A 45065-nucleotide genomic window follows, 5' to 3' on the forward strand; every position below is an offset into this window, starting at 1 on the left:
GAAAGCCGGTTAACATATTTCAGGGCCGCTCCGCTGACGATTTCGCCCTCCGTGCGGGCGAGTTCCACCATCAGCCTTTCTGCGCGGCGCGCGATTGTGCGCGCTAAATGAAGATAGGCAGCTGCCGAATGACCGCCGGGCAGAACGAAGGATTTCAAGGGTTGCAGATCGGCATTCAGTTCATCGATCTCGCTCTCGATCCGCGCCACCTGCGTATCGATGATGCGCAACGGCTCGTGCGCCGGCGGCTTGCCGTCGTCGGGTGTCGCAAGGTCAGCGCCGAGGTCGAAAAGGTCGTTCTGGATCAGCGTCAGCATTCTTTCGAGAACCGGCATGCCCTGCATGTGCAGTCTTGCGACGCCGATTGCGGAGTTGACCTCGTCGATCGTGCCATAGGCTTCCACGCGCAGGTCGTATTTGAGACGGCGCGGTCCGCAAACGAGGGCAGTCGTGCCGTCGTCGCCGGTCTTCGTATAGATCTTGTTGAGTGTTACCATGCCTATCCCCTCTCTTCCCGGCGTTAACTAGGGCGGCCACCGCCTGTCAGCCAGAGCGTCAGCATGATCAGGATCACAGCGATCGCCTGCAGCAATACGCGGAGCTGCATCAGCTTGTTGGAAGTGTTCGCGTCGCCGCCCTTCATCATGTTGAAGAGGCCGCGGACCAACACGATCGCGACGAGGCCCATGATGATGATCGCGAGAATATAAGTGGCCGTGGACATGGAAGTCGGCTTTCTTGATTAATCGGTCCAGCGCATCAGGCGATAAAAAAGGTCCGCCGGAATCAGCCTCTTCAGGAACATGCCCTGTTTTGCCGGTGTCGTTACAGGATAATGTGGCTTCGGATTGTTCGAGTTCAATGCGTGTTTCAACACAGTATAGACGGCGTCGGGTTGAAGCTTATGTCGATTCTTCGGGCCAGTCCCGTCAAGACGCGCGAGCTGTCGGCGGTAATCTGCCGCATGCACGGAATTGCGGATGTCGACATGTTCTTTGAACTTCGCGAGCGCGTTGGCGGTAAAGCGCGAGGCAATCGGACCTGGTTCGATCAGGCACACGTGGATGCCGCTGCCCTGAAGTTCCATGCGCAGCGTGATGCTCAGCCCCTCGAGCGCAAACTTCGAAGCGGTGTAGGCGCCGCGAAAACGATAGGGCACGACGCCGAGAATGGACGAGCATTGTACGATGCGGCCCGAGCCGCGCCTTCGCATCAGCGGCAGTATTTGCCGTGTCAATTCATGCCAGCCGAAGAAATTCGTTTCGAACTGCGCACGCAGCACGTCGGTCGTTAAATCCTCGACCGCGCCGGGCTGGCCGTAGGCGCCGTTGTTGAAAACTGCGTCGATGCGCCCGCCGCTTGCCTCTGCTACATCGCGAACGAAATCAGTGATCGTATCCGACCGCGTATAGTCCATCAGGAAGGCATCGATGCCCTCCTCCTGCAGCGGTCCGAGGTCGGCGTGTTTTCTGACCGTTGCAAAGACGCGCCAGCCGTCGGTCTTCAGGGCTCGTGCGCAATAGGCACCGATGCCGGATGAGCATCCGGTCACGATGATGGTGCGCTGCTCCGCCATGGAATGATTCCTGTACAAATTGGGACTCGTTTCCCATATTCGAACCGACGATACAATGACGAAGCCCGGGGGTGGAATGCCGAAGATAGTGCGTACGCTCTATGATGTGGCATACGACGCGATCTGCCACCTAATCGAGGATGACGGTTTCGCGATGGCGAGCCATGTCGCATTGTCGATCCTGCTGGCGGTTTTTCCTTTTTTGATCTTCGGCACGACGCTCGCAAACTTCCTCGGAGCCGACCAGTTCTCCTCCACGGCCGTTCATCTCATTTTCGATACCTGGCCGGAAGCGATCGCCAAACCTGTGGCCGACCAGGTGCTGCAGGTGCTGACGATTCCGCGCGGCGGACTGCTGACGGTCTCGGTGCTGGCGGCCGCCTATTTCGCCTCGAACGGTGTCGAGGCGCTGCGCATATCGCTCAACCGCGCCTATCGCGTACAGGAGACGAGGCCTTGGTATTTCACGCGCCTGGCCAGCCTCGGTTACGTGCTGATTGCGGTGATCATTTTTGCCGCCATCAGCATCCTGCTCGTCGCCGTGCCGCTCGCTCTCGATTACGCGCGGCAGTGGTTTCCGCTCTTTGCCGATACGCTCGAAATCGTTTTCAGCTGGCGAATCTACGGAACGCTTTTCGTGCTGACGGTCGGTCTGCTCGTCGTTCACCTCTGGCTGCCTGCCGGCCGCAGGCGGGTTTACGACGTTATCCCTGGGGTTTTGCTGACACTGCTTTTCTGGCTCGCGGGCGCGCTGATCTTCGCCTTTTACCTCGCCACCTTCGCGAATTACACAGCGACCTATGCGGGTCTGGCATCGGTGATGGTCGTGCTGATCTTCCTCTACATGGTCGGCGTGATCTTCATCATTGGCGCGGAAATCAATGCGGCACTGATGAAATTTAGGGTGCGCGCCATCTTCGCCCGCAATTTTTTGAGCGGGCAGGGCAGCAAGCTTTCAAAGACCGACAAGATTCCGGATATCGGCCGCCGATAGCCCCTTGCCACGCAAATCCGCAAGCCCGGTATCGCCATCGCTTTTCGAGAGCTTGCGTCCCTTTGCATCCGTCACCAGCCGATGATGGTGGTAGACCGGCTGAGGCAGGTCGAGCAGCACCTGCAGCAGCCGGTGGACCGATGTTGCGTGAAAGAGGTCGAGCCCGCGCACGATATGAGTGACGGCCTGCAGCGCATCGTCGATAACCACCGAAAGGTGGTAGCTTGAGGGGGCATCCGAGCGCGAAAGAACGACGTCCCCCCACACCGATGGATCGGCGGCAATCCCCCCGGTCTCGCCGTCGCCGGTCTCGCTCCAGGATAAAACACGATCGGCACCCTGCAGTGCCCGCCCCATGTCCAGACGCCAAGCGTGTTTCAGGCCTGAAGCAAGCATCTTGCGCCGCTCGCCTTCACTTCGGTCGCGATCGTCGGAAGGATAGTGCGGCGAACCGTCCGGATCGCGCGGCCAGGGGTTGCCGCCGGCTTCGGAAGCGGACACTCTGGCTTTCACCTCGCCGCGCGTCAGAAACGAAGGATAGACCAATCCGCGCTCGATCAGACCATGCAATGCTGTCTGATATTCCGCGAAATGGTCGGATTGTCGCCGGACGGGCTTCTCCCAGTCGATTCCCAGCCATTCGAGATCGGCATAGATGCCTGCTTCGAATTCGGGTGTACAACGTGTCTGGTCGATGTCTTCGATGCGCAGCAGCAGGCGTCCGTCCATTGCTGCGGCCATATCCTGGTTGAGGAAGGCCGAAAGCGCGTGGCCGAGATGCAGCGGGCCGTTGGGACTGGGCGCAAAACGGAAGATGGGCTTTTGACGCTGAGTCGTGGTCATGCTTTCTTCTGCCACGAATTCGAAACCATCGCGAGGCAACGTGCAGATCATTCGAAGCGAAGAGGATATCCGCGAGGGACTGAAGCATTTGTTTCGCCTCGACCCGCGGCTCGCCGATATTGCGAAGGAGGCGGGTCCGATCCCGCTGCGCCTTCACGAGCCGGGTTTTGCTGGCCTTGCCCATATCATTGTTTCGCAGATGGTTTCGCGCGCAAGCGCCGATGCTATTTGGCGGCGCATGTCGCTTGCTGAAGAAGGTGTGCTGACGGCCGAACGCTATGTCGCACTGCGACCGGATGCCTGGCGGGAATTCGGTCTGTCGCGTGCCAAGGCGACGACACTGTCGGGCATCGCCGAAGCAGTCGTATCGGGCCGCCTTGATCTCGCTCTGCTTTCCTCGAGGCCGCCGGTGGAGGCGCTTGCCGAGTTGACGGCGTTGAAGGGCGTTGGTCCGTGGACCGCGGAAGTCTATCTGATGTTTTGCGGCGGGCACGCCGATGTCTTCCCATCAGGAGACGTCGCACTGCAGAACGCCGTCGCTGCTGCCTTTGGTCTCGCACAGCGTCCGCACGCGAAAGTGCTCGCCTCGCTTGCCATGGTCTGGTCGCCCTGGAGATCGGTCGCAGCAAGGCTTTTCTGGGCTTACTATGCTCAGAAACTGGGTCGCGGGTTCCTGCCGGTCGGCTGATGGGCAACGCTCATCGAATTGCCGTTATTGACTGAATTTATTGGGCTTCACAAGGCTGTCACAACCGGCCTAATATAAGGATGCAGATGCCGAATCGCTCAGGAGAGTACCTTGACGATTGCAGTCTCCCCCCAGGCCCTGCCGGCGCTCGTCCTGAACGCTGACTACCGGCCTTTGAGTTATTATCCCTTGTCGCTCTGGTCCTGGCAGGACGCGATCAAGGCGGTTTTCCTTGACCGTGTGAATATCATTGCGGAATACGAACATTCGGTTTCTTCGCCGAGCTTCTCGATGCGGCTTCCGAGTGTCGTCTGCCTCAAGACCTACGTTCAGCCTTCGCGGAACCCGGCCTTTACCCGGTTCAATGTCTTTCTCCGCGACAAATTCGAATGTCAGTATTGCGGCGAGCATGACGATCTGACCTTCGACCACGTCGTCCCGCGCGCCCATGGCGGCGAGACGACCTGGCAAAATGTCGTGGCGGCCTGCTCTCCCTGCAATCTCAAAAAGGGCAGCAAGCTGCCGAAGCAGGCAGGCATGTTCCCCTCGCAGAAGCCGTATCAGCCGACCGTGCAGGACCTGCACAACAACGGCCGGCTCTTTCCGCCGAACTATCTGCACGACAGCTGGCTCGACTATCTCTACTGGGATACCGAACTGCAGCCCTGATTGCCGCTATTTCCTTATGCCGATTTGCGGACGCCGACGAAAGCGAAAGCGGCAAGGATCAGGCTCGCAATCACATTCCAGCCCGCAAAGGAAAGACCGAGAACGCGCAGCGCCGCATCGGTGCAGGAGGGGCCGGTAATTGTGTTGAGTTCCGTCAGCAGGTCGCCGGCATTCTGCGTCATGGCGCCTGCACTCGTCGAGCAGGTCGCTGGCCCTGCCCAGAAATGCCATTCGACGCCCGCGTGATAGACACCCATGCCGGCACCGACCACCATCAGCATGCCTGCCGCCAGAAGCAGGGCACGGGCGACCCAGTTCGGCAGACCGAAAAACGATGCGAGCGCGCCGAGGATCGCGATCGGAATGCCGTAGTAATAGGGCTCGCGCTGCAGCAGGCAGAGCGCACAGGGAATGTAGCCGCCGATATACTGGAAGCCGAGTGCAGTTCCGACGACCACCGCCATGCCGAGGGCCAGCAGCAGCGAATAGAGAACGACCGGGCGGGAAAGAGGCGAGGCAATGGCAGTCATGGCGGAACTCCGCGAGCTTGGCTCAGTGGGCAAGGTAGCGATAGACAATATAAAGCACGATGGCGACCACTGCACCGATGCTGACAATATGCCCCAAGCGCTTTTCAATGAAATGGCGAATCGGCTCGCCGTAGCGGCGAAGCAGCCAGGCCAGGAATAGGAAGCGCGCGCCGCGGGCAACGATCGCCGAGATGACGAACAGCCATATGTTGACGTGAATCACCCCGGACAGGATCGTCACGATTTTGATCGGCGGCAGGTGCGCCCAGTCCCGACGTCACCAGCAAAAGCAGGATCGTCTCGTAAGTGACGTAAGATTTCATCTGCTCGAAGGCATCGAGCTTTCCGTAGAATTCCAGCACCGGCCGCGCCACGGTCTCGTAGGCATAGAAGCCGAGCGCCCAGCCGGCGATGCCGCCGAGAACCGAGGCGGCCGTGGCAACGATCGCATATCGATATGAACGCTCGGGCTTGGCGAGTGCCATGGGAAGAAAAAGGACATCGGCCGGGACGAGAAAGACGGAGCTTTCGACGAAGGCGATAACGGCGAGCCAGACTTCGGCCGATCTGCGGGCGGCGAGAGACATGGTCCAGTCGTAAAGTCTGCGGAGCATTCCATTCCTTTCGTGCTGCGGTGCAAAAGCTTTAGGGGGGCAGTCTGACGCTGTAAATGCCTAGTGTGGCAATGATGCCAGCGTGCCACGAAAATTTTCGTGATCCGTATCGCGGCTGTGCTCCCAGGTTTTCGGGAGATTGCAAATCGGTGAATCTTCTGCAAGCTGGTTTCCGATTGGTTCTTGCAGGTGGCTATGAATGAAATTGAGGGTGATTGAGGGCGGGCTCGGCGAAGCGGCCGATGCGCGCGAAACCGTAGCTTCAGCTCGAAGGCCGAGCAGGGAGGATGTACGGCGGGAAGCCGTCAGGCGGCTTCGGGAAAGCGGCTATCATTCGTCTTATGTGAGAGAGTTTGCGACGGGTGTTCCTGCGCCGGAAGCGCTCAGATATCTGAAGATGCAGCTCGATTTTGCGGCCGAGACGCTGTCGCGGCTCGATCCGATCCCCCACGACTTCTCCGCGGATGCCTATTGGCCTTCCGCCGACACTTCGCGTTGATCCGGCTGCTCTTTGCGCTTCGCGTTTAGTGCGTTCATCTGCGAGCGCTCTCGCGCCATTTCGCTGACGGCGGCCCTTAGCGCCGGGTGGCGGGCGGTGAACATATTGAAGTCACGGCGTTCCAGCACCAGGAATTGGCAGAAATCGATGGCAATGACATCGGCGGTTCGCCGTCCGCCGCTCAGCAGAGCCATTTCACCGAAAAATGCACCCGGTTCGAGACGGACGGCGCCGCCGGGAAGACGGACTTCCACGGCTCCGGACGAGAGAAAATACATGCCGTCCCCGCGGTCCCCCTTGCGCATGACGCGTTCGCCCGGCAGCGCGGATTTGGGACGGAAGAGAAGGAGCAGTTCCTCCTGCGAGTGCTCATCGACCTTGGCGAAAAGCGGGAAAGTCTCGATCAGTTGCTGCATCTCCAGCTGATGCTGGCGCTCCCGCGCTTCGGTAAGTGCCCTGATCTTTTCAAGCTCGCGTCCGAGCGCCTCATGCCGGCGGCGGCCGTAATGATTGCTGAGCACCGGCCATCGGGCGTGCACATAGGTATGCAGCGCCTCGGCGCCGGCGCAGACGAGCGGATTGAGCGTGATCGAAATGATCGCGGACGCAAGGATGACATCCTGCCCGTCAGTCGGTAGCAATCCGAGGGAAACGCCGAGGCCGGCAAGAATGAAGGAAAATTCGCCGATCTGCGCCAGTCCGCCTGCGACGGTCAGCGCCATTCCGATCGGATATCGAAGCAGGATGACGATCAGAAAGGAGATAATCGCCTTGCCGACGATGATCAACGTCAGCGCGCTGATGACGGCCATTGGCTGGCGGGCCAGGATCGATGGATCGAACAGCATGCCGACCGACACGAAGAACAGGACTGAAAAGGCGTTCTGAAGCGGCAGAGAATCGGCAGCGGCCCGGTGGCTGAGATTGGACTCGCTCATCACGACGCCCGCGAAAAAAGCGCCGAGTGCGAAGGAAACGCCGAAGATCTCGGCGGAGCCGAAAGCGATGCCGAGGGCGATGGCAAGGACCGTCAATGTGAAGAGTTCGCGCGAGCCGGTTCGGGCGACGAGCGTCAGGAGCCAGGGAACAATCTTCGGGCCGACAAAGATCGCCATGACCGCAAAGGCGCCGACCTTCAGCAGCGTCAGCGCGATCGCCAGCGACAGCGGCAGCCCAGCGCCCTGTGCAGCATCGCTGGCGGCGTGGCCGCCGAGCAATTCCGCAAGGGCAGGCAGCAAGACCAGCGCCAGAACCATCGCCAAGTCTTCGACGATCAGCCAGCCGACCGCGACGCGGCCGCTTGCTGAATTCAGGAGGTTTCGTTCCTCAAGGACCTTCAGCAGCACGACGGTGCTTGCCACCGACAGGCTGAGGCCGAAGACGATCCCGGCGCCGAGCCCCCAGCCCCACCATTTCGCGAGGCCAATTCCGAGCAGCGTAGCGATGATGATCCGGATGATCGCGCCCGGCACGGCGATACCGCGCACGGCAAGCAGGTCAGCGGCGGAAAAATGCAGCCCGACGCCGAACATCAGCAGGATGACACCCATCTCCGCCAACTGTCCGGCAAGCCCTGTATCGGCGACGAAGCCCGGCGTGAACGGTCCCATGAGTATGCCTGCCACGAGATAGCCGACCAGCGGCGGCAGCCGCAGCCTGTCGGCCACATATCCCAGCACCGCCGCAAAGACGAAGCTGACGGCGACTGTGGCAATAAGCGTTACTTCCTGATGCACATCCGTCCCTTGATATTCGTTGGCGACCGCCACTTTGACCGAAGCGTGAGTGAAATTAAATACTTGATTTGAGTTTCCGTATCACCGGCAAATGCTGAGCTCCAGCGATACTGGAGCGTTCTCGTGGCGACACCAGTTTGGCGTCAGTTTCGCAGATCAATATAAGCGCGCACTAAAACAGAAGTCGCTGTCTCATTGGAGATTTCCATGCGAGAAATAGAAGCTGTTGATGTCGCGTTCAAACGATCTTTCGAAGCCGTCGAATTCGGGTATGTCCGAGAGGTATTTCTTGAGGACGAAGCCTGCTGGGGTCTGTTCGATTCCGAAGGTGATGTGATCTTCGTCGGCGACGACCTAGACGAATGCCGCTCCTTCGCTGCAAAGGAAGAGATCAGGATTCAGCTGATCCAGTAGGAGTCGTCGCGTGTGGTCCCGCACTTCTTGCAGTTCTTTCGCAAACCCCGCCGCGGTAACGACGTCAGCGCGATAAGGATTGGATGTAGTCGTAACTGACGATGGCTTCCTCGCTTGTGCCCTCGTCGTAGATCTTGGCAAGGGTCGCGTGCAGGTCAGGGGAGTAAAGAACGCTCCAGAGCTCAACCCGCTCGCCGCCTCTTTTGGTTTCCTCTCTGATCCTGAAAACCTCGTATTTGCACCGGCCAACTGCAACTGTCTCGCGTTTAGTTACCGTCAGCTCCAGCGTCCACTTGTCACTGGATTGTTGAGGATCCAAGGGGACAAACGGGATGACGTGATTCCCATCCTTCTTGATGGGCAGAAGCTTGTCCAAGCCATCGAGTGGATAGATGGCGTAACGCTCATCGCTGCTGGAGCGCGACAGATCGAAAAGCCCCTGGTACGAATAAACCGTCTGCTTCTCTGATCATTGTCGGCGAAGGCCGCATCTCCGCCTTCGTCAGCCCGGTCGGGGACGACAAGACGGTAATGATGGTCGGCGTCGTTCGCATGGCCGGAACATCTTGCGTCGACGTCTCGAAAGGACAGGCGGCATGACGCAGCTCGCACTCGATGGCAGCATCGGTCTAATGAAAAAGGCCGCCGTCATTTCCCATTGCGGCCGATTTCGCTACGAGCTGACGCGTGTGTGGGAGAAGGGCAGGCCGCTGCTCGTCACCTGCATGCTGAACCCTTCGACGGCCGATGCCGACAACGATGATCCGACGATCCGCGCGCTGATCCATTTTGGCAAGGCGTGGGGCTATGGCGGCCTGCTGGTCGTCAACCTCTTCGCCTTCCGCTCGTCGAGCCCGATCGTGATGATGTCGACGCACTATCCGCGCGGTTCGAAGAACGTCCAGTTCATCGATACCGCCTTGACGCTCGCCCGCTCGCAGAACACGCCGGCTCTTGCCGCATGGGGCGCCAACGGCGCGCACCACGCAGGTCTGAACGATGGGGAAGGTGGACAGGACTGGTTCTGCGGCCGCGCCCGCCACCACACCGTCGATCTCGTCTGCCTCGGGCTGACGAAGGACGGATTTCCGAAACACCCGATGGCACGTGGCGTCCATCGCATTGATCGGAACCAGCAGCCGGTCATGTTCCGGCGCGCAACGCAGGCTGCGTAAACGTCAAAAGCAATCGACGATGTGATCGCCGAGCGCCGTCGTATATTCTTTCACTCTGGCGTGCGAGTTGGTCGCCTGAACCGGTTTAAGCCGAAGGGTCGTGCCAGCGACGGAGTTCGGCAAGCCGTTCACGGTCGACGGCCCCGGCAACAAGATGCGTGACTGGTGCGACCAGGCCGAGCTGTTCCACTGCACCCGGCCCCCCGCAAGGCGGGAGCGACGATCGCCGCTGAGAACACTGCGACCGACGAAGAACTGATGGCGATCTTCGGCTGGACGACGAAGAGCCAGACGACGACCTATACGAATTATCGGATCGTTTTTCGTCGGTGGTGCCCCATGCCGGGGTCGAACCAGCACTTCTTTCGAAACTCGATTTTGAGTCGAGCGCGTCTACCAATTCCGCCAATGGGGCAACGGATACCGACGAGCCGGGTGTCTAACATGCGACCCCCGACCGCGCAAGACGGCGGGCGGGCTTATCAGGCTGATTTGATACGGCTTCCGGCTTGGCGTTCCGTGGAAAGCCTTTTGCAATCAGTGTGCGGTAGCCGGTGCCGGTTCGGTCAAGCCGGACTTCTTCAACGTGATGGCGAGGATCGAGGCGAGCAGGCAGAAGGCGCCGGCAACGAAGAAGGCCGGCAGGTAGCTCGACAGCTCGGTGCGTGAAAGGCCGGCACCATAAGCAGCGGTTGCCGCGCCCAGCTGATGGCCGGCAAAGACCCACCCGAAGACCAGACCGGCCTTCTCCCGGCCGAAGCGGTCGGCGGCAATCTTTACGGTCGGCGGAACGGTGGCGATCCAGTCGAGGCCGTAGAACACCGCGAAGATCGAAAGACCGTAGAAGCTGAAATCGCTGAAGGGCAGGAAAAGCAAGGAAAGCCCGCGCAGACCGTAATACCAGAAGAGGAGCCAGCGGTTGTCGAAGCGGTCCGACAACCAGCCGGAGCCGATCGTGCCGAAGAAATCGAAGATACCCATTACGGCTAGAACGCTGGCCGCCGCGACAGGCAGGATGCCGAAGTCGCCGCAAAGCGTGACGAAATGAGTCTGGATCAGGCCGTTGGTGCTGAGGCCGCAGATAAAGAAGGTGGCGAACAAGATCCAGAAGGTCGAAGTTCCGGAGATCTCTTTCAGGATCGTGATCGGCGTCTTCAGCGCGCCGACCAACGTGCCGCGTGCCGGCGGCGGCGTGACATGAGCTTCGCCGAGCGAGGGCAGGTTTAAGTCGGAGGGCCGGTCGCGCATGAAGGCAAGCACGGCAAGTGCGGCGACCATGATCATGGCGCAGACGAAGAAGACCGTGGAGCGCCAGCCGTAGCGTTCTGTTAGTTCCGCCATCAGCGGCAGGAAAACGAGCTGACCGGTGGCCGAGCTTGCCGAAAGCATCCCGACGACGAGGCCGCGGTGCTTCGTGAACCAGCGGGCAGATATGGTCGCTGCAAGAACCATGGCCGTCAGGCCCGTGCCGAAACCGACGACGATGCCCCAGAGCAGCAGAAGCTGCCAAAGCGATGTCATGAAGAGCGAGCCAACGAAGCCCGCGCCGATCAGCGCAAGCGCGAAGACGATGACCTTGCGCACACCGAAATAGTTCATGAAAGCCGCCGCGAAGGGACCCATCAGGCCGAAGAGGACCAGGCGGATCGCAAGTGCGGAGGAAATCTGAGAAGTTTCCCAGCCGAACTCGTCCTGCAGCGGCTTGATCAGCACGCCCGGCGCGCCCATGGCGCCGGCGGTGACCAGCATGGTCAGGAAAGTCGCGCCGACAACGATCCATCCGTAATGGATGTTGCGGCGTGCAAGGGTGGAGGCAAGCGCAGTGGAAACCATGGGGCAAGTTCCATTCGTGGGAATGATCGATACATCACTGATTTAGATGATGGTCATCATGTTTCTTGCGTATTGATGATAGGCGTCATATAATTTGTCAAGGGACTATTCTCCGGAGCCGGATCATGCGCGTCAGCCGCGAAAAATTTGCAGAAAACCGCCAGAAGATCCTGGAAGTCGCGGGCGTAATGTTCCGCGAAAACGGGTTTGATGGCGTAGGGGTCGCCGATATCATGAAAGCCTGCGGGCTGACGCATGGAGGGTTCTATGGCCACTTCCAATCAAAGGAAGAGCTGCAGCTGGAGGTCAGCCGTGCGCTGATCGCCAGGGTGGAAGTGCGATGGAAGGCTCTTATCGCCGACGCTCCGGATCGCCCCCTGGAAGCGCTCCTCGACCACTATGTTTCCTGGTGTTCCGTCGACAATCCAGGCTCGAGCTGTGTCTTCGTGGCGCTGATGGAAGAGGTGAGCCGCAGCAGCGGTGCGGTGCGGGAAACCTTCAACGACGGGCTTTCCACGCTTGTCGATATCCTGGCGGAGATCGTTCCGGGTGAGACGCTCGAGGAGCGCCGCAAGAATGGCTTTACGACGCTCTCATCAATGATGGGGGCCGTCAGTCTGGCGCGCGCGGTCGAAAATCGCGAATTGGCCGGTCAGTTCCTTTCGACGATGCGGGAGAAGCTGGCACCGGCAAAATTTGTCGGCGCCTGAGTGCCCGTCGGCATGTGTCTGCTTTATTTGAAGCCTTCCACGTGGTGCGGAACATAAGGCTCTTCGAGAGCGGCGACGTCCTCGGCGCTGAGCTTGACAGCCAATGCCCCAACGGCGTCCGAAAGATGGTGCGGCTTCGATGCGCCAATGATCGGTGCGGTCACCGCGCTCTTCTGCAAGATCCAAGCAGTGGCGATCTGGGCTCGGGAGACGTCATGTGTCTTCGCCAATCGGCCGACCGTGTCGATGATTTTGCGGTCGGCATCTTCGGCCTGCCTGTAGAGCGTCTTGCCGAATTCATCCGTTTCCGTGCGGGCGGTCTTTTCGTCCCAGTCGCGCGCCAGGCGGCCACGGGCAAGCGGGCTCCACGGAATGACAGCGATCTTCTGGTCCTCGCAGAAAGGCAGCATCTCGCGCTCCTCCTCGCGATAGAGAAGGTTGACATGGTCCTGCATGCTCACGAACTGAGTCCAGCCGTTCAGCCGCGAGGTGTAGAGCATCTTGGCGAATTGCCAAGCGTACATGGAGGAGGCGCCGATATAGCGCGCCTTGCCGGCCTTCACGACGTCGTGCAACGCCTCCAGCGTTTCCTCGATCGGCGTCGTGTAGTCGAAGCGATGGATCTGGAAGAGGTCGACGTAATCCGTGCCGAGTCGGCGCAGGCTGTTGTCGATTTCGTCAAAGATCGCCTTGCGGGAAAGACCAGAGCCGTTCGGACCAGGGCGCATGCGGTTGAAGACCTTGGTCGCGAGTACGATATCCTCGCGCTTCAAGTCCTTGATTGCCCGTCCGACGATTTCCTCGGACGAGCCGTCGGAATAGGTATTCGCCGTGTCCAGGAAATTGATGCCAAGATCGAGTGCCTGCCTGATGATCGCGCTGCTTTCCTCCTCGCCGAGCGTCCAGGCGTGATTGCCGCGGCCCGGATCGCCGAAGGTCATGCAGCCGAGGCAGATCTTCGAAACTTCAAGGCCAGTGCCTCCGAATTTGACATAGTCCATGAATTGACTCCGTGAATGAATCTCAATCCCCCGAGACACCTCGGGGTGATGTAGGGCGCAATCGGTGAGAATGTCAGCAATCCGGCGAAAGAATATTTCAGGCGCATCCGTGCGATCATGAGGTGGAGCTTTGAAACACGCGATCAAGCGAACTTGGACTCGATCGCCGCAAGGTGTTAGCTGGTGCAGCATTCACTGGATTTCGAGTATGAGACTTCCCGCCCGCGACCGCTATGACGGTCTTTATCGCGATTTTTCGTGGGAGATTCCGGAAGACTTCAATATCGGGCGTGCCGTCAGCGACGAATGGGCGGCGCAGGCACCGGAACGCATCTGCCTCGAACATTTCAGCCCGGATGGCCGTCATTTGTCGATGACCTACGGCGCGCTGGCGGAGCGCTCGTCGTCTTTTGCCAATGCATTGACGTCGCTCGGCATTCGCCGCGGCGATCGCGTCGCGTTGCTTCTGCCGCAATGTTTCGAGACGGCGATCGCCCATGTGGCGATCTACAAGATGGGTGCGATTGCGCTGCCGCTCGCGCTGCTCTTTGGCGTCGAGGCACTGGAATACCGGCTGAGAACGTCAGGCGCGGCTGCGATCGTCACCAACTCGTTCGGACTGGAGCGGGTGAACCAGATTCGTGAAAACCTGCCGGAACTCAGCACGGTCATCAGCATCGATGGCGGCGACGCGATTGCTTTCGGAGCGCTCGTCGAGGCGCATCCGCCGCTTTTAGACGTTGCTGCGACCAGCCCGGAAGATCCGGCGTTGATGATCTTCACATCAGGCACGACGGGGCCGCCCAAGGGCGCGTTGCATGGCCATCGCGTTCTAGCGGGCCACATTCCCGGTATGCAACTCGCGCATGAAGGTTTTGCGCAGCCCGGCGACAAGGTCTGGACGCCTTCGGACTGGGCCTGGGCGGGCGGGCTGCTGAATGCGCTGCTGCCAAGCCTCCTGCTTGGCGTTCCTGTCGTTTCCTCTCCGGCGCAGAAGTTCGACGCCGATATGGCTTATCGCATCATGGCCGAGATGAAGGTGCGGAATGCCTTCATTCCGCCGACAGCGCTCCGCCTGCTGAAATCGATCAGTGATCCCCGCGCGAAATACGATCTCAATCTGCGCACCATCGGCTCCGCCGGTGAATCGCTCGGTCGCGAAACCTATGAGTGGGCGCGCCAGGCGTTCGGCATCACCGTCAATGAGTTTTATGGCCAGACGGAGTGCAATTTCGTACTCTCCTCCAGTGCAGGCTATGGTGTCACGAAGGCAGGCGCGATCGGCCGCGCGGTTCCCGGTCACCGGGTTGCTATCATCGGCGAGAGCGGCGATGAAGTGTCCCCCGGCGAGACAGGCCAGATCGCTATCAAGGCGCCCGATCCGGTCATGTTCCTCGGCTATTGGAACGACGGCGAGGCAACCAGGAAGAAGTTCATCAAAGGCTGGCTGCTAACCGGCGATCTCGGTCATCAGGATGACGAGGGCTACGTCATTTTCGAAGGCCGGGATGATGACGTCATCACCTCGTCAGGCTATCGCATTGGTCCTGCCGAAATCGAGGACTGTCTGTGCGGCCACCCGGCCGTGCAGCTCGCTGCCGTCGTCGGCAAGCCGGATCCGGTGCGCACCGAGATCGTCAAGGCCTATATCGTGCTTTCACCTGGCTGCACGCCCAGCGATGCGCTCGGCGCTGAAATCCGCGATTGGGTGAAGATGCGGCTTTCGATGCACGAATATCCGCGCGAGGTAGAATTCGTGGACGCGCTGCCGCTGACGACGACCGGCAAGGTCATCCGCAGACTTCTGCGCGAAAAGGCGGCCAGCGAGGGGCCTAACCGCGCCGCGTAAGCGATATGATCTTCTCGCGCAGCATCTTCGCCATATTCCGGGTGCTGCGATACATATGCAACTGAGCGGCGGCCTGCCGAACATCGCGGTCGCCGTTCTGCGTCAGGCCGATTACCAGCGTTCCCATTTCCTCGCGCTCCTGCCAGAAACGGCTCATGATCGGATGATCCGGCACCGCGCAGGAATCGGAACGCACGATATTCGCATCGTCGAGATGCCACTCCGTCAGTTCGGCCATCAGCAGCTTGCCCGGAGAATAGCGGGCATAGGCCTCGTCGTAGGCCGTCTTCCAAGTATAGGCATCGCCGCCCATCATCAACACGACTGTTGCCGCGATCGCCTTGCCGTTCAGGTCGATCGTGTGAATGCGCACCGCGTCGATCGCCGCAAGGTTCGAGACGGCTTCGCGGGCAAAGGCCGTGTGGTAGCGGTCGGTTGCCAGCGCGCTTCGTCTCTTGCCTTTCCAGCCGCCGGCTTCCATTGCTAAGAATTCTTCAAACCGCGCATGAATATCGCGGGGCTGGCGCGCGACGCCATAGACAGCTGTTCCGAGCTCTTCGAGCTGCCGCCATTGACGGCGCATTTCCCTTTTATGCGAAGAAGAGATGGTACGGCCAAGATAGGCCATAGCGTCGTCCTCGCTCTGCAGCATAGGCCGCTGCGATGGATTGGTGACCGTGACCGGCAGGTTGCGGCTCAGCGCGACCGCCTTTGCCATGCGAGCAAAGATGCCGTTCAGGCGAATATCCGGCAGCACCAACGTTGCGGGAAGGTTCAGATCGCGCGCCGTCAAGCCTTCAAAAAGATTGTCCAGCGTCTCAGCCGCATCTTCGGCATCCACCAGGGGGGTGCCGAGCGGCGCGAAGCTGTTCGACCATGCGCGGATGATCGAGGGGCCGACGGCAAAGCCGGGTCTTTCGACAGAGAACGGCATCAGGAAACGCAAGCGGCTGCGCCGGCCGTTCTCATCGCGGATCAGTGCGAAATTCACTTGCCGGTCTTCAAGCCGCGGCATGGCGGGCGCAAGGAAGCGGCCGGTGAAGAAAACATTCGGCTCCATCGCACGGTTCGAAAGGAAATCCAGTTCGTCCTGCAATTCATAGCCGAGCCTGCCCGGATAGAGGCAGAGCTCCCGGCCCGGACGTCCGATCTCGACGCGCGCTTCGGCCTGCGGCAAGTCGAAGTTTATCGAGGCAAGCTCGTGAACCATGCGATTGGCATTGGTATCGGTGCTTTCGGTAACGGGGGGGACACGCACCATTATCAGGCTCTCGTTTCTATCGTTGCCGGAGGGCGGCTGAATGCAAAAAGGACAATGCCGAGCGCCCGGCGCACGGCGATGTGCAGCAGGATCGCTTCCACACCCATTGCCGATGCCGTCGCGATCGCAGTGCCGACGGTGCCAAGGTGCGGGATCAAGGCGATATTCAAGGAGACGTTTGCCGTGAGCGCCGCCGCATAGAGGGCGACGCAGAGGTTCTGCTTTCCGGCCATCATCAGCAGCGTTTCGGCCGGACCGACGAGGGCCTTGGCGAGGATGCCCGCAAGCAGGATCGCCATCAGAACATAACCTGCCGTAAAGGCTCCGCCGAAAAGCGACAGCAGCAAGTGACCGGCCGCAACGACTGCGAGCCCGAGGGCCAGCGCCGGCCAGAAGGTCCAGCGCGCAGCGTCGATTGCTGCTGCGGCAAGCTGCTCGCGGGTGCCTTCTGCGATGAGGCTGGAGAAGCGTGGACCGGATGCTGCCTTTACCGAGAACATGATGAAATGCACCAGCGCCATCGTCTTTGCGGCGGCAAAATAGATCGCCACGTCATGCGGCTCGAGGAAGATGCCGACGACAACCACATCCGAATTGGTCAAGAGGAAGCTCACGCCTTCGACCAGGAATATCGGGAAGGCGATGTTCAGCCAGTTGAGGAAATCGACCCTGCGCGGTCCCTCGCTGTAGTGGCGGCGCAGGCGGAGGAGTGTCGCGATGTATTGGCCGATGGCGGTGACATAGGTTGCGGCCAGCGCGGCTTTCATGGCGGTGACGGCAGAATGCTCCGCATCGGCTCCGATCGCTGCCAGCATGAAGAGAATTATGAGGACAGGCCGGATGATGTAGACCGGGCTCAGCGCCATGACCGGCCAGTGATTGGCACGCGAGGTGCCTTCCAGAATGTCGCCGAGCGCGATCATCGGCATGGCGAGAAGGCCAAGGAAGACAGGAATGAGATAATAGGACTCAATCCTGTCGCCCAGGAAATGGAGTCCCGCCATACCGGAAGCCATCACCAGCGTTCCGGAAAGCATGGCGAAGGTACGGGCCGTTCCCGTCAGGCCGCGAATCTCCTCCAAGGCACCTGCAGCCTTGTATTGCGGCAGGAAACGAACGATCGCGGTGTGAAAGCCGAGGCAGGAGAGATCGCCGAACAGGACGATCAGAACCCAGACAAACACGAAAATCCCGTATTCATATTCGCCCATGAGGCGCGCGAGGATGATCTGGGAAATGAAGGCGAGGGCGGCGCTCACTATGCGGATCGAAAAGGCGGTAAGTGCCATCCGCTGTGCGGTTGCCTTGTCGCCGTGCCCGGTCAGAACTGCGGCAAGCACGCGCAGCAGACGGCTTCCCGCTGGACGCAGGCCCGCAGGCAGTAGTCTTTCCGCTGTTTCAATGACCGCCATTACGAACACGCAACACTCTGAACTCAGGCAAATCGTGTCAGAACTCTTGTCAGATCAGGATTAAGAAACGGTTGTGGCGAGCAGATTATCCTTAACCGCCAGTCTAATTCGCGCAAAAAGAAATGCCGCCCGAAGGCGGCATTCTTCAGCTGCCTGCCGTCGCTCAGGCTTCGGCAAACGCACCGTGGCAGTGCTTGAATTTTTTGCCAGAACCGCAGGGGCACGGCTCGTTGCGGCCGACCTTGCCCCAGGTGGACGGGTTGTTCGGATCCCGGTTTTCCGGCGAGACGATCACTTCGGATGCCTGGTAGATCGGCGCGAAATCATTCTCGCCCGTGTCGGGGTCCAGGTGCTGGGCTTGCATGACCGGCAGTTCCGGCTCGGCGGGCGCCTGCTGCACCAACTCGACGCGCATCAACTGCGCCGTCACAGCCTCGCGCAGGCTGTTCAGCAGGGTCTGGAAGAGCTCGAAGGCTTCGGACTTGTATTCCTGCAGCGGATCGCGCTGGGCATAGCCGCGGAAGCCGATGACGGAGCGCAGGTGATCGAGGTTGACGATGTGCTCGCGCCAGAGATGGTCCAATGTCTGCATCACGATCGAACGCTCGACATAGTGCATGATATCCGGGCCGAAACGCTCTGCTTTTTCGGTGAAGGCAGCGTTGGACGCTTCCGTCAGACGTTCGCGAATATCGTCTTCACCAATGCCTTCTTCTTTCACCCAGTCCTCGATTGGCAGATCGAGGTTGAGAAGCGTGCCAACCTGCTCCTTCAATCCGGCAGCATCCCATTGCTCGGCATAGGCGCGCTCGGGAATATGCTTCTCGACGAGGTCCTCGATGACCTCGCGGCGCATATCCGAAACGGTCTCGGAGATGTTCGTAGCTTCCATCAGTTCGAGGCGCTGTTCGAAGATCACCTTGCGCTGATCGTTCAACACGTCGTCGTATTTCAGCAGGTTCTTGCGGATATCGAAGTTGCGGGCCTCGACCTTCTTCTGGGCGCGCTCCAGAGCTTTGTTGATCCAGGGATGGACGATTGCCTCGCCTTCCTTGAGACCAAGCTTCTGGAGCATGCCGTCCATGCGATCGGAGCCGAAGATGCGCATCAGGTCGTCCTGAAGCGACAGATAGAACTTGGAGCGGCCCGGGTCGCCCTGACGGCCGGAACGGCCACGGAGCTGATTGTCGATGCGGCGGCTTTCATGGCGTTCCGTCGCGATGACATAGAGACCACCGGCGGCGATCGCCTGCTCCTTGAGCTTCTGGATCTCCTCGGCGATCGCTGCAATCTTGGCGTCGCGTTCCGGGCCAGGCTCGGCCTCGCCAAGCTCGCGCTCGATGCGCATGTCGAGGTTGCCGCCGAGCTGGATGTCGGTACCGCGGCCCGCCATGTTCGTGGCGATCGTGACCGCGCCCGGCACGCCTGCTTGCGCAACGATATACGCTTCCTGCTCGTGATAGCGGGCGTTCAGGACCTGGAAGTCCTTGAAGCCCTGCTTGCGCATCAGCTCAGCCAGAAGTTCGGATTTCTCGATGGAGGTCGTGCCGACGAGCACCGGCTGGCCGCGCTTCTGGGCGTCTGCGATCTCGGCGATGATCGCTTTGTACTTCTCCTCGAAGGTGCGGTAGACCTCGTCGTCTTCGTCGATACGCTGGATCGGCAGGTTGGTCGGCACTTCGATGACATCGAGGCCGTAGATGTTGCCGAATTCTTCCGCTTCCGTCTGCGCCGTACCGGTCATGCCGGCGAGCTTTCCGTACATGCGGAAATAGTTCTGGAAGGTGATCTGCGCCAGCGTCTGGTTTTCCGGCTGGATCTGCACCTTTTCCTTGGCTTCCAGCGCTTGGTGCTGGCCCTCCGAATAGCGGCGGCCCGGCATCATGCGGCCGGTGAATTCGTCGATAATGACGATTTCACCATTGCGCACGATGTAGTCCTTGTCGCGCTGGAAGAGTTTGTGGGCCTTCAGCGCATTATTGATGTGATGGACGATCGCGACGTTTTCTATGTCGTAGAGCGCGCTGCCTTTCAGGAGGCCGGCCTGTTTTAGGAGGCCTTCGAGCTTTTCAGTACCAACTTCAGAGAAGTTCGCCGAACGTTGCTTCTCGTCGATCTCGTAATCTTCTCCCGACAAGAGCGGAATGAAAGCGTCAATCGTGTTATAGAGATCGGAGCGGTCGTCGAGCGGACCGGAGATGATCAGCGGCGTGCGTGCTTCGTCAACCAGGATCGAGTCCACTTCGTCGACGATCGCGAAGTTGTGGCCGCGCTGGACCATCTGGCCCTTCTCATACTTCATATTGTCGCGAAGATAATCGAAGCCGAGTTCGTTGTTCGTGGCGTAGGTGATGTCGCAATTGTAAGCGGCAGCCCGCTCCTCATCCGACAGTCCATGGACGATGACGCCCGTGGTGAGCCCGAGGAAGTTGTAGATCCGTCCCATGTTGGCGGCGTCGCGGCGGGCAAGGTAGTCGTTCACAGTAACGACGTGGACACCCTTGCCGGCAAGCGCATTCAGGTAAACCGGAAGTGTCGCAACGAGCGTCTTACCTTCACCGGTCTTCATTTCGGCGATGGCGTTCGAATGGAGGATCATGCCGCCGACAAGCTGCACGTCAAAAGGCCGCAGGCCGAGTACGCGGCGCGAGGCTTCGCGCACGACGGCGAATGCCGGAACGAGAATGTCGTCGAGCGTCTTCCCGTTCGCCAGCATCTTGCGGAACTCGACCGTCTGGGCGGCGAGCTGTTCGTCGCTCAGGGCCTTCGTCTTCTCTTCGATCGAGTTGATGGCGGCGACTTTCGGCTGGAAGGACCGCACGCGGCGATCATTGGCAGAGCCAAATATTTTGCGGGCGAGACCGCCGAAGCTGACCATATGACTGGTCCTTTCTCAATATTCTTCCCCGGCTTTTCTTATACGCACACCCAGCCGAAAATCAGGCACACGTCTCGAAACGCCAGGAAACTTTTCTGGACGCGAGGTTGCGTGACAGATAAGAGGGGGGTCGAATGATGTCAACGGATTTGGCTGATATAGAAAGGCCACATTCCAGTGTTGATGGCTGTTTTGGGCTGGATTCACGAATGCTGAAGCCGGTGATGTAACTCTGAAAGGTTATTCGATGTTGAGCTACAACAAACTCGCCGTGATGGCGCTTGCAACTTTCGTTGCGCTCCAGGCGCCGGTCTATGCGGAAGACAAGCCGGATGCAGTCGTTGCCAAGGTCGGCGACCTTGAGATCCATCAGTCGGAACTCGATCTGGCCGTCGCCAACCTCGATCCCCAGCTCGCGCAGCTCCCGGACGATCAGAAGAAGGTTGCCGCGCTTTCGGCCGCGATCGACGTCAAGCTGCTCGCCGGCAATGCGGCTGCCGAGAAGCTCGATCAGACCAGCGAATTCAAGAAGCGCATACAGTATCTCTCGGATCGCGAACTGCATAATGCCTATTTCAAGAAGCATGTCGTCGATACCGTTACCGACGATGAAGTGAAGGCGCGCTACGACAAGGAAGTCGCAGCCCTTCCGAAGCAGGAAGAAGTCCATGCTCGCCACATCCTCGTGAAGAGCGAGGAAGAGGCCAAGGATGTCATCAAGCAGCTGGATGGCGGCAAGGACTTTGCAGAACTTGCCAAGGAAAAGTCCACCGACCCGAACAAGGCTGACGGCGGCGATCTCGGCTACTTTACCAAGGGTCGCATGGTCAAGGAATTCGAGGACGCAGCCTTCTCTCTCGAAAAGGGCACCTATTCCAAGACGCCTGTGAAGACCGATTTCGGCTTCCACGTCATTAAGGTCGAGGACAAGCGCGACGCTCCGCCGCCGCCGCTTGATCAGGTCAAGGACCAGGTTCGTCAGCTTGTCATGCGCGATAAGTACCTTGCACTCCTTGCCAAGGCGAAGGAAACGTCCAAGGTCGACATCATGGACGAAACGCTCCGCAAGGGTTACGACGACGCGAACAAGCAGCAGGCGCCAGCAACGCAGCCGCAGCAGTAATTTCCATCCAGGGCCCGGTTCTTCCGGGCCCTTCACTATCCTCTGTTGTCGCATTTCCGGACGGCGAACCGTTTTCCAAGTCGCCTGGAAATGCCTATAGCCAGGTCGATCCTCATGTCCGGTTCCGTTTCCCCGCTCGCTCCGAAAACCTTTGCCACGATGCCGGCGCTGCGCGGCGTGCGCATGGCGACCGCTTCCGCAGGCATCAAGTATAAGAACCGGACGGACGTGCTGATGATGGTCTTCGACAAGCCGGCCGCCGTTGCGGGGGTTTTCACGCGATCGAAGTGCCCGTCGGCGCCCGTCGACTTCTGTCGTGGCAATCTGCCGCATGGCGTGGCGCGCGCCGTCGTCGTCAACTCTGGCAACGCCAATGCCTTTACCGGCCTGAAGGGACGCCAGGCGACCGCCTTGACGGCAAAGTCGGCTGCCGCTGCCGTCGGCTGCGCCGAGAATGAAGTCTATCTGGCGTCGACCGGCGTGATCGGCGAGCCGCTGGATGCGACGAAATTCGCAGGTGTTCTCGACAGGATGCATGCCGAGGCGACTGGCGATTTATGGTTCGAAGCTGCCAAGGCGATCATGACCACGGACACGTATCCGAAGGTTTCGACCCGCAGTGCCGAAATCGGCGGCGTGAAAGTGACGATCAACGGCATTGCCAAGGGCGCCGGCATGATCGCACCCGACATGGCGACCATGCTCTCCTTCGTCGTCACGGATGCCGATATCGCGCCCACCGCTCTGCAGGCACTGCTTTCGGACGGCGTCGGCCCGACGTTCAATTCGATGACGGTGGATAGCGATACGTCTACCTCCGATACGCTGATGCTGTTTGCGACGGCCGCCGCCGCCGAGGACGGTCAGGTCCGCATCGAGCGTGCCGACGATCAGCGCCTTGCCGCCTTCCGCGCGGCGCTCAATGAAGTGTTGAAGGATTTGTCGCTGCAAGTTTGCCGTGATGGCGAAGGCGCCACCAAGATGCTCGAAATCAACGTGACCGGCGCAGAGAGCGATGCGGCTGCCAAGCGCATTGCGCTTTCGATCGCGAATTCGCCCCTGGTGAAGACGGCTGCCGCCGGCGAAGACGCGAATTGGGGCCGCATCGTGATGGCCGTCGGTAAGGCCGGCGAGATGGCCGATCGTGATCGGCTCGCCATCTGGTTCGGCGATGTACGTGTCGCGGTTAACGGTGAGCGCGACCCTGATTACTCGGAGGATGCCGCCTCGAATGTAATGAAGAAGCAGGATATTCCGATTAAAGTCGATATTGGGCTCGGCTCGGGTGCGGCTACGGTCTGGACCTGCGACCTCACAAAAGAGTATGTGGCGATCAACGGCGACTACCGGAGCTGATCGTTCATTGACTGAAACATTGTCCCAAAAGGCAAATTTGCCGCTCGTACGCAGGCTGGAAGCTGTCGGTTTCCGGGCGTGGCCGGCTTCTTCCGTGCAATATGACGGCAGCTGGCAGGTACGGCTGACGGCGGGCCATCCGTCGAACCGGCTGAATTCCATCGTGCCGCTCGACCCTTCCGATCATCGCGACGTCGAAGTCCGGCTGGAGAAGGCCAGCCGCAAATTCGAGGCTTATGGCCGCCCGGCCGTTCTTCGCCAGACACCGCTTGCGTCGCCGGTTCTGATCGATCTCGTCAAAGAGCGGCAATGGACGCATTTCGACGAGACAATCGTCATGACCTGCGACCTGGCGCATGCCGAACTGCCGGACACGCTCGATCACCTGCCGACGCATGACATCGGCCGCTTCGTCGATGCCAATCTCGCGACGGATCAAGTCTCCCCGAAGCTGAAGCCGGCGCTTGCGGAGATCATTAACGCGATCGGACCGCCGTGCGGTCTCTTCATGATCGAGGACCCGGAAACCGGCCCGCTTGCAACCGTGCTTTGCGTTCAGGACAACGATCTTGCCGGCATCATGTCGCTTTCGGTGGCTAAGAAGCGGCGGCGGGAGGGTCTCGGCCTCGAAATCCTGACGTCTGCCCTTCGCTGGGCACGCATGCGCAGCGCCCGCTCGGCCTGGCTGCAGGTCAAGGCTGCAAACGTGCCAGCTCTGGCGCTCTATGGCCGTCTCGGTTTCCGCGAAGCTTACCGCTATAGCTACTGGCGCCGGGAACAGGCGCAATGAGCGAAACCGGCAAGAATATTCTGCTGGTTGCCGCCTGCGCTTTGATCGATTCCGACGGCCGTATCCTTCTGGCACAACGTCCGGAGGGAAAGTCGCTCGCCGGCCTGTGGGAGTTTCCCGGCGGCAAGGTCGAACCTGGCGAGACGCCGGAGGAGACCTTGGTGCGCGAACTCGAGGAAGAACTTGGCGTCAAGACCAAGGTTGCCTGCCTCGCGCCGCTGACATTTGCCAGCCACAGCTACGACACATTTCACCTCCTGATGCCACTTTATGTCTGCCGCCGCTATGAGGGCATTCCCCAGGGCAGGGAGGGCCAGGCTTTGAAATGGGTAAAACCCATGGCTCTCAGGGATTATCCGATGCCGCCAGCCGACGAGCCGTTGATCCCTATGCTTCAGGATCTACTCTAGCGAATTATCGCTTTCTTGCGGCAAAGTGCCGGTTTCGGCCGGAGTTATTAATCGATCGTTTATCACCTTCTGCCAAAGTTCGGCCTCACTCAAGCAACTGGCGTGTGAGTAAAAGGCTTGACGCATGGACGACGATTTCTGGAAAGCTGTCCGAGAGAAAGAACAGAGCTCGAATGCTTCGCGCAGGACGGGCGCGCTCAATCTCGTTTTGCTTTTCGGCACCGCGGTCGTTGCCCTGACGCTCATCCTCACGCCGATGCTCGCCGACAAGTCCAAGTCGAGCGTTTTCGCCAGTGTTCCGGCCGAGTTCGATACGATCACGACCGGATCGATCCCGAGAACGGAAAACGGCAAGCGCTACACGATACGACGTAGCGTCCTGCAGGAGACGCCCGGCTCGGTCTGCGTTGTCCAGGGGTACGGTTCAGGAGCCGGCTGCTGAGGAAATCGGATATCCGCCTTGGCGGGAAAGGTTGGGCATGCGTATTCTGAAAGCTTTCCTTGCAGATGTTCGCGGCGCGACAGCCGTCGAATACGGTCTGCTGGCCGCCCTGATATCAGCCGCCCTTGTCGGCGGACTGACGACCTTCGGCAACAGCCTGCAAAACACCTTCAATACGGTGTCCAACAACCTCGACAACCACTAGGCGCTCAACTGGCTCGCCTCCATTCACTGCTTCAGCTTGTGCTCTTCCACGCGCAAAGCATCGGCAAGCCGCGCTTTCGCCGATCCCGGCTGCAACGGCTTCTGCTGGCTTTCATGCGGTGCCCATCCTGAAACATAGATGATCGAGAATGTCGCCCTGATACGCCCGTCCGGATCGGAATAGCGCTCGGCATAGATTTCTGCCGCGCGCAGAAAGAATGCGCGGGTGGGCGGCTTGCGGCTGCGGGCGGCGAGCGGATTGGTCATGCCCATGGCGCGCAGATCTTTCATCAGCGAGAAGAGGGAATCGTAGCGGACCGTATAGGTCTCGGCGTCGATCACCGGCAGCGCGAAGCCGGCGCGCTGGAGGAGGCCGCCCACATCGCGGACGTCGGCGAACGGGATCACGCGCGGGCTCGCGCCTCCGGTCATCTCCGCTTCCGTTGCAAGCAGAACATCCCTGAGTTCCTGGAGAGTACCTGCTCCGGGGATTGCCGCAAGAAACAGGCCGTCGGGCTTGAGAGCGCGGCGAATCTGGATGAAGACGCCGGGCGTGTCGTTGGTGAGATGCAGACACAGCGGCGCAAGAACGAGGTTGGCCGACTGCGGCTCGATCGGCACGTCCTCAAGCGGCGCCATGGCCAGCACTTCATTCGGCGCGGCAAATGCCTGTTCCGCCTCGACCCGGGTCATCGCACCGATCTTGCCTGTTGCGACTGCCGCCCGCGCAGCTGCTCCTGTCATCCCGTGCAGTTCCACGGCGGTCTCGAAATGGCGTTCGACGACAGCCAGCCGATCGGCAAGTTCCGCGGCGGCGATATCCAGGAGAAAGGCAGCTTTCGGATCGGCGTTTTTCAGTGCGCGACGGCGGTTTGCAGCGATCGCGGTCCGGTCGAAGATCATATCCATGCGCATGTCCATAGTCCTGCGCGCGAAGGGCGGCAAGGCGGATTTTCCTTTCCTGCGGAAAGCGCCGATCTTCGCAAATGGGGCTCATCAATTTCGAACGACCGGGGCGCTGCGATTAACGCAATGCGTGCGGCCCTTCGCCATGTTCGCCGATCGGCTCTATCCGCCGGCCCGCGTCTCCTGCGGCATTGTTGCCGCTGGCCACCGCCGATTATGTCCGAAATGCTGGTCCGGCGTGCACTTCACCGAGCTGCCTTATGGTGAAGTGCTGGGTCTGCCATTAGCGCCGAGGCGATCGCCAATCCACCTCCCTTTGACCGGCTTCGCTCGGTCGCCGCGCACGATCACGCCGTCGGCGATCTCGCCCACGGTCTCAAATATCGCGACCGCACCGATCTGGCGCCGATGATGGCGGGCTGGATGCTTCGCGCCAGCGACGGCATGATCGGGGCCTGCGATGTATTGGTTCCGATTCCGCTCCATCGCTCCCGTATGCTGTCACGCAAGTTCAATCAGACAGCAGAGCTTGCCCGCAAGGCGCGTTCTTTCGGCGGGCGGGCACCGTGGTCATCACGGTTTTAACCTTTGCAAGGGCTTTCTCGGAACCTATATGAGAAAAAGAAACCGGCATCCGTCTGGAGATAAAATATGGCACCAGTCATCATCTATACGCGGCAGTTCTGCGGCTATTGCGCTCGCGCAAAATCTCTTCTCGAAGAGAAAGGGATCGATTATGTCGAACACGATGCGACCTTTTCGCCGGACCTTCGCCAGGAGATGATTGGCAGGTCAAATGGCAGGACCACATTCCCGCAGATATTCATAGGCGGGCAGCATGTTGGCGGATGCGATGACCTTTATGCGTTGGACCGGGCCGGCGGGCTCGATCCCATGCTGGTAGCCTGAGGGGAGACCGATGACGTTCAAGGCCGCTGCCGTTCAGATGTGTTCCGGAGTCGGTCCCGCGAAGAACGCAGCCTCGATGATGCACTTGGTGCGTGAAGCAGCAGCCCAAGGCGCGATCTATGTGCAGACGCCGGAAATGACCGGCATGCTGCAGCGCGACCGGATTGCCGCGAAACTGGCGTTGCGCGAAGAGACGGACGACATCATCGTCAGAACGGCGTCCGCACTCGCTGCCGAACTCGGTATCTACCTGCATGTCGGCTCTACGGCGATCGCACTCGACGACGGCAAAATCGCCAATCGCGGCTTTCTCTTCGGCCCGGAAGGCAAAATCCTCAATCGCTACGATAAGATCCATATGTTCGACGTCGATCTCGATAACGGCGAAAGCTGGCGGGAGAGTGCCGCCTATCGTCCGGGCTCGGAAGCGCGCGTCTTGTCGCTGCCATTTGCGGAAATGGGTTTTACGATTTGCTACGATGTTCGGTTTCCTGCGCTTTTCCGCGCCCAGGCGATCGCCGGAGCGGAAGTCATGACGGTGCCTGCCGCATTCACGAGGCAGACGGGTCAGGCGCATTGGGAAATCCTGCTTCGTGCCCGCGCCATCGAAAACGGGGTTTTCGTCATTGCTGCGGCGCAGGCCGGGCTTCATGAGGACGGCCGCGAGACCTACGGGCATTCGATGATCATCGATCCCTGGGGCAGGGTGCTGGCCTCGGCCGGCGGTACCGGCGAGGCGGTGATTGTCGCGGACATCGATCGAACGGCGGTCAAGGCCGCGCGTGACAAGATTCCGAATCTGAAGAACGGCCGTGAATTCTCGATCGAAAAAATTACAGGGGCTGTCGTGGGAGGCGTCGCCACTTGATCCGTTATTCCCTCAGTTGCGAGAATGCCCACGAATTCGAAGCATGGTTTTCCGAAAGTGCCGATTTCGACCGCCAGGTTGCGTCCGGTTACCTCACCTGTCCGGTCTGTAATTCCACATCCATCTCCAAGGCGTTGATGGCGCCATCCGTCTCGACCGCCCGCAAGAAGGACGAGATGAAGACGCTGGCGATGGATACCGCGCGCCGCGACGCCTTTGAGAAGCTGAAGGCGGCCGTCGCTCACATCAAGGCGAACGCCGAGGATGTCGGCGCGCAGTTTCCCGAAGAAGCTCGCAAGATTCACTATGGCGAGGCCGACGCCCGTGGCATCATCGGACAGGCGACGACCGACGAGGCCCAGGCGCTGCTCGAAGAAGGCATCGAAATTGCAGCGCTTCCGGTCCTGCCCGAAGACGTGAACTGATCGCTATTCGGGCCGCTTCGCCAGCAGCATGTAGTTCACGTCCATGTCCTTGGACAGGTTCCACTGGTTCGACAGCGGATTGAAGAAGACGCCGGTGCGCTCGATGATCGTCATGCCGCTCGCCGCAAGCGGCTTTTCCAGCTCTTCAGGGCGGACCAGCTTTTCATATTGATGCGTGCCGCGCGGTAGCCAGCGCAGGATGTTCTCGGCGGCGAAGATCGCGAGTGCGGCGGCCTTCATCGTGCGGTTGATGGTGGCGACGAACATCAGCCCGCCGGGGCGCACCATTCCGGCGCAGGTCGTCATGAAGAAATTGACGTCGGCGACATGTTCGACGACTTCCATGTTCAGCACGATATCGAAGGTCTCGCCGGCTTCCGCAAGCTGTTCGGCGGTGACTGCGCGGTAATCGACTGTGACGCCAGACGCTTGCGCGTGTGTCGAGGCAATGCCGATGTTCTTCTCCGAGGGATCGGCACCGACAACACTTGCGCCCATTCGGGCGACGGGCTCCGAAAGCAGGCCGCCGCCGCAGCCGATGTCAAGCACGCGCAGGCCTTCCAGCGGACGCGGGCTCTTCTGGTCACGGCCGAAGTTTTCGGCTGCCTTGTCGCGGATATAGGTGAGGCGCACCGGGTTGAACTTGTGCAGCGGTCTGAACTTGCCGGTCGGGCTCCACCATTCCGCCGCCATTGCGGAAAAGCGGTCCACCTCGCTCTGGTCGATCGTGCTTTTTGCCGCGTCGCTCATGACCCTGCTCCTTGCGTTCGTCGTGAGTGAAGTCGGACGATCAGCAGCATAAGTCAAGAGGAAGGAAAACGGGGAACGGCAAGACGCGCCTCGAGCGCCGCGCCTATCGCCAGGACGTCTTCGTCGGCAAAGCGGCGTCCGACGATCTGCAGCCCGACCGGCATGCCATTTGCTGCAGGACCGACCGGCAGTGAAAGCGCGGGCAGTTGCGGCAGCATGTTGAAAGGGCAGGTCATGTCGAGCCCGGCGAAACGGCCGTCCGGACAGGTCGCGACATAGTCGTCGTCAGTTTCGCTGGCGAGCGGAGCGGTGATGGCGCAGGTGGGGCAGAGCAGGGCGTCGTAGCTCTCGAAGAGCTTTGCCATATCGCGCCACATTGCGGTGCGCAGCAGTTCCACGCGCTTGTAGGCGGTGGCATTCATTGAAAAGCCGCGCTCGATGATCGCAACGACGGCGGAATCCATTTTCTCCCGGTATTCGGTAATTGTCTCGCCGAAGAAGCCAGACATGAAGACGCACCAGAGATCGAACCATTCATCGTTAACCGAGCGGGTCCAATGCATCGGGACTTCATCGACGGCGGCGCCGGCGCGACGCAATTCCTCGACAGCAACGCGTATCGCCTGCTCGACCTCGGGCTGGATACGATAGTAACCGAGGTCCATTGAGAGTGCGAAACGCTTGCCTTCCAACTGGCCGTCTCGTGCCGCATGTGACATGAAGCCGATAGGCAGCGAAGAAATGTCCTCGTCGCTCGGACCGCAGGCCGCTTCCATGAAGGCGATGGCGTCTCCCACCGTGCGCGCCAGCGGACCGAAATGCGAGATGTTGTCGAAAACGCTTGGCAGGATCGTCATCGGAATTCGTCCGAGGCTCGGTTTCAGGCCGACCGTGCCGCAGAATGCGGACGGAATACGCACAGAGCCGCCCATATCCGTGCCCTCCGCGAAGGGCACGACGCCGGTCGCGACCGCAACGGCCGACCCACCGGAGGAGCCGCCGGAGGTGCGCTCCGGATCCCACGGGTTGCGGGTCACGCCCCAGCGCGGGCTTTCGGTGAAGCTCGCAAAGGCGAATTCCGGCGTTGTCGTTTTTCCCATCAAAATGGCACCCGCGGCTTGAAGACGGCGGATGCAGAGCGCTGTTTCGGCAGGCACCCAGTCGCCCTTTGTCCATGAGCCCAGCGTCGTCAAATCGCCTGCGGTCGGCGTCATGTCCTTGGCGGCGAACGGTACACCGTGTAGTGGACCGGTTGCTTCGCCGCGGGCGGCGGCGCGATCCGCCTCGCGGGCCGCTTCGAGCGCCTGCTCCTCACGGAGGACGGTGAACGGATTCAGCGTTTCGCGCACCGCCTTGGCGCGGCGGATCGATTCCGCCACCACGTTTTCGGAGGCGAACCGGCCCTGGCAGATACCGCTTGCGATGTCCATTGCAGGAAGGTCCAGCGGATGTGGTGTGGCGGTTTCCAGTGGCTTACTCATCGTGGCTTCTGCCGGCGTGAAGGAGTGCGTGCGTTCTTATGCGGCTCTAGTTTCAACGGATATAGTGAAGCATCCTCGATCAACCACGTGCTTGCTGCAAAAAGTCATCCGTTGCCATCAGCTCGAGCTGAAAGGAGAAGCGATTTCTCAGGAATTCCAGCGAGGCATCGGAGGTTTGGTCGTCGCTGCTGCAGACCGCATCTTCGACAAGGATGACGCGGTAGCCGAGATCAATCGCTCCGAGTGTCGTCGCCATCACGCACACGTCGGTTTCGCCGCCTGCAATCACCAGTGTTTCGACTGGTTGCGCCTGAAGCAGCACAGCCGCTGCATGTCGACACAGATATGGCGCCGAGCGGTCCTCTGTTCATTGGAACCTCCGACCTTTTAACTCGGCATAGGTCGGGTTACTTGAATTATTGAAACTCGTTGCGGCCCGCGGCGTTATCTCGCAGGCGGATAAAGGCGGCGCAGATGACGAACAAAGGGACCGGCAGCGACTATTTGCCCGACGGCGTCACTGAACATCGGGACTTTCAACGGCGGGTCTGGATCGTTCAGCGTGTGGCCTGGTTTGTCTTCGGTCTTATCCTCGCGAGCTGCCTCTTCGGCGCGTTGGGAAAGGGCGGATATCTTTCCCGCGCCTTGGTGGAAACGCCGCAAGGAGCGGTCGACTACCCAGCCATCTCGCGATGGAATGCGCCGGACGAGATTCATATTCGATTCGGACCCGGCGATGCGGATTGTGTCTTCACAGTCGATGCAGCGTTTCTGAAGGGCTTTTTCGTCGAGGGCATCGACCCGCCACCAAAGGCGGTGACGTCCAAAGCCGGCTTGATCCATTATCAGTTTCCCGGGGATCCAGGCATGCCGATCGATGTCAGGTTCCGCCTGCACACCCAGTCGCCGGGCTTTCATCGCATTCGTCTCGGTATCGGCGATCACGTTTCGGCGCCGCTTGTCTTGATCCTTCCGTGAGGAGAACTCGATATGGAAAGCGTTATTCGCGGCCTTTCGATCTATTTTGCCCTCCTTGTCATCATACGCCTGTCGGGCCGCCGGACGCTCGCACAGATGACGCCGTTCGACCTCGTGATCCTGTTGGTGGTCTCCGAGACGACGCAGCAGGCGATGCTCGGCGACGATTTTTCGATAACCAATGCGATCGTGCTGATCTTGACCCTGTTTCTTGCGGATATCCTGCTCTCCTATCTCAAGAGCTGGTCACCGCTTGCGGGCAAGGTCATCGACGGCGTTCCGACCATTCTGATTGCGAATGGGGTTGCAGACCAGGAGGCCCTGCGCGGCTGCAGGCTGCAGATGGAAGACGTGCTCGAGGCCGCGCGCAATCAACAGGGTGTCGAAAGCGTCAAGGACATCCGCTTCGCTATCCTCGAGGTGAGCGGCGCCATCAGCATCATCAAAAATCAATGAGTGCTGAGCCGCCTTCGAAGGCCAGGAAGGTGGCTTACGGAATCGCAAAGATGCTGATTTCGTGGGCGATGCCACGAAGCGTGACTTTTTGCGACATCGGATTGAGGCCGCGATCCGTCAGAAGGCTGAAGGCGCGCGGGTCGCCCAACACCGAGCTGGTCGCGAAGATTTCGCGCGATGTGGCCAGATGCTGGACGCGCGAGGCGATGTTCACCGTCTGCCCGAAGTAATCCTGCCGATCGTTCAGGTTCACGGCGATGCATGGTCCTTCGTGGATGCCGATTTTCAGAAGCAGATCTTCACTGCCGCGTTCCTGGTTGAGCTTGCGCATCGCCTCGCGCATTCGCATGGCCGCGACGACTGCCCGGTCGGGGGTCGGGAAAGTGGCCATCACCGCGTCGCCGATTGTTTTCACAACAGCACCCGCTTCCGTGCCAACGATGTCGTTGAGAATGCTAAAATGCGTTTTCACGAGGTCGAATGCCGCAAGGTCGCCTACTCTTTCGTAAAGCTCAGTCGAACCGCGGAGATCGGTGAAGAGGAAGGTCAAACTGGTGATCTTCAACCGCTGATCCACTTCTATCGTGTCGGTGCGGTAGATGTCGCGGAAGGTCTGGTTGGAGAGCAGGCGCTTGGCAGTCAGGAACGGGCGGCGGCGGCCGAGCAAACCATGCAGGGCCTCGTTCGCTATGCAAACAGATGGCAAGGTGCGGACCTCGGTGTGGTTCTCCACCGAAATGCGCACCGGACCGGGCCTCAGCTCAAGGGGCTCGCTATGCCGGTGCGCGCGATCGAATACAAGCGAGAGGCTCTGCCGCTCCTTAGTTGGCTCGCCTTTGATATCCAGGAACTGCGCTGCGTGGGTGACCGGTTCGAAGATGATGACGAAATCCGCAGGCAACTGCAGGGAAATGACGGCTTTCTCTCCCGGCGGCAGTTCGAGGGATTCAAGCACGAATTCGTCGACCTTCGCCTCAAAATCTTCCTCCGGCAGGTCGACACCTGAACTCCAATAGATCTGGCGGAAATACTCCAATGGCGGCAATTCGTGCGGATTGTGAGCGGCAATGCGGCGCACCCGCGGACTGACAGTGAAGGTGACTTCGACCATCTCGTCCAGCGTCGGCTCGTAGCCCGCCGCGCAAAGTGCGCAGTTATACTCGTCACTCTGGACGGTCCTCAGCGAGGTGTTGGCGTCGAGCACCCCGCCACAGCCGGGACACAGCACGTTCCATGACAGATCGAATATGCCGAGGCGGGACGCGTGCAGGAAGGCGTTGACCACCTGCTCTTCGTCGAGGTTCTCGCTGGCTGCGAAGGCAAGCGCATTGACACGGCAAAGCTTGCGGTCGGGGGCGTCATGGACGAGCCGCTCCATAGTGTCGACGATTTCCGGCTGCGCCGACTGGCGCAGTTGTGCGAATAAAGACCGGGCCTCATTCATGATAAACATCTTACACCGAATCCGATGCGCGATAAGCGGATTTCCTCAAGGTGGATGAGATTGTCGCGCGGGTCTTTCCGTTTCAGTCGACGGCCACCTTGCCACCCCCATTCAAACTCGCTAAGAGACGCCGCAACTTGGGCCCTTGGGTGCAAGGCCTTAGAAGGGTTCCACAGACTGCTTATCCGACCCTTCGGCCATGCTGTTTTCAGGGCTCCGTCATGCCGGGTCTGGCTTTCGTCTCTCCCGGCGTTTGCTGTGGTAGAGGCTTATGGCACGCATCGTAATGAAATTCGGCGGAACGTCCGTCGCTGATCTGGACCGCATCAAGAACGTTGCCCGCCATGTGAAACGTGAAGTCGATGCCGGCCACGAGGTTGCGGTGGTGGTGTCGGCGATGTCCGGCAAGACTAACGAGCTGGTTGGCTGGGTGCAGGGGACGCCGAAGGTGGTCGGTGCCAATTCACCATTCTACGATGCGCGCGAGTATGACGCGGTCGTCGCTTCCGGTGAGCAGGTGACCTGCGGGTTGCTGGCGATCGCGCTGCAGGCCATGGACATCAATGCGCGCTCCTGGCAGGGCTGGCAGATTCCGATCCGCACCGACAATGCGCATGGCGCTGCCCGCATCCTTGAAATCGACGGTGCCGATATCATTAAGCGCATGGGCGAGGGTCAGGTTGCCGTCATCGCCGGCTTCCAGGGTCTCGGGCCGGACAATCGGATAGCGACGCTTGGCCGCGGCGGTTCGGATACGTCGGCGGTGGCGATCGCGGCTGCCGTCAAAGCCGATCGCTGCGATATCTATACCGATGTCGACGGCGTCTATACGACCGATCCGCGCATCGTGCCGCAGGCGCGTCGACTGAAGAAGATCGCTTTCGAGGAAATGCTCGAAATGGCCTCGCTCGGCGCCAAGGTGCTGCAGGTCCGCTCGGTCGAGCTTGCCATGGTACACAAGGTCCGTACCTTCGTGCGCTCCTCTTTCGAAGATCCCGATGCTCCGGGCATGGGTGATTTGTTGAATCCGCCCGGAACGCTGATTTGTGACGAGGATGAAATCGTGGAACAAGAAGTAGTCACCGGCATCGCCTATGCCAAGGATGAGGCTCAGATCTCGCTTCGCCGTCTTGCCGACCGGCCCGGCGTTTCCGCCGCGATCTTCGGCCCCCTCGCCGAGAGCCATATCAATGTCGACATGATCGTCCAGAACATTTCCGAGGACGGTTCAAAGACCGACATGACCTTCACCGTGCCTTCGGGCGACGTCGAGAAGGCGATCAAGGTGCTCGGCGAGAACAAGGAGAAGATCGGCTACGACGTCGTGCAGAACGAATCGGGCTTGGTCAAAGTTTCGGTCATCGGCATCGGCATGCGTTCGCATGCCGGTGTTGCCGCCACCGCTTTCAAGGCTCTTGCCGAGAAGGGCATCAACATCAAGGCGATCACGACCTCGGAAATCAAGATTTCCATCCTGATCGACGGTCCTTATGCGGAACTCGCTGTCAGGACTTTGCATTCCTGCTACGGTCTGGATAAGAATTGATTCCCAGCAGGCCTGCCGCATTTAAGTTGTGAAGTCACGCGGCGTCTGCCGGGTTACTTTGCTTTTGTTTTTGGAGCTTGAGACGCCATGAGAGACCTATCCGGCGGTCCGCGCGTGCTGCTCAAGCGGCTGCGCGAGTTGATGGCGGAGCCGCTGGAGCCGCAGGAGCGTCTCGACCGGATCGTTCGGCAGATCGCCAGCAACATGGTGGCGGAGGTTTGCTCCGTCTACGTGCTGCGCTCTGACGGCGTTCTCGAGCTTTATGCGACTGAGGGCCTGAAGAAAGAGGCCGTCCACCTATCGCAATTGAAGATGGGGCAGGGCCTCGTCGGTACGATCGCCGCTTCGGCGCAGCCGCTCAACCTCTCCGATGCACAGTCGCACCCCGCTTTCCGTTATCTCCCGGAAACCGGCGAAGAAATCTACCATTCCTTCCTCGGCGTGCCGATCCTACGCACCGGCCGTTCGCTCGGCGTTCTCGTCGTGCAGAACAAGGCGAGCCGTACCTACCGCGAGGAAGAGCTAGAAGCGCTCGAGACCACGGCGATGGTGCTCGCCGAGATGATCGCCACCGGCGAGCTCAAGAAGATCACGAAGCCCGGCCTTGAACTTGACCTGACGCGCTCCGTCACGATCAACGGCGATACCTATAACGAAGGCATCGGGCTCGGTTATGTCGTGCTGCACGAGCCGCGCATCGTCGTCACCAATCTTCTCAACGAAGATTCGGAGAAGGAAATCCGCAGGCTGGCGGAGGCGATGGGTTCGCTTCGGATTTCGATCGACGACTTGCTTTCGAGCCGCGACGTGTCGATGGAGGGCGAGCATCGCGAGGTTCTGGAAACCTACCGCATGTTCGCACATGACCAGGGCTGGGTGCGGAAGCTCGAAGAGGCGATCCGCAACGGCCTGACGGCGGAAGCAGCGGTCGAAAAAGTCCAGAGCGACACCAAAGCGCGCATGATACGTCTGACGGATCCTTATCTGCGCGAGCGCATGCATGACTTCGAAGACTTGGCGAACCGCCTTTTGCGGCAACTGACTGGCTACAGCGGCCACACGTCGGGTGATGGTTTCCCGAGTGATGCGATCATCCTCGCGCGCGCCATGGGTGCCGCCGAACTGCTCGACTACCCGCGCGCCAATGTGCGCGGCTTGGTGCTCGAGGAAGGTGCCGTCACCAGTCACGTCGTCATCGTCGCCCGGGCCATGGGCATTCCGGTGATCGGCCAGGCGGCAGGCGTTGTCGCGCTTGCCGAAAACGGCGATGCCGTGATCATCGATGGCGACGGCGGCCATGTGCATCTGAGGCCGTTGCCGGAGCATCAGAGGTCTTACGAGGAAAAAGTCCGGTTCCGCGCGCGCCGGCAGGAGCAATTCCGGGCGCTGCGCTCCGTTGAGCCGCTGACGAGGGACGGGCAGCGGATTTCGCTGCTGATGAATGCCGGGCTTCTGGTCGATCTGCCGCAACTTGCGGAATCGGGTGCCGAAGGTATCGGTCTCTTCCGCACCGAGCTGCAGTTCATGATCGCTTCGACGATGCCGAAGGCCGACGAGCAGGAAATCTTCTATCGCAACGTGCTGAAGCAGGCGGCCGGCCGCGTCGTTACCTTCCGCACGCTCGATATCGGCGGCGATAAGGTTGTGCCCTATTTCCGCGGCCACGAAGAGGAGAATCCGGCACTCGGCTGGCGTGCCATTCGCTTGTCGCTCGACCGTCCGGGGCTCTTGCGCACGCAGCTTCGCGCCATGCTGAAGGCGGCTGCCGGGGCCGAGCTGAAGCTCATGGTGCCGATGGTGACCGAGGTTTCCGAGATCGCGGCCGTTCGCGAGCTTCTGCAGAAGGAAGTGCAGCACCTCTCCCGCTTCGGCCACGGTCTGCCGCGCAAGCTGCAGTTCGGTGCGATGCTGGAGGTGCCGGCACTACTCTGGCAGCTCGACGAACTGATGGCGGCTGTCGATTTCGTCTCGGTCGGCTCCAATGACCTCTTCCAGTTCGCTATGGCAGTGGATCGCGGCAATGCGCGCGTTTCCGACCGCTTCGATACGCTGGGCAGGCCGTTCCTCAGGCTCTTGCGCGACATCGTGCGAGCCGGTGAGCGCAACAATACGCCGGTGACATTGTGCGGCGAGCTTGCCGGCAAGCCGATCTCGGCGATGGCGCTGCTTGGTCTCGGCTTTCGCTCGGTGTCGATGTCGCCGGCCTCGATCGGGCCGGTAAAGGCAATGCTGCTCGGTCTCGATGCCGCGGCGCTGGCGAAGGTCATGAACGAGGCGTTGGACGATATCCACGCGACGACCCCGATGCGCGAGGTGCTTGCCCACTTCGCCGAGAGCCACAATATTCCCCTTTAGCAAATTATAAGAAGAATCGGAGCGAAGGGTGGCGAAGCTTCCCGTTGAAAAGATGCGCGAGCTGGAACGCCGCTTCGGCGAAATTGAAGCGCGGATGTCGGCCGGCCCGTCGGCGGACGTCTACGTGAAGCTCGCCTCCGAATATTCCGAGCTGCAGCCCGTCGTCACCAAGATCAGCGCCTATGAAAAGGCTGAAGCCGAGCTTTCCGATCTCGAAGCGTTGCTTGAAGACAGGTCCGTCGACCGTGAGATGCGCGATCTCGCGGAGCAGGAATTGCCGGATGTGAAGGAGCGCATCGAGGCGCTGGAGCAGGAAATCCAGATCCTGCTGCTGCCGAAGGATGCCGCAGACGAAAAGAGCGCGATCCTTGAAATCCGCGCGGGTACGGGAGGCTCGGAGGCCGCACTCTTCGCAGGCGATCTTTTTCGCATGTATGAGCGTTTCGCCGCGGCGAACGGCTGGAAGGTCGAAATCCTTTCCGCAAGCGAGGGCGAAGCCGGCGGCTACAAGGAAATTATCGCCACGATCACCGGCAAGGGCGTCTTCGCCAAGCTGAAGTTCGAGTCCGGCGTGCATCGTGTGCAGCGCGTGCCCGAAACGGAAGCGGGTGGGCGCATTCATACGTCGGCAGCAACGGTCGCCGTGCTGCCCGAAGCCGAAGAAATCGACATTGAGATCCGGCCGGAAGACATTCGTATTGATACGATGCGATCGTCCGGCGCAGGCGGCCAGCACGTCAACACCACGGATTCCGCGGTCCGTATCACGCATCTGCCGACGGGCATCGTCGTCACCAGTTCGGAAAAGTCACAGCACCAGAATCGCGCCAAGGCGATGCAGGTACTGCGTTCGAGGCTCTATGATGCCGAACGGCAAAGGGCCGATAGCGAACGTTCCGCCGATCGCAAGAGCCAGGTCGGCTCCGGCGACCGCTCGGAGCGGATACGCACCTACAATTACCCGCAGGGCCGCATTACCGATCACCGCATCAATCTGACGCTCTACAAGCTGGACCGGATGATGGAAGGCGAGATCAATGAAGTGGTGGACGCCCTGCTTGCCGATTATCAGGCAAGCCAACTGGCTCAGCTTGGCGAGCAGCAATGACCGGAGCGCGGCCGACGGTTTCTGAAGTTCTCGCCGAAGTCCGCCGCCGCTTCACCGAAGCCGGTATCGCCGATCCCGCAACGGATGCAAGACTGCTCGTCGCCGGATTGCTGAAGTTCTCCTCGAGCGAAATGCTATCACGCGGTAATGAGCCCGTCGCTGCCGATAAAGAGGCGCTGATCCCGGCGGCTGTGGAACGGCGGCTAGCGCATGAGCCGGTCCACCGTATTCTCGGCGAGCGGGAATTTTACGGTCTGCCGCTTTCGCTTTCCGCCGAGACGCTGGAGCCGCGGCCAGACACGGAAATTCTCGTCGATACGATGCTTCCTTATTTAAGAACCCTTGCAAAGACGGAGGAACATCTCCATATCCTTGATCTAGGAACCGGAACCGGGGCAATATGCCTTGCGCTTTTGAGCGAATTTCCGGGAGCGTCGGGTATCGGAAGCGATGTATCTGCAGATGCCCTCAGGACGGCTGAATCAAACGCTGCAAGAAACGGATTGAAGGAACGGTTTGAGACTGTGCAATCAAGTTGGTTTCAAAACATTCACGGTACGTTTCACGCAATCGTCTCAAATCCGCCCTATATTGCTTCCAATGTCATCGACAATCTCGCTCCTGAAGTGACGAAATTTGATCCGGCGGCAGCTCTGGATGGTGGCCCCGATGGGCTTGACGCATACAAAGCGATAGCCAAGGATGCTGCCAGGTTCATGCAGCCAAACGGCGTCATAGGACTGGAAATCGGCTACGACCAGCGCAATCACGTGACGGCGGTCTTCGAGGCCGCAGGTTTCAAATGCGTCGAATCCGCAAAGGATTATGGCCAGAATGACCGGGTGCTCGTTTTCGCACCCATCGCTTGAGCGACAAATTGCAGCATTGAACAGGACATTACTGCTATTGCGAAGAAAAGGCTTGGATTTCCCGGAGAAGCGATATAGGTTGCCCTCACGCGTTGGGCAGTCAAGAAGGAACGTCGATTCGTTCGGTACTTGGTCGGCCTCGGGGGTCCACTCTTTTAAACGAGAGTTTCAAAGGTTGAACACGACCCAATGCGTGAATCAGTCAATATGACTTGAGAACAAGCGGCAGGTCGGCGCGAAGGCGCATTATGCTTGCGGCACGAAGGCCCTGAGCCGGTTTACCGGCCACGGCGGTTGGTGCCATAACTCCACACAAACAGCGAATTCAGGTGAACGATCTATGAGGCCAGGACAGCAGAACAAGCGCGGTCGAGGGCGTGGCAGTAACAATAACGGCGGCGGAAATAACAACAACAATTTCAACCGCAAGGGTGGCAATCCGCTGACTCGGACCTACGACAGCTCCGGCCCCGACGTGAAGATCCGCGGTACGGCTCAGCATATTGCTGAAAAATATTCGCAGCTTGCCCGCGATGCCCAGAGCTCCGGTGACCGCGTCATAGCCGAGAACTACCTGCAGCACGCGGAGCACTATTACCGCATCATTGCGGCCGCCCAGACGCAGATGCAGGAACGTTTCCAGCGCGACGATCGGAACGAATATACCGACCGCGAAGGTGGCGAGCGCGATGGCGACGAACTGGATACAGTAGACGGCGATGATGCCGTCGTCGTTCAGCCGCCGCGCGAGCAGCATCGTCGCGAACAGCGCGCAGAAGCTCCCGCTTCTCTACCGGCCCCGGCTCAGGATACCAACAACGGAACCGGCCCTCAGCCGGAAATCGAAGGCATTCCGGCCGAAGTCTCCATGGAGGAAGAAGGCGGCCCGCAGCGCGAACGCCAGCCGCGCCGCCGTAACGCCAGCAACCGCCCGCGCCGTCCGCGCCGCGCCGAAGGCGAAGGCGAGGCTGCTTCCGCCGAAGCACCGGCTCTGGTCGAAGCGGCTACGGAATAAGGCTGCCGTCTCCGGCTCACACGAATATTGTCGCGACAGAGCCGGCGAGTATGATTGCCATCACGATATTGAAGGCGCGCGCCATGCGCGCGTCTTGAAGCAGTTTCTGCATCAATGCGCCAGCCATTAACCAGGCGAGACCGCTTGGGAAAGCTGCCACAAAAAATAAGACTGCGAAGGTTGCGGCCAAGCCGAAAGCGCTTCCTGGAGATGCGCCGGAGTAGGCGGCAATCCCACTCACGGCAACCAGCCAGCCCTTCGGATTCATCCATTGAAACGCCGCCGCTTGCAGAAAGCCCACGGCTTTCGTGTCGCCTTTCGCCTGCGTCACGTCCGCGGTCGCGATCTTCCAGGCCAGCCAAAACAGAAACGCAGCGCCGATCAGATTCATGATCGTTAGCGCAAGCGGATAGAGCAGAAACAACTGCGCAAGGCCGAGGCCGGCACAGAAGAATAGCGACGACATTCCCAAGGCAGCACCGAGCACGCATGGCAGGCCGCGTGTCAAACCCACGAGTGAGCCGGTCGCCATGATCATGACGTTGCTGGGGCCGGGCGTGATGGCGCCGACGACTGAAAAGGTCAGAAATGCAATCGTTTGCTCGAGGGGCATCAAGGCTCTGCTGTTTAGGAAGCTGCAACGCATACCAGCAGCGCTACAATCGGGTCTTGAACGTTCGTGCCATCAGCCCGCGCCGCGCGTTCGCGGAGGATTCTTCGGCCCGGGTTTCGTGGTTCCGGGCTCTTTAAACTCGCGAAAATCCATCCCATATTCCTCCTCGAATGCTTCGTCCAATTTCCAAAAAGGATGAAGCAACGGCTCGCCTTTTGAGGGAGCTCAATCTCAATCATCGGTCTGTGCCTTATAAGGGCAGGGCGATCCATGGAGGTAGAATATGAATATCGAAAAGTATTCCGAGCGGGTTCGCGGTTTCGTCCAGTCCGCCCAAACCTATGCCTTGGCGCAGGGTCACCAGCAATTCACGCCGGAACATGTCCTCAAGGTCCTGCTTGACGACGATCAAGGCATGGCCGCTTCGCTGATCGAACGCGCCGGCGGCGATGCCAAGGCCGCGCGGCTTGCAAACGATGCAGCGCTTGCAAAGCTGCCGAAGGTTTCCGGCGGCAACGGCAACATCTATCTCGCCCAGCCGCTCGCTAGAGTTTTTTCCACGGCTGAAGAGGCCGCCAAGAAAGCCGGCGACAGCTTCGTCACGGTCGAGCGGTTGCTGCAGGCCTTGGCGATTGAGACTTCCGCTTCGACCTCAGCGACGCTGAAGAATGCTGGCGTGACGGCGCAGAGCCTCAATCAGGTTATCAACGATATTCGAAAAGGGCGCACGGCCGACTCCGCTAATGCGGAACAAGGCTTCGATTCCCTGAAGAAATACGCCCGCGATCTGACCGGCGAGGCCCGCGAGGGCAAGCTCGATCCGGTGATCGGCCGCGATGACGAAATCCGCCGTACCATTCAGGTCCTCTCCCGCCGCACCAAGAATAACCCGGTGCTGATCGGCGAGCCCGGCGTCGGCAAGACGGCAATCGTCGAGGGACTGGCACTACGTATCGTCAACGGCGACGTGCCGGAGTCTCTCAAGGACAAGAAGCTGATGGCGCTCGACATGGGCGCGCTCATTGCTGGTGCGAAGTATCGCGGCGAATTCGAAGAACGGCTGAAGGCCGTGCTCAACGAAGTGCAGGCGGAAAACGGCGAGATCATCCTTTTCATCGACGAAATGCACACGCTAGTCGGCGCCGGCAAGGCGGATGGAGCGATGGATGCTTCCAACCTTCTGAAGCCAGCGCTTGCGCGCGGCGAGTTGCACTGCGTCGGTGCCACCACGCTCGACGAGTACCGCAAGCATGTCGAGAAGGACGCAGCACTCGCCCGCCGGTTCCAGCCCGTCATGGTCGATGAACCGACGGTCGAGGACACGATCTCGATCCTTCGCGGCCTCAAGGAAAAATACGAGCAGCACCACAAGGTTCGCATTTCGGACTCGTCGCTGGTGGCGGCTGCGACGCTGTCGAACCGCTATATCACCGATCGCTTCCTGCCCGACAAGGCGATCGACCTGATGGACGAGGCGGCCGCGCGGTTGCGCATGCAGGTGGATTCGAAGCCCGAAGAGCTCGACGAGTTAGATCGCCGCATCATGCAGCTGAAAATCGAGCGTGAAGCGCTAAAGAAGGAAACGGATGCGGCCTCCGCCGACCGTCTGACGCGGCTCGATGCCGAACTGACGGACCTGGAGGAGAAGGCCAATGCTCTGACGGCCCGCTGGCAATCGGAAAAGCAGAAGCTCGGTCTTGCCGCCGATCTCAAGAAGGAGCTCGACGACGCCCGCAACGAACTGGCAATCGCCCAGCGCAAGGGTGAATTCCAGCGCGCCGGCGAATTGACCTATGGCGTCATTCCGGAGCTGGAGAAGCAACTGGCCGATGCGGAAAGCCAAGATGGCGACCGCAGCGCCATGGTGCAGGAGGTCGTGACCCCGGACAATGTCGCCCATGTCGTTTCCCGCTGGACCGGCATTCCGGTCGACAAGATGCTGGAAGGCGAGCGCGAGAAGCTGCTCAGGATGGAAGACGAACTGGCGACTTCGGTCATCGGCCAGGGCGATGCGGTGCAAGCCGTATCGCGTGCCGTTCGCCGCGCGCGCGCCGGGCTGCAGGACCCCAACCGGCCGATCGGCTCATTCATCTTCCTGGGCCCGACCGGCGTCGGCAAGACGGAGCTTACCAAGGCGCTCGCCCGCTTCCTCTTCGACGACGAGACGGCGATGGTGCGCATGGACATGTCGGAATACATGGAAAAACACTCCGTGGCCCGGCTGATCGGCGCCCCTCCCGGCTATGTCGGCTACGAGGAAGGTGGCGCATTGACGGAAGCTGTCAGCCGCCGGCCTTATCAGGTCGTGCTCTTCGACGAGATCGAGAAGGCGCATCACGACGTCTTCAACATCCTGCTGCAGGTGCTGGATGAGGGGCGCCTGACGGACGGCCAGGGCCGCACGGTCGACTTCCGCAATACGATGATCATCATGACCTCGAACCTCGGTGCCGAATTCCTCACCCAACTGGGGGAGGGCCAGGACAGCGACACGGTTCGCGAGCAGGTGATGGAGGTCGTGCGCGCCAATTTCCGGCCGGAATTCCTGAACCGCGTCGACGAGATCATCCTCTTCCATCGCCTGAAGCGCGATGAGATGGGCGCGATTGTCGATATCCAGCTGAAACGGCTGGTGGCGTTGCTGGCCGAGCGCAAGATCACGATCGAGCTCGATGACGATGCCCGCAGTTGGCTTGCCAACAAAGGCTACGATCCGGTCTATGGCGCGCGGCCATTGAAGCGGGTGATCCAGAAATATGTCCAAGATCCGCTCGCCGAGCAGATTCTCTCCGGCCAGGTGCCGGACGGATCGACGGTGAAGGTCACCAACGGTTCCGACCGCTTGTTGTTCCGTCCGCGCAATTCCGCCGTCAGCGAAGCAGCGTAAAAGACCGGCATCCGGGAAAGCTAATGGCGGCTCCGGCCGCCATTTTTTTGGACTACTTGCTGGCGATCTGATCGACCGGCTGGTTATTCAGGAGCGTATCGATGCGCTTGCGCTCGTCCTGGAATTTAGCCAGTGCTTCGCCGGCCAGCGACTTGCCGCCCGGCAGGCGGATGCGGAGCGGATCGACCTTGGTACCGTTGACGATCATCTCGTAGTGCAGATGCGGTCCGGTGGATTCGCCGGTGGTGCCGACCCAGCCGATCACCTGGCCCTGGCGAACTTTGGCTCCGGGCACGATGCCTTTGGCAATGGCGCTCTGGTGGTTGTAGGAGGACTCGTATCCATTGGCATGACGGACGATCGTCTGATTGCCATAGCCGCCAGAATCCCAGCCGGCCTTCTCGACCGTGCCATTGCCGGTCGCGATGATCGGCGTACCGCGGGGAGCGGCCCAGTCGACGCCCGTATGCATGCGGGCAAAACCCAGGATCGGGTGGCGTCGCATGCCGAAACCGGACTTGAAAATGCCGTTCGGCACCGGGTTGCGCAGCAAGAACTGACGGATGCTCTTGCCGTCCTGATCGAAGTAATCGACGTTTCCGTCCGCATCCTGGAAGCGGTAGAAGCGTGTCACCGTATCGCCAAAACGGGCATTGACGTAAAGCAGTTCGGAATTCGGCGTCGCGCGGCCGCTCGAATCGGCGACAGAGAAAAAGGCCTCGAGGAAATCGGTCGCCCTCAATTGCGCCTGGAAGTCAACGTTTGCCGCAAGTAGCTTGATGATCAGCGCCGTCATATCCTTGGTCATGCCGTAGGAAAGAGCGGCGCGATAAATGCCGTCATAAACGCGCGGCAGGTTCTGGCCAGCGGGAACCGATAGCGAATTGTCATCGAAGGCAGTCGCGATCGCGTCAAGCCTAGGCGGTTCACTTGCCTCAACGAAGCGGCTCTTGTCATCGAGAGCGATCGTGACGAGATGACGCGTGCCACGATAGACGCTGGCGCGGATGAGTTTGGCCTGTTCGCCCTTCTGGATGATGCCGACACGCAGGACGTCGCCCTTGGCAAGCTCGTCGCTGCCGAGTGGCGGCGCGAGGTTGGCAGAGAGCATCTTCGCCTGCGGCTCGGGATAGCCGGAATCCATCAGCGCCTTGACGATGGTGACATCCTGGCGGGCCGGCACGATGTCGTCGGCAAATTCCTCGGTCTGCGGCGTGATCGATTCCGGCGCAGACACCGTCATGTTCTGCTCGAGAACGCGGGCCGACAGGCCTGATGTCAGATCGACATCGTTGTCCTCGTTCGAAAAGCGCTGAGGGTCGACATAGTAGAGCGCCGCGACTTGAGTGGCTCCGTCAGTCAGCGCCGAACCGTTCGAGCGGACGTTCTCCTCGACTTCATCCAGAGTCATGCCTGGCGCCGCCTGAAAGTCGCTCTTTCCGGTTGGG

At 60.2% G+C, this 45065-nt stretch carries 43 protein-coding genes, 1 tRNA gene and 3 pseudogenes (2 of these 47 cut by a window edge); 27 read left to right on the forward strand and 20 right to left on the reverse strand.

Features of this window, described 5'->3' with window-relative positions:
- The 3 genes in view from ACZ9DP_RS15545 to ACZ9DP_RS15555 are tightly spaced (at most 23 nt apart) and all read right to left on the reverse strand, a layout consistent with a single transcriptional unit that may run on beyond the window.
- Positions 1-497, reverse strand: the 5' portion of a protein-coding gene (locus ACZ9DP_RS15545) for a cob(I)yrinic acid a,c-diamide adenosyltransferase (protein WP_183930785.1). The gene continues 82 nt to the left of window position 1, outside the view; only the first 497 of its 579 coding nucleotides appear in the window; the start codon lies at positions 495-497; its stop codon lies beyond the left edge, outside the window.
- A 23-nt stretch (positions 498-520) separates the two neighbouring features.
- Positions 521-724 (reverse strand): twin transmembrane helix small protein, encoded by a 204-nt coding sequence (locus tag ACZ9DP_RS15550; protein WP_074069833.1) that lies wholly within the window; start codon positions 722-724, stop codon positions 521-523.
- Positions 725-742: 18 nt separating this feature from the next.
- Complete coding sequence (locus tag ACZ9DP_RS15555) at positions 743-1576, reverse strand: SDR family oxidoreductase (RefSeq protein ID WP_476202822.1); 834 nt, start codon at positions 1574-1576, stop codon at positions 743-745.
- A 76-nt stretch (positions 1577-1652) separates the two neighbouring features.
- On the opposite strand from ACZ9DP_RS15555, the gene ACZ9DP_RS15560 reads away from it, so the two are divergent.
- Entirely contained in the window at positions 1653-2570 is a 918-nt protein-coding gene (locus ACZ9DP_RS15560) for a YihY/virulence factor BrkB family protein (RefSeq protein ID WP_039846275.1), read from the forward strand.
- On the opposite strand, the gene gluQRS is transcribed toward ACZ9DP_RS15560, so the two are convergent.
- Positions 2532-3413 carry a tRNA glutamyl-Q(34) synthetase GluQRS gene (gene gluQRS, locus ACZ9DP_RS15565; protein ID WP_476202824.1) on the reverse strand — a complete coding sequence of 294 codons (882 nt, stop codon included), beginning with the start codon at positions 3411-3413 and terminating at the stop codon, positions 2532-2534. The two genes, ACZ9DP_RS15560 and gluQRS, sit on opposite strands and share 39 nt — an antisense overlap.
- On the opposite strand from gluQRS, the gene ACZ9DP_RS15570 reads away from it, so the two are divergent.
- Together ACZ9DP_RS15570 and ACZ9DP_RS15575 are read left to right on the forward strand one after the other, a co-directional pair.
- Positions 3412-4101 (forward strand): DNA-3-methyladenine glycosylase family protein, encoded by a 690-nt coding sequence (locus ACZ9DP_RS15570; RefSeq protein ID WP_476202825.1) that lies wholly within the window; start codon positions 3412-3414, stop codon positions 4099-4101. The genes gluQRS and ACZ9DP_RS15570 overlap by 2 nt on opposite strands.
- A 111-nt stretch (positions 4102-4212) precedes the next feature.
- Entirely contained in the window at positions 4213-4770 is a 558-nt protein-coding gene (locus ACZ9DP_RS15575) for an HNH endonuclease (RefSeq protein WP_074069829.1), read from the forward strand.
- A 14-nt stretch (positions 4771-4784) separates the two neighbouring features.
- Here ACZ9DP_RS15575 and ACZ9DP_RS15580 read toward each other — a convergent pair whose 3' ends face one another.
- Positions 4785-5300 (reverse strand): disulfide bond formation protein B, encoded by a 516-nt coding sequence (locus ACZ9DP_RS15580; protein ID WP_074069828.1) that lies wholly within the window; start codon positions 5298-5300, stop codon positions 4785-4787.
- A gap of 22 nt (positions 5301-5322) precedes the next feature.
- Positions 5323-5914 (reverse strand): annotated as a pseudogene (locus ACZ9DP_RS15585) (YqaA family protein).
- Positions 5915-6113: 199 nt separating this feature from the next.
- On the opposite strand from ACZ9DP_RS15585, the gene ACZ9DP_RS15590 reads away from it, so the two are divergent.
- Entirely contained in the window at positions 6114-6413 is a 300-nt protein-coding gene (locus ACZ9DP_RS15590) for a hypothetical protein (RefSeq protein ID WP_074069826.1), read from the forward strand.
- Here the strand turns inward: ACZ9DP_RS15590 and ACZ9DP_RS15595 are convergent.
- On the reverse strand, positions 6383-8149 hold the full coding sequence (locus ACZ9DP_RS15595; protein ID WP_476202826.1) for a cation:proton antiporter domain-containing protein: 1767 nt from the start codon (positions 8147-8149) through the stop codon (positions 6383-6385). The genes ACZ9DP_RS15590 and ACZ9DP_RS15595 overlap by 31 nt on opposite strands.
- A 207-nt stretch (positions 8150-8356) precedes the next feature.
- Here ACZ9DP_RS15595 and ACZ9DP_RS15600 point away from each other — a divergent pair, with 207 nt between their 5' ends.
- The 3 genes from ACZ9DP_RS15600 to ACZ9DP_RS15610 all read left to right on the forward strand — a co-directional run bounded on the left by ACZ9DP_RS15600 (position 8357) and on the right by ACZ9DP_RS15610 (position 9738).
- A complete protein-coding gene (locus ACZ9DP_RS15600) occupies positions 8357-8563 on the forward strand; it encodes a hypothetical protein (protein ID WP_074069825.1) in 207 nt (68 codons plus the stop codon).
- A 79-nt stretch (positions 8564-8642) separates the two neighbouring features.
- Positions 8643-9032, forward strand: a complete 390-nt coding sequence (locus ACZ9DP_RS15605; protein ID WP_476202827.1) for a hypothetical protein — start codon at positions 8643-8645, stop codon at positions 9030-9032.
- A 127-nt stretch (positions 9033-9159) separates the two neighbouring features.
- On the forward strand, positions 9160-9738 hold the full coding sequence (locus ACZ9DP_RS15610; protein WP_074069822.1) for a DUF1643 domain-containing protein: 579 nt from the start codon (positions 9160-9162) through the stop codon (positions 9736-9738).
- A 330-nt stretch (positions 9739-10068) separates the two neighbouring features.
- On the opposite strand, the gene ACZ9DP_RS15615 is transcribed toward ACZ9DP_RS15610, so the two are convergent.
- Together ACZ9DP_RS15615 and ACZ9DP_RS15620 are read right to left on the reverse strand one after the other, a co-directional pair.
- Positions 10069-10153: transfer RNA gene (locus tag ACZ9DP_RS15615), tRNA-Leu, on the reverse strand.
- A gap of 122 nt (positions 10154-10275) precedes the next feature.
- On the reverse strand, positions 10276-11571 hold the full coding sequence (locus tag ACZ9DP_RS15620) for an MFS transporter (protein ID WP_194728316.1): 1296 nt from the start codon (positions 11569-11571) through the stop codon (positions 10276-10278).
- Positions 11572-11696: 125 nt separating this feature from the next.
- On the opposite strand from ACZ9DP_RS15620, the gene ACZ9DP_RS15625 reads away from it, so the two are divergent.
- Positions 11697-12281 (forward strand): TetR/AcrR family transcriptional regulator, encoded by a 585-nt coding sequence (locus ACZ9DP_RS15625; RefSeq protein WP_074069820.1) that lies wholly within the window; start codon positions 11697-11699, stop codon positions 12279-12281.
- Positions 12282-12304: 23 nt separating this feature from the next.
- Here the strand turns inward: ACZ9DP_RS15625 and ACZ9DP_RS15630 are convergent, their stop codons facing one another.
- Positions 12305-13282, reverse strand: coding sequence for an aldo/keto reductase (locus ACZ9DP_RS15630; RefSeq protein WP_476202828.1), 978 nt, complete (start codon positions 13280-13282; stop codon positions 12305-12307).
- 208 nt (positions 13283-13490) lie between these two features.
- On the opposite strand from ACZ9DP_RS15630, the gene ACZ9DP_RS15635 reads away from it, so the two are divergent.
- Positions 13491-15131 (forward strand): AMP-binding protein, encoded by a 1641-nt coding sequence (locus tag ACZ9DP_RS15635; RefSeq protein WP_476202830.1) that lies wholly within the window; start codon positions 13491-13493, stop codon positions 15129-15131.
- Here ACZ9DP_RS15635 and ACZ9DP_RS15640 read toward each other — a convergent pair.
- The 3 genes from ACZ9DP_RS15640 to secA form a co-directional block, all read right to left on the reverse strand.
- A complete protein-coding gene (locus tag ACZ9DP_RS15640; RefSeq protein ID WP_476202832.1) occupies positions 15115-16392 on the reverse strand; it encodes a GNAT family N-acetyltransferase in 1278 nt (425 codons plus the stop codon). The two genes, ACZ9DP_RS15635 and ACZ9DP_RS15640, sit on opposite strands and share 17 nt — an antisense overlap.
- A 2-nt stretch (positions 16393-16394) precedes the next feature.
- Complete coding sequence (locus tag ACZ9DP_RS15645) at positions 16395-17804, reverse strand: lipopolysaccharide biosynthesis protein (protein WP_476202833.1); 1410 nt, start codon at positions 17802-17804, stop codon at positions 16395-16397.
- 163 nt (positions 17805-17967) lie between these two features.
- Positions 17968-20682 carry a preprotein translocase subunit SecA gene (gene secA, locus ACZ9DP_RS15650; protein WP_476202834.1) on the reverse strand — a complete coding sequence of 905 codons (2715 nt, stop codon included), beginning with the start codon at positions 20680-20682 and terminating at the stop codon, positions 17968-17970.
- A gap of 247 nt (positions 20683-20929) precedes the next feature.
- Here secA and ACZ9DP_RS15655 point away from each other — a divergent pair, with 247 nt between their 5' ends.
- The 6 genes from ACZ9DP_RS15655 to ACZ9DP_RS15680 all read left to right on the forward strand — a co-directional run bounded on the left by ACZ9DP_RS15655 (position 20930) and on the right by ACZ9DP_RS15680 (position 25008).
- Positions 20930-21805 carry a peptidylprolyl isomerase gene (locus ACZ9DP_RS15655; RefSeq protein ID WP_476202835.1) on the forward strand — a complete coding sequence of 292 codons (876 nt, stop codon included), beginning with the start codon at positions 20930-20932 and terminating at the stop codon, positions 21803-21805.
- Between the two features lie 114 nt (positions 21806-21919).
- Positions 21920-23161 (forward strand): bifunctional glutamate N-acetyltransferase/amino-acid acetyltransferase ArgJ, encoded by a 1242-nt coding sequence (gene argJ / locus ACZ9DP_RS15660; RefSeq protein WP_476202837.1) that lies wholly within the window; start codon positions 21920-21922, stop codon positions 23159-23161.
- Positions 23130-23951 (forward strand): GNAT family N-acetyltransferase, encoded by an 822-nt coding sequence (locus tag ACZ9DP_RS15665; RefSeq protein ID WP_420882103.1) that lies wholly within the window; start codon positions 23130-23132, stop codon positions 23949-23951. The genes argJ and ACZ9DP_RS15665 overlap by 32 nt, the downstream gene beginning before the upstream one ends.
- Positions 23948-24361, forward strand: a complete 414-nt coding sequence (mutT, locus tag ACZ9DP_RS15670; protein WP_039846256.1) for an 8-oxo-dGTP diphosphatase MutT — start codon at positions 23948-23950, stop codon at positions 24359-24361. The genes ACZ9DP_RS15665 and mutT overlap by 4 nt, the downstream gene beginning before the upstream one ends.
- A gap of 124 nt (positions 24362-24485) precedes the next feature.
- A complete protein-coding gene (locus tag ACZ9DP_RS15675) occupies positions 24486-24803 on the forward strand; it encodes a hypothetical protein (protein ID WP_074069810.1) in 318 nt (105 codons plus the stop codon).
- 37 nt (positions 24804-24840) lie between these two features.
- On the forward strand, positions 24841-25008 hold the full coding sequence (locus tag ACZ9DP_RS15680) for a Flp family type IVb pilin (RefSeq protein ID WP_194728307.1): 168 nt from the start codon (positions 24841-24843) through the stop codon (positions 25006-25008).
- Between the two features lie 23 nt (positions 25009-25031).
- Here ACZ9DP_RS15680 and ACZ9DP_RS15685 read toward each other — a convergent pair whose 3' ends face one another.
- Positions 25032-25916, reverse strand: a complete 885-nt coding sequence (locus tag ACZ9DP_RS15685; protein WP_074070449.1) for a methyltransferase domain-containing protein — start codon at positions 25914-25916, stop codon at positions 25032-25034.
- Between the two features lie 77 nt (positions 25917-25993).
- On the opposite strand from ACZ9DP_RS15685, the pseudogene ACZ9DP_RS15690 reads away from it, so the two are divergent.
- The 4 genes and pseudogenes from ACZ9DP_RS15690 to ACZ9DP_RS15705 all read left to right on the forward strand — a co-directional run.
- Positions 25994-26474: pseudogene (locus ACZ9DP_RS15690) on the forward strand (ComF family protein); the annotation flags it as partial.
- A gap of 90 nt (positions 26475-26564) precedes the next feature.
- Positions 26565-26822: a glutaredoxin 3 gene (grxC, locus tag ACZ9DP_RS15695; RefSeq protein WP_022718762.1), complete on the forward strand. Its 258-nt coding sequence runs from the start codon at positions 26565-26567 to the stop codon at positions 26820-26822.
- Between the two features lie 10 nt (positions 26823-26832).
- On the forward strand, positions 26833-27690 hold the full coding sequence (locus ACZ9DP_RS15700) for a carbon-nitrogen hydrolase family protein (protein ID WP_476202838.1): 858 nt from the start codon (positions 26833-26835) through the stop codon (positions 27688-27690).
- Positions 27687-28115, forward strand: coding sequence for a DUF1178 family protein (locus tag ACZ9DP_RS15705; protein ID WP_194728305.1), 429 nt, complete (start codon positions 27687-27689; stop codon positions 28113-28115). The genes ACZ9DP_RS15700 and ACZ9DP_RS15705 overlap by 4 nt, the downstream gene beginning before the upstream one ends.
- 3 nt (positions 28116-28118) lie before the next feature.
- Here ACZ9DP_RS15705 and ubiG read toward each other — a convergent pair whose 3' ends face one another.
- The 3 genes and pseudogenes from ubiG to ACZ9DP_RS15720 all read right to left on the reverse strand — a co-directional run.
- Entirely contained in the window at positions 28119-28865 is a 747-nt protein-coding gene (gene ubiG, locus ACZ9DP_RS15710) for a bifunctional 2-polyprenyl-6-hydroxyphenol methylase/3-demethylubiquinol 3-O-methyltransferase UbiG (RefSeq protein ID WP_074069804.1), read from the reverse strand.
- A 53-nt stretch (positions 28866-28918) separates the two neighbouring features.
- Positions 28919-30346 carry an amidase gene (locus tag ACZ9DP_RS15715; protein ID WP_476202839.1) on the reverse strand — a complete coding sequence of 476 codons (1428 nt, stop codon included), beginning with the start codon at positions 30344-30346 and terminating at the stop codon, positions 28919-28921.
- A gap of 79 nt (positions 30347-30425) precedes the next feature.
- Positions 30426-30665, reverse strand: a pseudogene (locus ACZ9DP_RS15720) (cysteine hydrolase family protein); the annotation flags it as partial.
- A 155-nt stretch (positions 30666-30820) separates the two neighbouring features.
- Here ACZ9DP_RS15720 and ACZ9DP_RS15725 point away from each other — a divergent pair.
- Positions 30821-31324: a hypothetical protein gene (locus ACZ9DP_RS15725; RefSeq protein WP_476202841.1), complete on the forward strand. Its 504-nt coding sequence runs from the start codon at positions 30821-30823 to the stop codon at positions 31322-31324.
- Positions 31325-31336: 12 nt separating this feature from the next.
- Complete coding sequence (locus ACZ9DP_RS15730; protein ID WP_039846247.1) at positions 31337-31780, forward strand: DUF421 domain-containing protein; 444 nt, start codon at positions 31337-31339, stop codon at positions 31778-31780.
- A 34-nt stretch (positions 31781-31814) separates the two neighbouring features.
- Here the strand turns inward: ACZ9DP_RS15730 and ACZ9DP_RS15735 are convergent, their stop codons facing one another.
- Entirely contained in the window at positions 31815-33224 is a 1410-nt protein-coding gene (locus tag ACZ9DP_RS15735; protein ID WP_239596731.1) for an adenylate/guanylate cyclase domain-containing protein, read from the reverse strand.
- Positions 33225-33495: 271 nt separating this feature from the next.
- Between ACZ9DP_RS15735 and ACZ9DP_RS15740 the strand changes: the two genes are divergently transcribed.
- From ACZ9DP_RS15740 to ACZ9DP_RS15760, 5 genes are all read left to right on the forward strand, one after another.
- Positions 33496-34770: an aspartate kinase gene (locus tag ACZ9DP_RS15740; protein WP_074069801.1), complete on the forward strand. Its 1275-nt coding sequence runs from the start codon at positions 33496-33498 to the stop codon at positions 34768-34770.
- A gap of 87 nt (positions 34771-34857) precedes the next feature.
- Positions 34858-37125 (forward strand): phosphoenolpyruvate--protein phosphotransferase, encoded by a 2268-nt coding sequence (gene ptsP / locus ACZ9DP_RS15745; RefSeq protein WP_074069800.1) that lies wholly within the window; start codon positions 34858-34860, stop codon positions 37123-37125.
- A gap of 28 nt (positions 37126-37153) precedes the next feature.
- Positions 37154-38233, forward strand: a complete 1080-nt coding sequence (gene prfA, locus ACZ9DP_RS15750) for a peptide chain release factor 1 (RefSeq protein ID WP_476202843.1) — start codon at positions 37154-37156, stop codon at positions 38231-38233.
- Entirely contained in the window at positions 38230-39102 is an 873-nt protein-coding gene (gene prmC, locus ACZ9DP_RS15755; RefSeq protein ID WP_074069798.1) for a peptide chain release factor N(5)-glutamine methyltransferase, read from the forward strand. Before prfA ends, prmC begins: the two co-directional genes overlap by 4 nt.
- 340 nt (positions 39103-39442) lie before the next feature.
- Positions 39443-40117 carry a DUF4167 domain-containing protein gene (locus ACZ9DP_RS15760; protein WP_476202845.1) on the forward strand — a complete coding sequence of 225 codons (675 nt, stop codon included), beginning with the start codon at positions 39443-39445 and terminating at the stop codon, positions 40115-40117.
- A 16-nt stretch (positions 40118-40133) separates the two neighbouring features.
- Here the strand turns inward: ACZ9DP_RS15760 and ACZ9DP_RS15765 are convergent, their stop codons facing one another.
- The gene (locus ACZ9DP_RS15765) at positions 40134-40730 is read right to left on the reverse strand and encodes a LysE family translocator (protein WP_476202846.1); all 597 of its coding nucleotides are present in this window, start codon (positions 40728-40730) and stop codon (positions 40134-40136) included.
- Positions 40731-41013: 283 nt separating this feature from the next.
- On the opposite strand from ACZ9DP_RS15765, the gene clpB reads away from it, so the two are divergent.
- On the forward strand, positions 41014-43617 hold the full coding sequence (gene clpB / locus ACZ9DP_RS15770) for an ATP-dependent chaperone ClpB (RefSeq protein WP_476202848.1): 2604 nt from the start codon (positions 41014-41016) through the stop codon (positions 43615-43617).
- A gap of 52 nt (positions 43618-43669) precedes the next feature.
- Here clpB and ACZ9DP_RS15775 read toward each other — a convergent pair whose 3' ends face one another.
- Positions 43670-45065, reverse strand: the 3' portion of a protein-coding gene (locus tag ACZ9DP_RS15775; RefSeq protein WP_074069794.1) for a M23 family metallopeptidase. The gene runs 536 nt beyond the window's last position; only the last 1396 of its 1932 coding nucleotides appear in the window; its start codon lies off the right edge, out of view; it ends in the stop codon at positions 43670-43672.

Source organism: Rhizobium sp. USDA 4016 (assembly GCF_056279705.1).

Excerpts from the sequence above, each read along its gene's own strand:
- ACZ9DP_RS15550 (WP_074069833.1), bottom strand. The coding sequence starts at position 724 with ATGTCCACGGCCACTTATATTCTCGCGATCATCATCATGGGCCTCGTC.
- ACZ9DP_RS15625 (WP_074069820.1), top strand. The coding sequence starts at position 11,697 with ATGCGCGTCAGCCGCGAAAAATTTGCAGAAAACCGCCAGAAGATCCTG.
- ACZ9DP_RS15560 (WP_039846275.1), top strand. The coding sequence starts at position 1,653 with ATGCCGAAGATAGTGCGTACGCTCTATGATGTGGCATACGACGCGATC.
- ACZ9DP_RS15590 (WP_074069826.1), top strand. The coding sequence starts at position 6,114 with ATGAAATTGAGGGTGATTGAGGGCGGGCTCGGCGAAGCGGCCGATGCG.
- ACZ9DP_RS15685 (WP_074070449.1), bottom strand. The coding sequence starts at position 25,916 with ATGGATATGATCTTCGACCGGACCGCGATCGCTGCAAACCGCCGTCGC.
- ACZ9DP_RS15735 (WP_239596731.1), bottom strand. The coding sequence starts at position 33,224 with ATGAATGAGGCCCGGTCTTTATTCGCACAACTGCGCCAGTCGGCGCAG.
- ubiG (WP_074069804.1), bottom strand. The coding sequence starts at position 28,865 with ATGAGCGACGCGGCAAAAAGCACGATCGACCAGAGCGAGGTGGACCGC.
- grxC (WP_022718762.1), top strand. The coding sequence starts at position 26,565 with ATGGCACCAGTCATCATCTATACGCGGCAGTTCTGCGGCTATTGCGCT.
- clpB (WP_476202848.1), top strand. The coding sequence starts at position 41,014 with ATGAATATCGAAAAGTATTCCGAGCGGGTTCGCGGTTTCGTCCAGTCC.
- ACZ9DP_RS15765 (WP_476202846.1), bottom strand. The coding sequence starts at position 40,730 with ATGCCCCTCGAGCAAACGATTGCATTTCTGACCTTTTCAGTCGTCGGC.
- ACZ9DP_RS15635 (WP_476202830.1), top strand. The coding sequence starts at position 13,491 with ATGAGACTTCCCGCCCGCGACCGCTATGACGGTCTTTATCGCGATTTT.
- ACZ9DP_RS15675 (WP_074069810.1), top strand. The coding sequence starts at position 24,486 with ATGGACGACGATTTCTGGAAAGCTGTCCGAGAGAAAGAACAGAGCTCG.
- mutT (WP_039846256.1), top strand. The coding sequence starts at position 23,948 with ATGAGCGAAACCGGCAAGAATATTCTGCTGGTTGCCGCCTGCGCTTTG.
- prmC (WP_074069798.1), top strand. The coding sequence starts at position 38,230 with ATGACCGGAGCGCGGCCGACGGTTTCTGAAGTTCTCGCCGAAGTCCGC.
- ACZ9DP_RS15665 (WP_420882103.1), top strand. The coding sequence starts at position 23,130 with ATGTGGCGATCAACGGCGACTACCGGAGCTGATCGTTCATTGACTGAA.
- ACZ9DP_RS15570 (WP_476202825.1), top strand. The coding sequence starts at position 3,412 with ATGCTTTCTTCTGCCACGAATTCGAAACCATCGCGAGGCAACGTGCAG.
- argJ (WP_476202837.1), top strand. The coding sequence starts at position 21,920 with ATGTCCGGTTCCGTTTCCCCGCTCGCTCCGAAAACCTTTGCCACGATG.
- ACZ9DP_RS15640 (WP_476202832.1), bottom strand. The coding sequence starts at position 16,392 with ATGGTGCGTGTCCCCCCCGTTACCGAAAGCACCGATACCAATGCCAAT.
- ACZ9DP_RS15555 (WP_476202822.1), bottom strand. The coding sequence starts at position 1,576 with ATGGCGGAGCAGCGCACCATCATCGTGACCGGATGCTCATCCGGCATC.
- ACZ9DP_RS15725 (WP_476202841.1), top strand. The coding sequence starts at position 30,821 with ATGACGAACAAAGGGACCGGCAGCGACTATTTGCCCGACGGCGTCACT.
- ACZ9DP_RS15600 (WP_074069825.1), top strand. The coding sequence starts at position 8,357 with ATGCGAGAAATAGAAGCTGTTGATGTCGCGTTCAAACGATCTTTCGAA.
- ACZ9DP_RS15580 (WP_074069828.1), bottom strand. The coding sequence starts at position 5,300 with ATGACTGCCATTGCCTCGCCTCTTTCCCGCCCGGTCGTTCTCTATTCG.
- ACZ9DP_RS15760 (WP_476202845.1), top strand. The coding sequence starts at position 39,443 with ATGAGGCCAGGACAGCAGAACAAGCGCGGTCGAGGGCGTGGCAGTAAC.
- ACZ9DP_RS15630 (WP_476202828.1), bottom strand. The coding sequence starts at position 13,282 with ATGGACTATGTCAAATTCGGAGGCACTGGCCTTGAAGTTTCGAAGATC.
- ACZ9DP_RS15680 (WP_194728307.1), top strand. The coding sequence starts at position 24,841 with ATGCGTATTCTGAAAGCTTTCCTTGCAGATGTTCGCGGCGCGACAGCC.
- ACZ9DP_RS15655 (WP_476202835.1), top strand. The coding sequence starts at position 20,930 with ATGTTGAGCTACAACAAACTCGCCGTGATGGCGCTTGCAACTTTCGTT.
- ACZ9DP_RS15715 (WP_476202839.1), bottom strand. The coding sequence starts at position 30,346 with ATGAGTAAGCCACTGGAAACCGCCACACCACATCCGCTGGACCTTCCT.
- ptsP (WP_074069800.1), top strand. The coding sequence starts at position 34,858 with ATGAGAGACCTATCCGGCGGTCCGCGCGTGCTGCTCAAGCGGCTGCGC.
- ACZ9DP_RS15610 (WP_074069822.1), top strand. The coding sequence starts at position 9,160 with ATGACGCAGCTCGCACTCGATGGCAGCATCGGTCTAATGAAAAAGGCC.
- ACZ9DP_RS15740 (WP_074069801.1), top strand. The coding sequence starts at position 33,496 with ATGGCACGCATCGTAATGAAATTCGGCGGAACGTCCGTCGCTGATCTG.
- ACZ9DP_RS15700 (WP_476202838.1), top strand. The coding sequence starts at position 26,833 with ATGACGTTCAAGGCCGCTGCCGTTCAGATGTGTTCCGGAGTCGGTCCC.
- gluQRS (WP_476202824.1), bottom strand. The coding sequence starts at position 3,413 with ATGACCACGACTCAGCGTCAAAAGCCCATCTTCCGTTTTGCGCCCAGT.
- ACZ9DP_RS15620 (WP_194728316.1), bottom strand. The coding sequence starts at position 11,571 with ATGGTTTCCACTGCGCTTGCCTCCACCCTTGCACGCCGCAACATCCAT.
- ACZ9DP_RS15645 (WP_476202833.1), bottom strand. The coding sequence starts at position 17,804 with ATGGCGGTCATTGAAACAGCGGAAAGACTACTGCCTGCGGGCCTGCGT.
- secA (WP_476202834.1), bottom strand. The coding sequence starts at position 20,682 with ATGGTCAGCTTCGGCGGTCTCGCCCGCAAAATATTTGGCTCTGCCAAT.
- ACZ9DP_RS15730 (WP_039846247.1), top strand. The coding sequence starts at position 31,337 with ATGGAAAGCGTTATTCGCGGCCTTTCGATCTATTTTGCCCTCCTTGTC.